The following is a 55583-nucleotide window of genomic DNA, read 5'->3' on the forward strand; positions in this document are numbered from 1 at the left end:
CCCGAGACATCCATGTCACGCAGCTGTCCATCTTTATCAACTTCTGGCCGCCAACCCCGTGAACAGCGTTCCATCTTCCAGTCTCAGCTTGTCAACTCCGCGGCTTGTACTTGTGGGTAAGAGACAGCCCTAGAGTGGTATGCGCAAGAACTGAATACAGCGCTGAAACGAGTGAGAGTCCCGGTGGAGGAATAGAGTTGTTTCACTCGGAGCCAATGGCTGTGGCGCACTTCACAGAATATTCAATAGTTCCAGTGATCACTCAAGGGCGGGGCTTTCTTTTCGCACTTCCGTAATCCCAGGATTTGAGAGTCTGATGTGGCGGTCCCACTTTTCGCGGCGCAAAAATGGGAACGAAAGGCGACGGCGTCGTCTCTCGGCGGTCTGTACATATGTAAGCGGCGGGGTTCGCGAGATGCGCCGTCAGGACTCGCGCCACTTGTGGCCGCACTCGACGCAGGTGAACAGCCGAACCTCGTAGGAGCCGCCCGGCTTCGGCATCATCTCATAGTAGGCCCGGTCGCTGTCGCAGTCGTCCGCCGGACAGGGCTCCTGCATCGTCTCGGTGGAGCCCTGGGTCGCGTCGGCCACGGCGGGTGCCCCGTCGTCCCGCTGTCCATCCTGGGTCGTCATCGCCGCTTCTGCTTGCGAGTCCCGCGGCTCTTCGTTCTCACAGGAGCGACACACCCACGTGTCGCCCTCCGTGTGCATCATCGAACCACACTCGTCACAGAATCGCATATAAAGTAACAATACACGGTTGTCGGATATATGTGTTAACTTCCGATCTGTCGGGGAGTTCAGGCAACTGCTCGTGCTGACTGTACTGAGTTATCGAAGAGGCAACAGGCAACGTTTGATCTTGCCCGACAGCTATCAAGTGGCCACGGGTGTCGTAGAGATGGCTCAGACTCTCGGGACGAACGTGGACGTCGGTGCCGGATATATCAGAATTATAACAGGAATGTTCGTCATCAGACAATTACCAGTCGCTCATCAGTATCACAAAACGACACTCTCAGCCGCTGGTATCGAAATTTTACTGGCTCTATTCGGAATGAAAACACTAGCGGAGTTACAGCGGTAGAGCAGTAGTGTACGTCGTGTTTACTCTGTACTGGCCGAATCAGACAGCTCCGGTTCTCGGTGTGCGACGTGCTGCACACGCACGTTCTATTCAGCAGAGTCGCCGAAACCTATCACCGGTTGAGGGTTTCAACAAGGCCAGAAATTTAGGTCCCCAATATCGGAACAAATACGTTCTCGGGCACTTACCGGCTGAAAGAGCCTTGTCTGAGCTGCATGGTGGCTCCGATTGCATACGCATTCAGCGGTCACTAAGCAAGAAGACAGACGACGAGGGGATCTCAGAGACGAGAATGGTTGCGACTACCCGCGTCTCCGGGTCGGATAGGACTGTCGCTGGCCATGCGTGTTCCGTGCCAGGATGCGTGCCGTCGTTCGGCGCTTATCATCGGCTCGTTCCTCCACTCCCGCGTCGTAATAGAGCACGGTCATATCAAGACAGGCCTGCAAGAGTTCGTTGGCTCCGAACCGGTACCGGTCATCACTCGGCCCGGACGGTGTCGCCTCGTCCGACCGAAGGTGGTGCTCGACAAAAAGGTACCCGCCCTCCTTGAGTGCCTCCTTGAGATCGGGAAAGCGATCGATTACCCGGTAGAAACTGACCGTGATCAGGTCGTACGCATCGGTCGGAAATCTGTAGGTGGGGATATCAGCTTGGACGAGATTCAGGCGTGATTCAACGCCGCGCGAAGCAGCGTTCTCTTGCGTTATGCGAAGCCCTTCGCGCGACTGGTCCACAGCATCTACCTCGTATCCGTCGGCTGCAAGGAATACGGCGTTACGACCGGTGCCTGTCGCCACGTCGAGTGCCCGGCCATCAGGAATCTCAGAGAGATACCGTTCGAGAACTGGAGACGGGTTCGGGTTCTGCGGATATTCCTCGTCTCGAAAGCGCTCGTCCCAACTCGTCATGTCTGTCGCTACGACACCTGTTCGCATCAATGTTCAGCCCCGCTGCATCGGAAAGTATCATAATCAGCAGGGCTGCCACCTGTGTAAACAACCTCGGGCGCGGTGGCCCGTGGCTTCGCCGTGGTCTCTGGCGTGGAGCCAGCGAAACGACCGGTGGCGAATTTAATTCCCCCCGCGCTCGTCTCTGGAGAGACTTGCGTGGAACCGGTAACACCCGAACACACCGGAAGTGCCACCGCAACAGAGGTCGTCTGTTGCTGCCGTGGCGGGTGTGTCCGTGGACGTCCGCCCCCTCACGTGGGCGCGACACAGGCCCGGCGCACCGCGTCTTACCCCGAAGTGGGTGCGCGGGTTTTGCGAGGCCGATAACGTGGGTTCCAAACTGGTGTAGGGCGTCCCAGTCCTTAAAAACAGGGACGCAGCCGAGCGTACGCGCTTCACCCCCGCCCACGGTGGGGCGGGGAACTCGCGCTGCTTTCCATTTAGAACTGACGAGTCTCAATTGGTCGTGCTGACTATAGTCTCTGTATTAATCATGGCTTCTGAAACCGGTCTCAAATTGAGGATTTCAACAAAGCCGTTCAGGCTGGGTTCTTCCACAGTGCCTCTCGATTGGTCACGGACTCCTGTCCGACAGTATGACCCGTCGAAAGCTGTTTGTTTCCACCACTCCACGGGTGTGTCATATGCGTGGGCTCGACGACACGGACCAGGAAATCCTCCGTCTCCTGCTCGACGACGCGCGGCGGCCGTACAGCGAGATCGCCGACGCCGTCGACCTCTCGCCGCCCGCCGTCTCGGACCGCATCGAACGACTCCAGGATATCGGTCTGATCCGCCGCTTTACCGTCGACATCGACCGCTCGATGCTCGAAGAAGGAGTCCCGATTCTCGTGACCGTCGACACCCGACCGGGAACTGCCCAGGATGTCCGCGACGGATTAGCTGCCTCCGACAGCGTCGAGTACGTCTTTCGGACCGTCGACGACAGAGTCGTGTTCACCGCGACCGTTCCCGGTGGAGAGGCCGGCCAGCTCATCACGGATGCAGACGAGTTGAACGACGTTCGGGACTACGAGGTCCGCCTCCTGGCCGACACCGACTGGTCCCCACGCGTTTCCGACGCAGAACTCGCTGCCGAATGCGTCGAATGTGGCAACACTGTCACTGCCGAAGGCGAGTCGGTCACGCTTGACGGTGAGGTCTATCACTTCTGCTGTGAGAACTGCCGGGATTCGTTCGTCGAGGAGTACGAGCGACTCAGTGAAGGCGTCTAATAGGGCGACCGTACTTTCGAAAGTTAAGTTAGAGAGTGTATCTGCCTTCGTTTCAAAGTGGGAACTGCATTGAATTAGGGAGACGTACTAGCGAGTACGATGCCCACACGAACCGCGCGACTGGACGTAACGGGGATGAGCTGTGCCAACTGCGCAGCGACTATCGAGGACCGCGTCGGCGAACTCGAGGGCGTGTCGACGGTCGACAGCAACTACGCGACAGACGAAGCGACTGTCGACTACGACCCCGAGGAGACGACCCTCGCCGCGATCTACGAGGGCGTGGCCAGTGCTGGCTACGAGGCGGTCAGCAAGTCGGTTTCCATCGGCATTACGGACATGTCGTGTGCGAACTGCGCCGAAACCAACGAGAAACGGCTCCGTGAGACGCCCGGTGTCATCGACGCGGAGGTCAACTACGCCACCGACGAAGCGCAGGTGCGGTACAATCCGCGAGACGCGTCGCTGTCGGACCTCTACGACGCCATCGAAGATGCGGGTTACTCGCCAGTCCGAGAGGACGAGAGCGGCGAACAGTCTGATCAGGAGCGCCGGGACCTCGCACGCTCGGCCGAACAGCGCAGACAGTTGCGCCTCGTTCTCTTCGGAGCGGCCATGTCGCTCCCGCTGCTGGGGATGATGACCGCCGAACTGTTGGCTCCCGAGTTGCTCCCCGAGACGGTGTTCGGCCTCGATATGGGTTGGGTTGCGTTCTTCTTTGCCACGCCGGTCCAGATTCTGCTCGGCAGGGAGTTCTACGAGAACTCCTACACCGCACTCGTCAAGAACAGGAGCGCGAACATGGACGTACTTATCGCGCTCGGGTCGACGACGGCGTACCTCTACTCCGTGGTCGCGCTGCTGGACCTCATCGCGAGCACCGGGCTGTACTTCGACACCGCAGCGTTCATCCTCGTGTTCATCACGCTCGGGAACTACCTCGAAGCCCGCTCGAAAGGGCAGGCCTCCGACGCCATCCGAGAACTGCTGGAACTCGAAGCTGACACGGCGACGGTCATCCAGGAGGATGGAACCGAGGAAGAGATTCCGCTGGAAGACGTAAAAGTGGGCGACCGACTGCGCGTGCGTCCCGGCGAACAGATTCCGACCGATGGCGTCGTTGTCGACGGCGAGAGTGCAGTCGACGAGTCGATGGTCACCGGCGAGTCCGTTCCCGTCGAGAAAGCCGAGGGCGACGAGGTCATCGGCTCGACGATCAACGAGAACGGCGTCCTCGAAATCGAGGCGACGAACGTCGGCGAGGAGACCGCCATCCAGCAAATCGTCGAGCGCGTTCGTGAGGCACAGAGTCGCCAGCCCGAGATTCAGAACGTCGCAGACCGGATTTCGGCGTACTTCGTGCCGGCCGTCATCGCTAACGCCCTCATCTGGGCCGGCGTCTGGTACGCGTTCCCCGGCGTACTCGCAGACATCGTCGGCGCACTCCCACTGTGGGGGTTGGCCGCTGGCGGCCCCGCGGCCGTCGGAATAGTCGAGTTCTCCGTGGTCGTCTTCGCCAGCGCCGTCCTCATCGCCTGTCCCTGCGCGCTCGGTCTGGCGACCCCCGCCGCGACGATGGTCGGCACGGCTATCGGCGCGCGAAACGGCGTCCTGTTCAAAGGCGGCGATATCCTCGAACGCGTCCGTGACGTCGACACCGTCGTCTTCGACAAGACGGGAACGCTGACCGAAGGCGAGATGGAACTGACCGACGTGGTCGTCGTCGACGCCGTTCCGGACGGCGGCGTCCACAGCGACGCGACGGACACCTCCTCGGGGCCGCGCTCGGACGGCGGCGTCACGCTGCCGGAACTCTCCGAGGAGTTCGTCCTCGAACTCGCCGCCGGCGCGGAGTACAACAGCGAACACCCGCTGGCGAAAGCCATCGTCGAGGGCGCACGCGAGCGCGGTGTCGACGTGACCGAAGCGGAGAGTTTCGAGAACGTTCCCGGCCAGGGCGTCAGAGCGACCACCGACCACGGTGAAGTGCTCGTCGGCAACCGTCGACTCATGGAAGACGAGGGTATCCATACCGAACCGGCAGAGGACGCGATGGACCGACTAGAACGCGAGGGCAAGACCGCGATGCTAGTTGCTCTCGACGACCGCGTGGTGGGCGTCGTCGCCGACGCCGACACCGTCAAGGACAGTTCCGCGACGGCCGTCACGGAACTGCAGGAACGCGGACTGGATGTCTGGATGATCACCGGCGACAACAAGCGGACCGCTCGGGCCGTCGCCGAGGAACTGGGTATCGACCCGGACAACGTGATGGCGGGCGTGCTCCCCGAGGACAAGGCGGATGCGGTCGATGACATCCAGGACGAGGGGCGGCGCGCGATGATGGTCGGCGACGGTGTCAACGATGCACCTGCACTCGTTGCTGCGTACGTGGGGACCGCACTCGGAAGCGGGACCGACGTGGCAATCGAGGCGGCAGACGTGACGTTGATGCGCGACGACCCCGCGGACGTGTTGAAGTCGATTCGCGTCTCGGCGGGGACGCTGTCGAAGATCAAGCAGAACCTGTTCTGGGCGCTGGGCTACAACACGGCGATGATTCCGCTGGCGTCGCTCGGTCTGCTCCAGCCGGTGCTCGCCGCGGGTGCGATGGCACTCTCCAGCGTCTCGGTGCTGGCGAACAGCCTCGCGTTCCGGCGCTACAAACCCGACCACGATTACCGACTGTTCGGTCGGTAGTCAGAGCACAGCCTCACAGCCGAACGGTTTCTTCGTCGCCGAGTGAGTCCGGAACCTCGAGAGTCACGGTCGTCGTCTGCCCGTCACCAGTCGTCAGGGAGAGTGTGACAGTTTCACCGGCTTCGAGTCGGCGACCGAACTCACCGACGCTATCGGCGTCGTCGCGTCCCAAATCGAAGGTCAGCACTGCCCGACCGTCGGCTTCCGCAATCGCGAACGCACCGTCTGCACCGCTGGCGCCTTCGCCCGGTGCGGTAAGGACGTAGCTGCCGCCCGCATCTACCCAGGTAGCGGTCATCGCCGCAGTGTCGAGCGTCTCCGCACCAGTTTTTGTGATGACGACCCGGACAACGCCAACACTCTCTCCGCCAAAGCCAGCGGTCTCACCGGTTGCACTGAGGATGACGATACCCTCGTCTGTGGCAGGTCCGGTCGGTGTGGGGGTCGCGCTGGTTGTATCTCCCGTGGCACGAACGTCGATCCCTCCGAGCCCGAAGACGAACGGCGTGATGGCGACGACGGCGACGAGAAAAAGAATAAACAACACCAATCTATCCAGCCCCGATTGACTGCGTGTGTCTCCGTGCATGTGTGTGGACGCTCCCGCGGACGGTAAGTAGCCCGAAGAATGTGACCGGCGTGTAAAAGTGTGCGGGCTCCAGTTGACTCGGTATATTGTCGAACGACAGAACGCAGAAGCGCCGATAGCGAAGATAAGCTCGGCTTACATCGGGGAGACTCGGTAACTCCGCCTATAACTATACGGACATTTCCCGAACTGAGGAGGTATGAAAGTAGCGCTCATCGGTTTCGGTAACGCGGGTGGGAAAGTCGCAGACGAACTACTCAATTACCAGCAACACACAGGACGAGGGTTGTTCCGGTACATGCTGGCAGTCAACGCCGCTCGAAGTGACCTGGCGAGACTGGATCGAATTTCCGACGACGACCAGATCCTCATCGGGCAGACAGACGAGCGTGTCAAAGGCCACGGTGTCGGAGCCGACCCCGAACTCGGAGCAGAGGTCACACGGCGGGACCGCCACGAGGTAGAGCGAGCACTCGACGACGTGCCAGTGTACGAAGTCGATGCGTTTCTCGTCGTCGCGGGTCTCGGCGGTGGCACCGGCAGCGGCGGCGCACCAGTTCTCGCGGAGAGCCTCCGGAAGATGTACGACGAACCGGTCTACGGTCTCGGTATCCTCCCGAGTGCCGACGAGGGCGGGCGGGCCTCGTTCAACGCCGCCCGGTCGCTCCAGTCGTTCGTCGACGCCACGGATAATCTCCTTCTGTTCGACAACGACGCCTGGCGAGGGTACCAGGATTCAGTTGGCGACGGGTACAGACGGACGAACCAGGAGCTCGCCACGCGCATCGGTGCCCTGCTCTCGGCCGGCAACCTCGACGGCACGGACGTCTCCGAGAACGTCATGGACGCCAGCGATATCAGGCGAACGCTCAACACGGGCGGCGTCAGTTCCATCGCCTACGCCGAAGAGGGTCTCGAACGCGAGACCGAGAACGCCCAGGGATTGCTAGCCAAATTCCGCGGGAACGGCAGCAACCTCGACGTCGACACCGCAAAGAAGGTGAGTGGCGTTGTCAGAAAGGCAGTCCAGTCGCGCCTCACCTGCCCTGCGGAAATAGAATCCGCCGAGCGCTCGCTCATCGTTGTCTCCGGTCCTCCGGCGGAACTCTCCCGAAAGGGACTGGAGAGTGCCCGCAGTTGGCTCGAAGCACAGACAAACAGCATCGAAGTGTTGGCCGGTGACGACCCCCGGAAATCGGCCGACAAACTCGCTGCGGTCGTACTCCTCTCGAACGTCACCGACGTGCCCCGCGTCGACAATCTGCAGGATCAGGCCGTCGATGCCGCCGACAACATCGAAAGTCAGCGCGAGACCAGAGACGAGGAAATCGAGAATCTCATCCGCGACGACGACGGGGCGCTCGACCCGATTTGAGGACACTATGTTACTGGGGCGTAGACGTGCGCTCGGATATGAGCGTGCAGAAGATTCTTATTGGAGTGTTTGGACTTCTGAGTGATGTCACCCACCGGCCCGTTCATCGACCCTGAAACGGGTGAATTAGATACTGACCAGATTTTGACAGAAGCATATCCGCTCATCGGTCTCATCGTCTTGTTCGCGGGACTGGCGCTTATTCCATTCCTGTTCGTGGTGCTGTTTGCCAGAAACTCCCTGATCGGCTCGCTCTTTACTGTAGTGGCACAAGGTATCCTGGCTGTCGGAACTGGTATCGTACTCATGTACGTAATCGCCAGAGGCATACAGCTCTCGCAGGCTGACGAGGTGAAGTAGTAGAGGCAGACGCGAAGTGCTCACGCAATCTGTCTCGTGGGTTCGCCACTGAACGAACTGAGACGCACACTGCGTTTGCGCCTCGCGTTGTACTGGCACGCCGGGAGTGAGCAATCGATTGCGATTGCGAGCTACGGAGCGGCAATGCCGCTCGCTCTTTGGAGACGCTCACTACGTTCGCGTCTCCCACTCCCTGCACGGGCATGCCGGGATTCGAACCCGGGATCGAGGGGTTAGGAACCCCTCGCCCTGTCCGCTAGGCCACATGCCCTACCGACCCTCCGGCAGCCGGCGAAAAAACGGTTTCTGTGTCGGTACAGGTAAGCACTCTTAAGGTACGTCGTCCGCTTTCACCGCCCATGGAACCACGGGACCTCTCGATGCACACGCCGTACCGGGCCGGCCGAGGGGTCGAGGAAGTCGCACGCGAACTCGGACTCGATCCCGACGACCTCGTGAAGCTCTCCTCGAACGAGAACCCCTTCGGTCCCAGTCCCGCCGCCATCGAGGCGATTCGGGACGCTGCCCCAACCGTCCATACGTACCCGAAAGCCGAACACACCGACCTCTCACAGGAACTGGCCGACCGGTGGAATGTGGCCGTCGAACAGGTCTGGCTCTCGCCAGGTGGCGACGGCGTCCTTGACTATCTCGCCCGCGCGTTCGTCGACCCCGGCGACTCGGTGTTAGTCCCCGAGCCCGGCTTCGCATACTACCCGATGAGCGCCCGCTACCGCGACGCAACCGTCGACGCCTACCGACTCAACCGAGAGGACGATTTCGCACAGACACCCGAAACCGTTCTCGACAGTTACGACGGCCACCGAATCGTCTACGTGACGACGCCGCACAACCCGACCGGGTCGGAGATGGCTCTCGACGACATCGAAACCGTCGCCGAGGAGACCGACGAGGAGACGCTCGTCCTCGTCGACGAAGCCTACGCCGAGTTCACGGACGCGCCGAACGCCCGGCCACTGCTGGACGACCGCGAAGACATCGCTGTCTTGCGGACGTTCTCGAAGGCGTACGGACTTGCCGGACTCCGGCTCGGCTACGCGCTCGTCCCCGAGGAGTGGGCCGACGCGTACGAGCGAGTTAACACGCCGTTCGCGGTGAACTCACTGGCCTGCCGCGCCGGCATGGCCGCACTGGAGGACGACGACCACGTCGAGAAGACCGTCGAGACGGCCCGCTGGGCGCGCGAGTACATGCACGACGCCCTCGACGCTCCGACGTGGGAGAGTGGCGGCAACTTCGTACTCGCATCCGTCGGTGACGGAGCGGCAGTCGCCGACGCCGCACAGCGAGAGGGCATCATCGTCCGGGACTGTTCGAGTTTCGGGCTCGAAGATTGCATCCGCATCACGTGCGGCACGCGCGATGGAACGAAACAGGCAGTCGACGTACTCAACGAGGTGCTCGACTGATGCGCGTCGCAGTCACCGGCACACCGGGTACCGGGAAGACGACGGCAATCGACGCTGTCGAGACTGACCTCGATGTCATCCACCTCAACGAGAGTATCAAACGCGAGGAGTTGACGACCAGCCACGACGAACAGCGGGATACGGAAGTCGTGGATATGGGCGCCGTCGCAGAGTGGCTCGACGGCCGCGACGACGTCCTCTTCGAGTCGCATCTCGCCCACCAGTTCGACGCCGACCGCGTCGTCGTGTTGCGGTGCCGACCGGACAAGCTGGAAGCGCGGTTGACCGACCGGGGCGAGTCAGACAGCTCGGCCGCCGAAAATGCCGAAAGCGAGGCGCTCGACCTCATCCTCTCCGAGTCGGTCAACCGTCACGGAGAAGATGCAGTCTACGAAATCGAGACAACAGACACGGACCCTGAAGACGTTGCCGACGCCATCGAATCGGTCATCGCTGGCGAGCGCGAACCGAGTGCAGGCACCGTCTCGTACGTCGAGTATCTATGACGCTCGACCGGTTTCGCCCGCTAGCCGACCGAATCATCGACCCGTTCGTGGCTGGTGCGGCTCGGGTCGGACTGACGCCCAACGGCGTCAGCACGCTCGCGTTCGTCGTCGCCGGCGTCGCCGGTGGTGCCTTCTATCTTGCCAGGTCCGACCCACGTCTGTATCTCGCAGGTGCGCTGCTCGTCTTCCTGAACGGACTGTTGGACCTGCTCGACGGTGCGTTGGCCCGCGAACTTGGCACAGCATCGAAGGGAGGCGACCTGCTCGACCACGTACTCGACCGATATGCCGACATCGTCATCATCGTCGGTCTCGCGGGCGGCGTCGGGAACTGGGCGCTCGGCATCGCCGCCGTGACTGGCGTGTTAATGACCTCCTATCTCGGGACGCAGGCACAGGCTGTTGGCATCGACAGAGTCTACGGTGGATTGCTCGGGCGAGCAGACCGACTGGTCCTCGTTGGACTGGTCGCACTGGTTGCGCCCTTCGTCACGACGACACTGGGGCCGTTCACCATCGTCGGGTGGTTGCTGGTCGTCTTCGCTGTCGTCGGCCACCTGACAGCAATCCAGCGATTCTACTACTCGATGCAGTCGCTGGCCTGAGCGGGGGCGTACGTTTTATGCGTGGGGCTGGCCAAGGCCAGGTATGGTTCAGTGTGAGATGTGCGGGACGGAAACCTCCAGTCCGAACCGCGTCAAAATAGAGGGTGCAGAACTCGATGTCTGTGACAACTGCACTGACTTCGGGACAGAGGTCAAAACCGAGGACAGTGCCAGTTCGGCCTCGACGAAATACTCGACGGGCAGTTCTAGCTCCGGGTCGTCTTCTTCGTCTGGCGGCAGTTCTAGCACGAGTTCGTCGTCTGGCGGCGGCCGCCGCCGAGACATGTTCGACGACATGGATGAAATCGCCCAGGACTACGACAACCGGATTCGCAACGCACGCGAATCCGCCGGCCTAAGTCAGGAAGAACTCGCACAGAAACTCAACGAGAAGGCGAGTCTCATCCGAAAGCTCGAACACGGTGATACGCTTCCCAGCGACGACGTACAGACGAAGCTAGAACGCGAACTCGACATCTCGCTGTCGGCGAGCGGCGGGTCCGAGGACACCGAATGGGAAGGCGGTTCCTCGACGGGCGAGTACACGCTCGGTGACGTCGTCGAGCGAAAGGACTAGATGTAGCGTTCGAGGTTCTCGGCGTCGAGTTCGTCGGCGATTGTTTCGACCGTTTCTTCGAGTTCCGCTATCTCGGCGGTGAGTCGTTCGAACTCCTCGCTCTCCTGTAGCTCTGCTCTGGTCTTTTCGACCTCCAGCACGTTCCGTTTGAGTTTCTTCGCGGTGAGTTCCTGCGCGCGCTCGTTGTACTCGCTGATCGTCAGCAGGCGGTCGACAGTGTCGATGACCTCCTGGCGCGTGACGGGTTTGACGAGGTAATCGTCGATACCGAGGTCGATGATGTCGAAGTCGGGGTTGACCGCCGTGACCATCGCGACCCGGCACTGGATGTTCTGGTCTTCGATGGCGACGACAACTTCGTTTCCGGAGACCACCGGCATCCGGCGGTCGAGCAACACCGCGTCGTACTCGTCGGAGAGCATCTCGATAGCTTCCTCGCCGCTGTAGGCCACGTCGACGTCGTAGGTCTCCCGAAGGTAGTCGGCGTAGAGGTCGGCCAGTTCCGTTTCGTCTTCGACCACAAGCACCGTCGGGACCCCTGTTTGCTCCTCTGTCACGGCTCGTTTCGACTCTATCGGAAGTCAGTGTCTTAACGGTTCGGACCTGCTGCAACTCACAACCTATTTTGCCCGGCCGGTCGCGGTTTCAGTATGTTCGTTCTCGTCAATCTCAAGGCGTATCCCTGCGACCCCGTCGCAGTCTCCGAAGCCGCAGCGAGCGTCGCCGACGAATCGACGGCAGATATCGCCATCGCACCGCAAGCAGCACACATCGACCGCGTCGCCGACACCGGCGTCGAAACGTGGGCACAGCACGTCGGTCCCGTCGGCCACGGCAGCCACACCGGCAGTACCCTCGCGGAAGCCGCACGCGACGCGGGCGCGACCGGCACACTCCTGAATCACTCCGAGAACCGCCTCAAACTGGCCGACATCGACGCCAGCCTCGATGCTGCCGACCGCGTCGGCTTCGCCACTGTCGTCTGTGCGAACAACGCCGACCAGATCGCCGCTGCCGCGGCGCTCGGTCCCGACGCCGTCGCCGTCGAGCCGCCGGAACTCATCGGAACCGGCACACCCGTCAGCAAAGCCGACCCCGACATCGTCCGGGACGCCGTCGCCGCTGCCGAGTCCGTCGACCCGAGCGTCGACGTGTACTGTGGCGCAGGCATCTCGACCGGGGAAGATGTGGTCGCCGCCCGCGACCTGGGTGCAGACGGCGTCTTGCTGGCGAGCGGGGTCGCCAAAGCCGAGGACCCCGAAGCCGCACTTGCTGACCTCGTCGACCCGCTGTAGGTCGGCTCCGTCGTTCGGACTTTCCACTCACACACCGCGGTCCCCATCGACTGTTATTGATCCGGACAGTTCCCTGCCCGACGGTGGGTCCAGTTGAATACCTTCCTCGTCGAACCGTCGCTTGATCTCTCTGTTGAAATCAGACCGCACCTGTGTGAGGTCATGCTGTGTCGGATTGTCGAGCCAGACCTCGGCCTCAATCGTGATGTTATCGGCACCGAGATCGACGACACGGACATCCGGGCTCCGAGTATCGACATCTACGTCTGCGGATTGCCGGTTACTCTGGTGAAACGCAGCAGCGACTTGTTGAAGTTCCAGCAGCGCTCGTTCGATGTCGATGTCGTGGCTGGCGTGGACGCGTTCGGTCAGTCGGTAGCTGCCTCCCCCGAATGGCCTCGTCAGAGCGTTGGTTGCCAGCTCCGTGTTCGGAACGGTGACAGTCGCGTTATCGACCGTCCGGACACGCGTCACCCGAAAGTCGACAGCTTCGACGACGCCGTTACCACCAGGCCAGGAAATCGAGTCACCGACGTTGAAGTCCGGATCGAGAATCAGGAAGAAGCCGCTGACGAGCGAGCCGAGCACCTCCTGCCCGGCGACACCGATAGAGAACGTGAGCGCGGCGACGACCAGTGCCGAGTCGGTGTTGAACACGACCCCGCCATAGCCCGCAAGAACGATACCGACGAAGGAGGCGACGACGAGCAGAAACAACTGGAAGTACGTTTCCGTTGCCGTCACCAGCGTCCGATTGTCCGGGTTTCTCGCACGTACGGCCCGATAGACGACAGGTGCGACCGTCATGCGACTGAGGGTATACACGACGACCGCCACCACGAGAAAGACGACCAGATCAGCCACGGGGTCAGTGAACGGCGCAAACGGCTCCGTCACTTCGTCTTCGATTTGCAGTACGAGGAGTCGGTCCGACTGTGAGAAGACCACCTGATTCGAGAGGGGGACGAGCATGTAGCGGTATAGACGAGCAAATGGGAAGTCGACTGTACCCGAATGAACCTCATTCGGGTTATATGGAACGTAAGTCGTACGTAGTACGCCGGTATCAGAAAACAGAGAGGGCGAGTCAGTCGGACGATCCGTCGTCGACAGTGGCACCGTCGAGCGTCTTCGTTTCGACGTTCGTTGCGAACTGCTCGACGAGGTCGTCGTCGACGTGTCCCTCGAACTCCGAGTCGAGCAGTTCTCGAAGGCGGTAGTCGTACCGTCCACGGCCCACGTGCTCGATAAGCCCGCTCGTCCGGAGCGTCCGGTTGTGGGCGTAGGCTTTCGTCCGGTCGCCGTCGCCGCCCGCCGCGAAGTGAGCGTTCAGCGGCGTCCCCGGGCCGAACTCGCGGTAGAAGTTCAACATCTTCCGGGCTTTCGTCGCCATTCCAGCAATGTCGGCTTTCAGTTCGCGGACGACGAGCGGTTCCTCGCCCTCGTCCAGATCATCCTCGCCGTCGATGATGTCGTACTCGCTGGCACCGCGGCTGGTAATCCCCTCGCGAAACTCCGAGGGAGCACTGTCGTCGCCGTCGATGATCCCATCCTCGTCGACGGAGTCGTCAGCCTCCTCGACCGGGCGGTTCGTCTCGCCGTCGACGATATCTTCCGGGACTGCAAACCGGTCCATCTCGGACTGAGGGCCCGACGAAGCGGGGGCGGTGTCGTCTGACACCGCAGCATCAGGGCCGGCGTCCACGTGCGCACCCCCGTCGGTCGTCGCCGACCCGGTGGGCGTCTCGCTGACTGCACTGAGACGCGAGAGAACTTCTTCAGCGCTGAAGCCGCTGTCGGTAGCCTCGGCTGAACTCTCCTCTTCGTCCGCCGCGGCCGCCGAAGCATCCGCTTCGGTACCAGCAGACGAGTTCGCGTCCGCTGGCGCATCGCCCGGTTCGTCCACCGCGTCCATCGCAGCAGCGAAGGCCGCGCCAGCATCGTCGTCACCGAAGGTACCAGCGCCATCATCGTCGGCAGCATCGTCACTTTCGGCAGCGTCGTCGTCAGAAGACGCTGCTGCAACAGCGCCGGTCGCCGCCTGGCGCTTCTCCCGGAGTCGCTCCTGTTCGGTCTTGCCCGGGTTCGGGCCGTCGACGTGGCGCACCAGCGCGTCGACGAACTGGTCTGCCATCCGGCTCATATCGCGGGCGTCCTGCAGTTCCGTCTCCAGTTCCGCGATGCGGGAGTTCTTTTTGTCCAACTCTTCGCGGAGTTCCGCGATGCGGTCGTCGCGGGCCTGCTGTTCCTCGCTGATTTCGGAGAGCTCCGACACCAGATCGTCGCTGACCGATTTCAGTTCGGGCCGCTCGAAGTCGTCCAGTCCCGGCGTCGCACCGGCGTCGAACGTCTGCTTGCGCTGGAACTGGACGCGCTGGACCGTCTCGGCCCAGTCCGTCATCAGGAATCCCTCGCCGTCGCCGAGATTCTCGACTGCTTCGGAGTACTCCGAGTCGAGGATACGCTTGACGACTTTGGTGTCGTTGTTCCAGGTGAGGCGGTGCCAGACCAGCCAGTCACACTGCGTGATGAAGTCCTTCTTCACGTCGGCGGGGCGCTGGCTGATACCGACGATACCCAGTCCGTGCTTGCGCCCGCGTTTCCCGATTTTGATGAGCATCTTCCCGCACTCGCCGACGCTCCCACCTTCGGGAATGTACTCGTGGACCTCCTCGACGAGCATCAGGAAGGGTTGTTTTTGTTTCTTGGCCTTCGCGAAGAGGTGTCGCGAGACGGCCGTGAGGACTTCCTCGGCCTCGCTTTCGTCCAGGAACGAAGAGATATCGAGAATGATAGGGACGTTCTGTTCGAGGGCGAGCGACGCCATCTTCTCGGCGTGGTCGGCGGTGATCTGGATGTCACACTCCTCGTCGGCACCGGCGTGGAGGATTTCGTACTCCTCTTTGAGGCCGTAGTACTCGCCGTCGATGTCGACGATGAGGAGACCGAAGCCGTTGTCCAGTAACTTCTCGGCGACGACGCTGGCGGTGTTGGATTTGCCCGACCCACTCTTGCCTGTCACGAACCCGCGGCCGGTCAGCAACTCCACGACCGGGAGGGAGACCGCCGTCCCGGGGTCGCCGCTCCCGCCGGGGCCCTCGCTGACCTCCGCGACCGTGATATGTTCTGTCTCTGCCATGCGCGCTTGCCCGAAACTCGCGGGCCACGCCACATAATTCTCCGTCAGACGGACGGCAGACCGCTACCGGCCGAACAGGCGTTCCCGAAGCGACCGCGGGCGGTGTTTCTCGGCGAGCAACACCGAACACTCCACCTCGTCGACCACATCGAGAACGAGCGACCCACTGACTAGACGGGAGAGTAGCCCTCGTTCGGTCGCGCCGATGATGACCATCGTCGAGTCTTCGGCGGCCCGTTCGATTGAGTCCTCGACATCGCCGGTCTCGATGCGTATCGTCGCATCATCGAGGTCGTGGTCGTCCGCCCACTCTTCCATGAACACCCGTCCTGTCTCTTCGTCGTCGGCGACGTGTAACAGCGTCACCTCGCTGTCGTACTGGTCCCGGAGGTAGCCAGCGACGGTCGCACTGAGGTCCGAGTCCGGCCCACCTGCCGTCGGGACCAGTACCTTCGACGGGTCGAAGCCGCGGTCTTTCAACACGAGGAAGTCACAGGGGATGGTCCCCGCCATCTCGTCGAAGGCGGACTCTGCACGCCCCGGTGAGCCGTGAGAATCCGGCCCCCAGCCCATCACGACCATGTCGGCATCATGCGTCTTGGCGGCGTCGAAAATCTCCTCGAAACCGCGGTGGGAGAGAATCGTGTGGGTCTCGACCGGCACGTCGAACTCCTCGGCGTCAGCCTTTGCCGCTTCGATAAGGTCTGCGGAGGTTTCGTCGAGTTCGTCCGCCCGTTCGGCAGCGCCTTCGAGTGCCATCTGGTCCGGGACGGTGATAATGTGCGTCGCAACGACGGTTCCGTTGCGCTGTTTTGCGATTGCACTGGCCAACTCGATGAGATCGCTCTCGCTACGCGGGTTTGCGATTGGCACCATCACCCGGTAGTCGCCGCCGTCTGGCTGGACGGTGTTAGCGGCCGAGACTGCTGCATCGGGCATCTCGTCGGTTCGTGAGAGGATGTGTTCTCCGAGGATACCCTGCTTTTCCGTGCGGGTACGGGCGTACGCGATGTACCAGATGATGGCAGCAGCAGCGATACCGAACGAGAGGAGTCGCGCAGCGGGTTCGACGTACGCGAGCAGCGCGAACGACAGGACAGTTCCGAGTATTGGAACCAGCGGGTACAGCGGGACGGTGAAATCGGGCTGGTACTCGGAGGGGTTGACGTAGCGCATCGCGATGAGTGCGATGTTGAGGAGGCCGTAGATGATGAGGTGCAGTCCCGACGCAGCCCCGGACAGCAGACCGATGTCTCCGAGCAGGATGAACAGGAGAATCAGCGCACCCGTGATAGCAATCGAGCGGTACGGCGTTCCAAAGCGCGGGTGAATCTTGTTCAGTGCCGGAGTGACGATACTGTCTCGGCCCATCGCGAAGTTGATGCGCGAGGAGGCGAGAATCGACGCGTTCGCACTGGAGGCCGTCGCCAGTAGACCGCCGAACAGGAGTGCACCACCCATCAGCGCGCCCTGCAGTCGTTCGCCGATTTCGACGACGGCGATGGGCTGTGTCTCGCCGGGTGCGACATCTGTAACGAGGTCCGCGATGAACCCGTCCGGGACTGCAGCGCTCATCACGATGAGCACGAGCGCGTAGATGACCGTCACGAGGACGACGCTGCCGATGACTGCACGCGGGAGGTTCTTGCCGGGGTCCTTGATTTCCTCCGCGACGCTCGTAATCTGGACGAAACCGAGATAGGAGACGAAGATGAAGCCGGTCGTTCCGAGCGTCTCGGTCACCGTCGCGGTCCGCGGGAGGTTCGCGGGGTCAGCCTGGAGTGAGCCCAGAAGCGTGAACACGAACAGAATCGCGACGAGAAGGATGACGATGATGTTCTGGAGACGCCCCGTCTCTTTCGCACCGATGTAGTTGATGAGAACGAAGAACGCGCCCCCGAGAAGCGCAGAGAGGGTGACGTACGTCATCGAGATGGGGCCGACGCCGATAGTGCCGCTGGCACCGAAGATTCGCGAGATGTAGCGTCCGAAGCCAACCATATAGAAGGCGCTGGCGAAGGCGAGGCCGAGCCAGTTGGCCCAGCCGGCGACCGACCCGAGGAGCGGGCCGAGCGCGTGGTTGACGTAGTAGTACGCCCCACCAGAACGGGGCATCGCCGTCCCGAGTTCGCTCGCAGAGAGTGCGGTGAACATCGCGATGACGCCACCCAGGAGGAAGGCGATGGATGCGTACGACCCAGAGCGGAGGATGGCATCACCCGGCAGGACGAAGATACCCGCACCGATCATCGTCCCGACGCCGATAGTCAGTGCGGCAAGCGGGCCGAGGTCCTTCGCGAGATCTTGCTCTTCGCTGCTCACGTCGACTCACCGCCTGAGTCTGTCACATCCTCATCCGAAACGTCCGGTAGAACGACGACCGGCCGGTCAGTCTGGGTCACGATGTCGAGTGCGACGTCGCCAGTTAGCAGGCGAACCCAGCGACTGCCACCGCGTGGCGTGATGACGATAGCGGAGGCGTTGTGGTCGTTGGCGGCGTCGAAGATAGTCTCGGCAACGTCCGTTCCGTACCGAATCTCCGTATCGACATCGCGGTCTTCGCCGAGCGACTCTTCGAGCGCGTCGAAAATCTCCTCAGCGTACTCTTCGCGCTGTTCGACGCCGGCTTTGTCCGGTGCGCCACCGGCCTTCTCGACGACGTGGACGGCAACGACGCTGCCGGTCAGATAGTCGCGGGCAGCACGGGAAGTCGCCCGCGCGTCTTCCGGACTAGCGACGGGAAGCACGACCCGGTCGAAGAGGTCAGTCATGACGGAGGGTTGTGGACCATCGAGCGTCTGTTCGACGCTGCACGTGAGAAATTCTGGAAGCAGACGGATACATAGTCGAGTTCTGTTCCGGGACCATCTTAATACACACGCCCTACAACCGCCAGCCTGTCGAATAGAAATTCACTTACCAGAGGACCAGAAAATCTCCGTCTATGAAACCACCGGAGGGTGGGCCGTGCACGTAATCGTCATCGGGGCCGGTGAAGTCGGGTCCTCGATCGCGAGGAGCCTTGCCGACTCCCACGATGTCGTCGTCGTCGACATCGACGCCGAGAAAGTCGAAGAGTTGAATTACAGTGTCGATGCGCTTGCCATCGAGGGCGACGGTGCCTCACTGTCGACTCTCAGAGAAGCCGACATCGAGAACGCCGACATGGTCATCGCCAGCACCGACGACGACGAGACGAACATCATCACCTGTGGGACGGCGAAAACGGTGGCAGATCCCTTCACCATCGCCCGAATCAAGGGGACGAACTATCTGGAGACGTGGCAGGGTGCCGAGGGCGCACTCGGCGTTGACTTCATGGTCGGGACGACCATATTGACCGCAAAGAGCGTCGTTCGCGTCATCGGGCTTCCCGCAGCACGCGACGTCGACACCTTCGCCGGCGGACGCGTCCAGATGGCCGAGTTCGAGATACCCGAAGACAGTCCCATCGCCGGCCAGAGCGTCCAGAAGGCCGACCGCTTCGAGTCGCTAACCTTCGCAGCGATACTGCGCGACGACGACGTGGTAATTCCGACCGGGTCGACGATTATCAACGCCGGCGACGAAGTTGTCGTCATCGGATCGGAGGAGAGCGTCCACGCGATGTCGGCGGAGGTATCACCACACACTGGGACTGGTGACAACATACTCATTGTCGGCGGGACGAACGTTGCTTGCCAGATTGCCCGCCTGCTCGAAGAACAGGGGCTCAATCCGCGTCTCGTCGAACACGATCACGAGCGAGCGCGTGAACTCGCCGAACGCCTCCCGAACACGACAGTCCTCGAACACGACGGGACCGACAGAGAATTTCTGGAGCGCGAACACGTCGACGAGGTCGATACGGTCGTCGCGGCACTGCATCGCAACGAGCGGAATCTGCTGGTCTCGCTGCTGACAAAGCGTCTCGGCGTCGACCGTGCAGTCGCCGTCGTCGACGAGACGGAATACTCTCAGCTGTTCGAGGCCGTCGGCGTCGACGTGGCGGTCAGCCCGCGCGAGACCACGGCAGAAGAGATTACGCGGTTCACCCGGGAGCGCCGTGCCGAAAACGTCGCACTCATCGAGAACGACCGCGCGGAAGTTATCGAAATCGAAATCGAGGCCGACAGCGTCCTCGCCGACCGACCGATTCAGGAGTCGATTCAGGACCTCCCGGATGGGTTGGTCATCGGAGCCATCACTCGCAACGGTGATTTCGTCATCCCTCGCGGAGACACCGTCATCGAGGAGGGCGACAACGTCGTCGTCTTCGTAGAAGCAGATATCCTCGACGAGGCGACGTCGAAACTCTGAGTTACGGGAACGCACTCACCGACGCCAGAATGCGCCGGTAAACAGCACCATGACCGGGATGATTTCCAGTCGGCCGATCCACATCAGGAAGATCATGAAGAGCTTCGAGGTCCAGGGGAAATCCAGATAGCTCCCGAACGGGCCGAGAAACCCGAGTCCCGGGCCGATGTTCCCGAGCGTTGCGAGCGTGGCACTGAGTGCTTCGAGCGATGTCATTGACAGCCCGACCCGCGCGCCGTCGAGTGAGATGAGGACGGTTCCGACGCCAAACAGGGCGAGATACAGGATAGTAAAGCCCAGCACGCCGCGGACGGCCCCCTCGTCGATGACCCGACTGCCGAGACGGATTGGCTGGACCTCCTCCGGATGTGAGGCGGTGACGAGTTCCCGCTTGATCGCTTTCATCGCGACGACCCACCGGACGATTTTGACACCACCACCAGTCGAGCCGGCACAGCCGCCGAGGAACATCGCGAACAGAAGCACAATCTGTGCGTGGGTATCCCACTGAGCGAAGTCACTGGTCGCGTATCCAGTCGAGTTCAGCAGCGACCCAATCTGGAACGCGGCCTGCCGGAGTGCGTTCTCCGTGACGCCGTGAGTCGTGCCGCCGAGACGGAGCGTCGGTGCGGCACCCAGATAGAGGACGACAGCGAGGATGCCAGTCGTGCCAAGAATCGCCCCGACGTAAGTCCGCAGTTCCGTGTCACCGAGGAATCGGTCGACATCTCCGTTGAGCAGGAACCAGAACAGCGCGAAGTTGGTCCCCGCGATAATCATAAACGGAATAATGAGCCACTGGACGGCCGGCGAGAACGCGCCGATACTGTCTGCCTGCGGTGAGAATCCGCCAGTCGGCAGCGTCGTGAAGGCGTGGGAGACGGCGTTGAAAACGTCCATGTCTGGAGCCAGACCGCTGACAGACAACACCATCAGCAAGACGACCAGCAGAACTGTGAAACCGAGATAGACGCCCCACAGGACGCGCGCTGTTTCAGCGATGCGTGGCGTCAACTTCTGGAGACTCGGACCGGGTGCCTCCGAGTCCATCAGCTGGGCACCGTTGACCGCGATCTGTGGCAGGATAGCGACCATCAGGACGATGATACCCATGCCACCCAGCCACTGGGTGAGCTGTCGCCAGATGAGCAGCGCGTGCGAGTGCTGGTCGGTCGAGATCTCGCCCATCACCGTCGCTCCCGTCGTCGTGAACCCGGACATCGATTCGAAGAGCGCGTTGACGGGGTGAGCAAGCGTCGACGCAGTTCCGTGCCCCGCGATGACGTACGGGACGGCTCCAACGATGGAGACGGCTAACCAGGCGAGTGCAACGAGAAACAGCGATTCGCGCGGCCCGAGGTCGACATCGTCGGACAGCTGTTCGAGTGTGAATCCGACGGTGACGGTAATCGCCATCGATGCGAGAAAGACGACAGTGCCCTCCCCGTAGAGCAGACTCGTCAGCAGTGGGATGAGCATCGCAACTGCCAGCCACTTGATAACCGTGCCGGTGAGGGCGACACTGGTCCGCCAGTCGACGTAGACACGGCTCAACTCGCGTCACCTCTGTGTGTCGGATTTACTAGACCAAAAAAGTACAGTCGAGAGGAAATGTCGAGTTCCAGCACGTCTTTATCGACGGGTATCTGGGCTGGCGTATGAATCTGTCGGAGCAACGGATTCACCCGCTGTTCGCCGTCGCGTCACCAGTCTATCTCGCTGGAAGCGACAGGTATACCCTGATTCGGTCGAATATCCGGACATGACTACCGGCGTTGTCCTGCTGAACTTCGGTGAGCCGTCCGAACCGGACCGTGAAGCAGTCGTCGACTACCTCGAACGCATCTTCATGGCCAACGCGGACCTGGAGGAGTACGACTCGAAGGAGGCCGCGCGCGAGCGCTCCCGGAAACTGGCAGAGCGACGCGCACCCGGACTCATCGAGGAGTACGAGGAAATCGGCGGTTCCCCGCTCAACGAGCAGGCCCAGGGGCAGGTCGAAGCCCTCGAAGACGCCCTCCGTGACCGGAACTTCGACGTGAACACCTACCTCGGAATGCAGTACACCGAGCCGTTCATCGGCGACGCCGCCGAGGCAGCCCACAAAGACGGTGTCGACCGCGTCATCGGGCTCCCCATCTACCCGCTGTGTGGCCCCTCCACGAACGTCATCGCGCTGGACGAACTCGAAGATGAAATCGAGGCACTCAACTGGGACGCCCCCTTCCAGGCTATCACCGGCTGGCACAAACACCCGAAGTACAACCGCGTCCGCGCGGAGAACATCGGCGACTTCGCCGACGAATCGGGCGTCGACCTCCACGACGATGACACCGCACTCGTCTTCTCCGCGCACGGCACGCCCAAGCACTACCTGGAGGAGGGCAGTCGCTACGACATCTACGTCGAGGAGTACTGCTCGGTCGTCGCCTCGCTGCTCGGCGTCTCCGACTACCATATCGGCTACCAGAACCACGAGAACCGCGACATTCCCTGGACCGAACCGGAAGTCGAAGACCTCGTCACTGGACTCGACACCGAGCGCGTCGTCGTCGAACCGGTGAGTTTCCTCCACGAACAGAGCGAGACCCTCTCCGAGTTGGACGACGAACTCAAGGAGGAAGCCGAGGAGGTCGGGCTGGACTTCTACCGGGTTCCAATCCCGCACGACGACGAGCGGATTCCCGAGGTGTTCGCCGACCTCGTCGAACCGTTCCTGGCGGATTTCGACCCCGAGTACTACCAGTACCGGCAGTGCCAGTGCCGTGACGAACCGGGGACGATGTGCCTGAACGCGCCCCAGGAAACCCCCCACGCCGAGGAGAGCGACACAGCACCGGCACAGACGGACGACTGATGACGGTCGGCGTCGTCGGTGCCGGCATCACTGGGCTGGCACTGACTCACTACCTTCGAGAGCGTGACGTAGACGTCATCACGTTCGACGCTCGGGAGGCGGCTGGCGGCGTCATCCAGTCCCAGCAGCGTGACGGACACGTCGTCGAACTCGGCCCCCAGCGGATGCGCGCCACACCAGGAATTCGCGAACTGGCGGGTGCGGCTGGCGTGGAGGACGACATCGTCACCGCGTCGGAAGGGTCGCTGTTCGTCTACTCGCGCGGCCGGCTACGCGAAGCGCCGACTGACGTAAAGCCCTTCCTGCGGACGGATCTGCTGTCCTGGCCGGAGAAACTCCGCTTTCTCGCCGAGCCACTGACGCGGGACGCACAGCCCCAGGAGTCGGTCGCGGACGTGTTCTCCCGGAAGTTCGGCCGAGCGGCCTACGAGCGGTTCGTCGGCCCGCTGTACGGCGGCCTGTACGCGTCTGACCCTTCGGAGATGCCCGCGAAGTTCGCGCTGGAAGGGCTGATGCGCAGAGAGCAGGAAGCGGGGAGCCTGCTCTCGGCGTTCCGGCAACGCGTCGGGAGCGGCGAGAAGTCACCGGCCGCGTCGTTTCCCGACGGTCTCCAGACGCTCCCCGAGGCACTCGCGGACACCTACGCCGACAGCGTCCACCTCGACGAACCAGTCACCGCCATCGGGCAGCAGCGGGCGGGTTACAGCCTCGAAACGCCAGACAGCGAGTACGACGTCGACCAGGTGGTCGTGACGACGCCCGCAGACGTCGCGGCGGACCTGCTGGACGGTGTCGCTGAGAACACCGACGCGCTTGCGGAGTTGACGTACAACCCGCTGGCGCTGGTGTATCTGGCCGCCGACGGGCTCCCGTCCGGGCTGGGCTATCAGGTCGCCTACGACGAGGACCTGCACACGCTCGGTGTTTCGTTCAACGGCGCGATGTTCGACCGAAACGGGCTCTGTACGGTCTTTCTCGGCGGGATGCACGACCCTGAGATACTGACACAGTCCGACGATCAACTCGACGAGATTGCCACCACTGAGTTCGAGCGCGCAACAGGGTACGAGGCGGAAGTCGTCGACATCGTCCGCCGGGACCGGTGGTTCCCGGCCTACGACCAGACGTGGTGGGGACTGGATGACGTGACGACGCCTGACGGCATGCATCTGGCGACGAACTACACCGCGCGGATGGGCATTCCGAGTCGCGTGCGCGAGGCGCGGGAACTCTCAGAGCGACTGGCTGAGAGCGTTAAATAGGCGTTCACGGTACGCTCAGGAGCGCCCTACCGGCAGTAAGTGACGACTAGAGTGTGGGTAACAGTTTTCAATATCGGTTACGACTCTCCCGAGTATGGCAGAGAGTTCGCTGGTCGAATGTCCCGTCTGCGAGGCGGAGTTCGACCCGAGAGCTGCGGGGGGATGGTGTACGAATTCCGAGTGCGGTGAGTGGCGCTACGACGGCCCGGACCTCACACTGGACGGCGCCGGGGCCGGAGCCGACGAAGCAGAACCCGACGAGGGTGACGACGAACCAACCGAAGCCGAAGTCGAACCGACCCCGGCAATCCGGAGAGTCGAGCCAGAGAGGCAAGCAGCAGTCGGCGATGAGGGAGTCACCGACCCAGAAGCAATCGAAGACGACGACACTGGGGCAGCCGATATCGACGCGACCGACGAGCAGGAAGACGACGCGGAGACAGACGCTGTCGAGACAGTCGAAAAAGCCGTCGAGCCCAGCACGGACGGCGTAGACGCCGCCGCGCAATCTACTCCCGAACCCGTCGAAGCATCTGGAGAGGAGACACAGAGTGTAGACGAAGACGGAGACACTGCCGAGGAGACCGCCGAAATCGAGTGTCCCGGCTGTGGCGAGACGCTTGCAGCCGACACGAATTTCTGCCCGTCCTGTGGCGAGGACGTCTCCGCTGTCGAACCGGAATCAGCGGACGATGGTGACGAGGAACTGACCGAATGTCCGTCATGCAGCGCAGACGTGAGTCCCGAGGACAGTTTCTGTGCGTCCTGCGGTGAGGACCTCGACGCACACAGAGGATCGGACGAACTGACCGCGTGTCCCAGTTGCGATGCCGACATCGATCCGGAAGATAGCTTCTGTGTCTCCTGTGGCGAAAACCTCGATACCCATCGGGGCGGGACAGCGGGAACCGACGAACCGAGGAGCACCGAAACCGCGACAAATGCGTCCCCAGACAGCGACGCTGACTCAGCGGCTGAAAGCGATCCGGCACCCGAATCGCTCGTGCTGGCGGTTCGCGGCGAGGAGATTACAGTGTCGGACGGCGACACGGTCGGTCGGGAACTCCGACGTATCGTCACCGAATCGGGTGACGACGAAGACGCCGCCGTTCGTATCCACCGGGAACACGTCCGATTCGTCCGCGAAGACGGGCAGTTCTACCTGGTCGACCTCGGCCGGAACCCGACGAGAGTCAACGACACGCGCATGGAACAGGACGACCGGGAGCCCGTCGGTCCCGGTGACGAAGTGGGCCTCTCCGGCGTCGTCACACTGGCCGTGCAGGCACCCTGACAACCACGATGGATACCGCCCGAATCCGCCGCGAACTGACCGATTCGATTCGATTGCTGTGGGCCAGAGAGCGATGGTTATGGAGCGGCGTTCTCGCGGTCCTCCTGGGATACGTCCTCTGGGTCGGTGCGACCGGCGCGGCGCTGAACTACGGGGCCGAGTTCGCGGGCGTCGACCTCTCGGTGACGGCGTGGTCCTCGACGACGACAGCCGTGTTCGCAACCGTGCTCGTCCTCTGGATACTCGTGCCCGCTGCAGTCGTGACGTCTCTCGTCGACAGCCGCGTCACGAACGTCAGTGGCAACGTTCATACCTACTACCGCGTCGAACACCCGGTCTTGCTCGTCGCACCGATGCTCGCGCTCGTTGCCGTCGGTGTCGGTGCCGCCGTCGCCGTCGGTGACGTTCCCGCCGCACTCGCGGGCGCGCTCGTCGCCGTGGGATTGCTCGCTCTCATCAGAACGGTTGCCTACAGCTACCGAGTGTTCAGCTTCTCGGCGCCGCTGCTGGTCCAACTATGTCTGTTCGTTTCACTGGCAGTGTGTTCCGTGGCGCTGTTGACCGGTGCAGGTATCGTCGCGGGCCGGCGCGGGTTCGTCGAAGCCGCTGCTGCCGGTGTCGGTGACCTGCTCGGGACCGGTGGCATCGTAGCCGTCGTCACCGGAACGACAACCGTGGGACCGGTGACTGTCTCGACGTTGCTGGGACTGACGGCCGCCCTGCCGGTCGGCTTCGCCGTGGGGTACATTCTCCTCCAGTCCGCGGTTGGACTGGTCAGTCGCGCTCGAAACCCCGACGTGCCGCGCTCGCAACTCCGAACCGGACAGCGGTATCCGGAGTTCGCCCATCCCATCTCCGAACAGTCCAGTGGGGGAGACTCCAGCCGTCCGACGCCTGATGGGGAGACACGCGAGGACATCGACCAACGGGGAAATCAACGAGATGACGCCGCTGGTTCACCCGACACCGACACAGCAGTACCCACCGCCACCGATACAACGAACGACACGACGGACGACGCAGACGACGTGAGTCACACAAAAGTGTTCACAGCGCCGGACGAGGGCGACTTCGACAGTGACGTGCCGGGCGTCGGCGACGTAGCCAGTGTCGATACAGCGGCAGACAGTACCCAGACTGCAGACGAGACAGCCGTCGTCGGCGGCGGGACAGAGAGCCGAGATGGGTCCTCCTCGGACGGCGACGGCTACCGGTGTCCGACCTGCGCGGAATCGTTCGACACCGACACGAGTTTCGCGTATTGCCCGACCTGTGGGACGGAGTTACAGCCAGAGTAAACGCGCGCTATTTCTCAACCCCGTCGAAACAGCGGTTGACTTCACCGGGCGTCGTCGATTTCGTCGATCGCGTCGGGGTTTTCGATGCTGGAGAGGTCGCCCAGCTGCTCGCCCTCGTAGACGCCCTGGATGATGCGCCGGACGATTTTCCCGGACTGGGTCTTGGGGAACTCGTCGACGAACAGCACTTCCCGCGGTCGGAACGGCTTCCCCAGTTCCTCGCCGACCTGTGCGCGCAGTTCCTCGCGCAGATCGTCGCTCTCCTCGTAGCCCTCGTTGAGGATGACGTACGTGACGACGGCGGTCCCTTTCGTCTCGTCGTCGGCACCGATGGCGACGGCGGCGTTGACTGCCTCGTGCTCGATGAGCGCCCCCTCGACTTCGGCTGGGCCGACCTTCCGCCCAGCGACGTTGAGCACGTCGTCCGAGCGACCGTGCAGGAACCAGAAGCCGTCTTCGTCTTTCTGCGCCCAGTCGCCGTGGTCCCAGAGGTCGTCGAACCGCGACCAGTACTCTTCGAGATAGCGCTCGTCACCGCTCCACAGCGATTTCGTCATCGACGGTGCCGAGGACTTGCAGACCAGATACCCTTTCTTGTGGTCGTCGGCGATCGAGTTGCCCGACGCGTCCACGATGTCGATGTCCATGCCGAGTGCGGGGCCGCCCAGTGTCCCGGGTTTGAGCGAGTGCAGCGGCGTCGGCTGGAGGAAACAGCCGAAGATTTCGGTGCCACCCGAGATGTTCATGATGGGTGCGGTGCCCTGTCCGACGTTCTCCAGGAACCACTTCCAGGAATCGGGATCCCACGGCTCGCCGGTCGACCCGAGCAGGCGCAGCGTCGAGAGGTCGTGGCCTTCGAGCCACTCGTCGCCGTGTTTCTGCAGCGCGCGAATCGCCGTCGGCGAGATTCCGAATGTCGTCAGACCGTGGTTGTCGACCATCTCCCAGAAGCGGTCGGGCTCGGGGTGGTCGGGTGCCCCTTCGTAAATAAAGATGGTCCCGCCGTGGGCGTGGTTGCCGATGAGCGTCCACGGCCCCATCATCCAGCCGATGTCGCTGACCCAGAAGAATCGGTCCGAGGGCTTGTGGTCGAACGAGAAGAAAATCTCCTTGGCCGGCTGGACGAGGCCGCCCGCGTGCGTGTGGACGATTCCCTTCGGTTTGCCGGTCGTCCCCGACGAATAGAGGAGCATCGACTCCTGGTCGGAGGGCAGCGACTTCGTCTCGTACTCGTCGTCCTGGGTGCCGACGGCATCGTCCCACCACTCGTCGCGGTCGTCGTCCCACGAAAGATCGGATTCCTCGGAGTCAAGGCGATTGTAGACGATGGTGTGTTCGACGTGGCCGGCCTCCTCGATGGCCTCGTCTGCAGCGGATTTCAGATCGACTTCACTGCCCCGGCGGTAGAATCCGTCGCCAGTGAACAGGACGTTGCACTCGGCGTCAGAGATACGCGTGGCCGTCGCGTCGACGCCGAACCCGGAGAAGATGGGTACTGCGATGGCACCGACTTTGAAACAGCCGTACAGCAGCGGGACGATTTCGGGAACCATCGGCATGTACAGTCCCACCGTATCGCCGGTGCCGATGCCGCGTTCTTCGAGGGCGTTGGCGACACGGTTCGTCTGCTGGTGGAGTTCGTGGTAAGTGATCTCACGCACCTCGCCGTCTTCGCCTTCCCAGATGGTCGCGACCTTGTTCCGGTTCGCCGCGTCCGGGGCGGCGTGGCGGTCGACGACGTTGTGTGCGATGTTGAGTTCCCCGCCGACGTACCAGTCTGTGAACTGTGGTCCGTCTGTGTCGTCGCGTACCTGGTCGTACTCCTCGTAGAAATCCAGGTCGAGATAGTCGACGACCTCGTCCCAGAACCAGTCCAGTCCCGAGGCGGGTTCACCCTCGACTTCGCTGACGGTTCGCTCGTGGAGTTCTTCGAAATCCGCGATACCGTGTTCTTGCATGAACGCGTAGACGTTGCTCCCTTCGACGAACTCGTCGCTCGGTTCGTAGAGCACCTCGTCGAGTTCTTCCAATGAGTCTGCCATAGTATCTCATTCTCGTCCAACGGCAAGCCCCACCAAAGAACTTGTGTGAGATATGGGAACCCCGAAGGCGAAGACGGCAGTATGTTTTTGTCCGCGGGTAGCCAACGGGGGCGTATGTACGTCCGGGATGCCCGTAATCGAGACGAGGCCTGGTTGCTCGACCACATCGAGGCGATGGAACTCGACGAGACGGCGTTTCGCTCCCGGGACTACGTCATTGCAGTCGACGAACGGGAAAACGAGCGAGCCGGCTTCGGCCGCGTTCGGATCCACAAAACCGATGACGGGGAGGTCTGTGAACTCACCAGTATCGGCGTTCTCGAAGAGTGGCGCGGCCAGGGTGTCGGTGCGCACGTCGTCGAACGACTGGTGACGACAGCCCGCGACGACGGCTTCGAAGTCGTCTACTCGCTGACCGGCGAACCCGACTATCTCGCTCAGTTTGGCTTCGAGCGTATCGAAGTCGAGCAACTCCCGGACAAGCTGCAGGACCGCCTGACCGAAAAGCAGGACTCGCTCGAACCCGACGCCGTTCCGATGCGTATCGAGGCCGAGCGCTTCCGGATGCCCAGTCACCTCCGCGAGGCATTCAAGGGCGCACACCCCGCCGAGGAGGATACCGAGCCCCAGGAAGGCCCCGAAGATTTCGGCATCGACCCGGACGAGGCGACCTACAAATACGACACCGGCGGCTAACCGTTCGACGGCTGTCGAAGCACTGCGGCCGGTTTCACGGGCGAGCGTCGGTCTGTGTCGAGTTCTTCACGGTTGTCACAATGAAGGGTTAAGTCGTCAGCGCCACTGAGTAGCGGGTATGTTCGAACAGGACGAGCTCGACAAGATACGCTCCGCGAAGGAGGAGTGGGAATCGGAGTCCTACGACCCCACTGTCGAGCGATTTGGCGAGCGCAAGGACACCTTTACGACAGACACCGAAGGCCAGGAAGTCGACTCGCTGTACACGCCTGCGGACCTCGACGACTTCGACTACGAGGAGGACCTCGGCTTTCCCGGTGATGAACCGTATACGCGCGGGGTCTATCCCACGATGTACCGCGGCCGCCTCTGGACCATGCGCCAGTACGCCGGGATGGGGACCGCGGCCGAGACCAACGAGCGGTTCAACTATCTCATCGACGAGGGCCAGACCGGGCTCTCGACGGCCTTCGACCTCCCCACGCAGATGGGACGGGATTCGGACGACCCGATGAGCGCCGGCGAAGTCGGGAAAACCGGCGTCGCTATCGATTCCCTCGCCGACATGGAGACGGTCTTCGACGGCATCCCGCTGGACGAAGTCTCTACCTCGATGACGATCAACGCCCCCGCGAGCGTCCTGCTCGCGATGTACATCGCCGTCGGCGACCAGCAGGGCGTCGACCGCGAGGAGTTGCGTGGCACTATCCAGAACGACGTGCTCAAGGAGTACATCGCCCGCAACACCTACATCTACCCGCCCGAGCCGTCGATGCGCATCATCACTGACATCTTCGAGTTCTGCGCCGACGAAACCCCCAATTTCAACACGATTTCCATCTCCGGCTATCACATCCGTGAGGCTGGCTCGACGGCCGCCCAGGAAATCGCATTCACGCTCGCAGACGGCATCGAGTACGTCGAGGCCGCAATCGAGGCTGGACAGGACGTCGACGAGTTCGCTCCCCAACTCTCCTTTTTCTTTGCCGCCTACAACAACATCTTCGAGGAAGTCGCGAAGTTCCGCGCCGCCCGCCGGATGTGGGCCAAGATCATGGAAGACCGCTTCGGGACTGACAATCCCAAATCCAAGCAGCTCAAATTCCACACCCAGACCGCCGGGTCGACGCTGACCGCCCAGCAAATCGAGAACAACGTCGTCCGCGTCGCCTACCAGGCGCTCGCCGCCGTCCTCGGCGGCACCCAGAGTCTCCACACCAACGGCAAGGACGAGGCGCTCTCGATTCCGACCGAACAGTCCGTCCGCACCGCCCTGCGGACCCAGCAGATTCTCGCCCACGAATCCGGCGCGGCCGACACCATCGACCCGCTCGGCGGAAGCTACTACATCGAGAACCTGACCGACGAACTGGAAGAGGAAGCCTTCGAACTACTGGATGAAATTGACGACCACGGCGGGATGCGCCAGGCAATCGAAGACCAGTGGGTCCAGCGCCAGATTCAGGACGTTGCCTTCGAACGCCAGCGCGAACAGGAAGCCGGCGAGCGCATCATCGTCGGCGTCAACGAGTTCGAAGTCGACGACGAGGAGGAGGTCGACATCGAGGAAGTCTCCGAAGAGGAAGAACGCAAACAGAAAGAGAACCTCAAACAGGTCAAAGCAGAGCGCGACGACGAGGCCGTCGAGGCGAAACTCGACGCGCTCCGCGAGGCCGCTCGCGGCGACGAGAACCTGATGCCCTATATCATCGACGCAGTGAAAGTCTACGCCACGACCGGCGAAGTCTGTGACGCGATGCGAGACGTGTACGGCGAATATCAGCCCGGGATCTGACCGTCGATTCGCGCTCGATCACTCTCCTTCGTATCTAACTTCCGTCCCGGACGCGACCGGCTGGAGCAGATACCCGTTGGTCTGTCCCCGCTTGACCGGCGTGAAGTCCCCGACGAACGTCGTCGACTCGTCTGCTCGAATCTCGAACTCCTCTTTGAACTGCAGCGGGGCGTTGCCTGGCGTCTCGACGGTTGCTTCCTCGCCCCCGTCGAGCGTTCCCGCAACGCCGGTGACATCGAGCTGGAGGAACCCGTACGTCTGGGTGGGTAGCTCCCGTTCGTCGATCAGTTTCGTGTTCCCGTCCTGGAGTTCGACGAGGTCCGCTTCCTGTGGCTCCTCGAACTGGTAGTACTGCCGGTCGTCGCTTTCGTCGACGTCTTCTTCTGTCTGCTCGGTTACGCCGTCTTCGGTATCATCACTCCCCTCTGTCTCGTCATCTACGGACGGTTTCACCCAGATACCCGCAATTGTGACGATACAGCTTTCGAAGTCAGCGATATCACCGGGCTGGTCGGTCACTTCCGTCGCGAGCGTTCCCGTCGTGTCGTTTCCAGAGCCAGCACAGCCGGAAAGACCGACCATTCCGACGGCACTGACAGCGCCGACGCTCTTCAGATACGCCCGTCGATTCGTCTGCGTCTCAGTTTCTGTGTGTCTCATGCGACTACTGCTCCGGTCCGAACGGGATTAAACGGGCCAGATAGTATCCCCTATTCCAACCGAATTTAGCCGATTTAAGCCGCTTTTTTGCCGTTTTCGAGCTCTATGGTATCGTTCACCACGAGCAGGAACTCGGTCAGGCAGTCACCAACGCTATGTGACCGACCGTTTCAAGATTGCGCCGGACGAGTGTCGACGCATGCACTTCGACCACGCGGGTATCGCGACCGACGACGCGGCGGGACTTGCCGACCTGTACACCGACCTCTTCGATACGCACGTCGCTCACGAGGAGACGTTCGACGGGATGGAAGTCGTCTTCCTCTCGCTCGGCAACGGGTACCTCGAACTGCTCGAACCAACTGCAAGCGATGGCGCTATCGCCTCGTATCTCGACAGTAACGGCGCAGGCATCCACCACGTCGCCGTCGCCACCGACGACATCGGCGCGGCGCTGGCCAACGCCCGCGAGATGGGTATCGACCTCATCGACGAAGAGCCACGCGACGGCGCATGGGGACACGACGTCGCTTTCCTGCACCCCAAGGACACCGGCGGGATTCTAGTGGAGTTCGTCGAACACTAGACCATCGAGAAACCGAACTGTCCGGAAGAACCGTCAGCTATCAGCGCGTTTATTTTCACCCGCGCCAGACCACCTGGCGTATGAGCCCGCACGCCGCCCTCACGCGGATGCCATTTGCTGAGCATCTCGGAATCGAAGTCGAACAGGCAGCGGACGGCGAGGCCACCGGGCGCATCCCGCTCGAATCACACCACTCGTCGAACAGAGCCACCGCCGTTGCACACGGCGGGGTCACGTCCGCCCTGGCAGACACGGTGGGTGCGGCAGCGGTGATGTCTGAGATACCGTATTCTTCGGCGGTACAGACCAGTCGTTCGGTGAATTTCTTGAATGCCCAGAAGTTGTGGGTCTTGGCATTGGTTTCGACCGACCAGTGCGTGTCCAACACGTCGGTCAAGCCACCGATATACACCGTGTCCACTCCGTCCTCGTACAGTCGTTCCAGCAAGTCACGACACAGTGCCTCTTGTGCGTGGTCGCGGCGACGGGTTCGCTTCCGGTACAGTCGCCGGATACGCTTGCTACTGTATCGGCCTTCGTCAAGTTTCGACTGCAAGCGGGCAATTTCTCGCGTGGTCTCACGGAACCGCTGGAATAATTCGCGGCCTTCGTAGAGGTATTGCTTGCCGGTTGTGGTGGTACAGGCGACGATATTGTTTGCACCAATATCCAGAGCGGCCTTTTCGTCGGCCAGTGGAGCTGCCCGTACATCCTCAGAAACAGTCACGGGCTGCGAAGCTCGGAAGGTGCTCTCTGTCTCGTCGTACCACAACTCTAGTCGGCTTTGATCCTCGTAATCAGACCAGCTTGGTTCACCAGCAATTTCCAGCCGGAGACGACTTTTCGGGCTATTATGTTCGTCTCGCAGTTCTTCACCGACGACAATTTCAAGCCGGGAATGCGCGCCCCATTCGACGGAGTATGCGTCCTTTCGGATGACGCCTTTGAGAACACGTCCGTCGTCTTCGTTCCCACGGAAGCCCGGTGGTTTCGGGTGTTCCGTGACCGACGTGTTCGACTCGTCGTGATACGCCTTCTTGTTCCCGAAGAACGACCGCCATGCTTCGCTGTTCTTCGCAATCACTTGTTGGGCAGTAGACGCCCCGAGAACACCTTTGTATCGGCCTTCGAGTTGGCCTGTATCGGCCTCGAACACGCCTTCATCCTCAAAGCCATCCTCGTCGTTGTACCGCATGAGGCGTTCGTAACGCAGCTTACGCGATTCACGCCCGTCCCCAGAAATCGAAGATTTCTGGTGTGCGAACAAATCGCTCTGCGATCTGTCAACTCCCTGTTCAGTACTCGGTTCCGACAGACCGTCGGAACGCTCGTCCCTCACGGGAAGTGCGGGACTCTCTCGCTGTCAAAGGTAGCGACGCTTGCTCGCCAGATCCGTCTATCGAGCGAGGCGCTGTGGCGGCGTGCCTCAGACCCACCTGATATCTGTTGAACATTTTTCCTACGTTTTGAGAACAGTCACCGTGGCTTTTCACGAGAGGCGGCGTCTCCGTAGCTATGCCGCAAAGTCATGATTTTGCTGGTGACACAGTCGTCGTAACAGGTGCAGGCTCGGGTATTGGTCGGGCGACCGCTATCGCGTTCGGCGAGGCCGGAGCGAACGTCGTTGTCGCAGACGTTGACCGGGACGGTGGGACCCAGACCGCCACGGAAATAACAGACGAGACGGAAGGGGACGGGACGTTCGTCGACGTTGATGTCACCGATGATGGGGATGTCGAGGAGATGGTCGAAACCGCCACCACGGAGTACGGTGGCCTCGACGTAGCGTTTAACAACGCAGGAATCGGCGGGACGTTCGATGCCACCGACGAGATCTCCGAGGAGGACTGGCAGGCGATAATCGACGTGAATCTGTCGGGAATCTGGCGGAGCATGCGCAAAGAGATTCCGGTGATGCTCGAAGACGGCGGCGGTGCAATCGTCAACACGGCTTCCGTCCTCGGGAAAGTAGGTGAAGCGGAGACGCCGGCGTACACGGCCGCGAAACACGGCGTCGTGGGCCTCACGAAAGTCGCGGCACTGGAACGTGCAACTGACGATATCAGGGTCAACGCCGTCTGTCCCGGGTACATCGAAACCCAGATGCTCGATGATGCTGGGGTGACAACGGACGAGGAACTGCTCGCTGAAACCAAGGCGCTCCACCCGATGGAGCGACTCGGGACAGCAGAGGAAATCGCCGAAGCTGTCCTGTGGCTCGCGTCTGACGACGCGTCGTTTGCCACCGGTGAAACACTGGCTATCGACGGCGGATACCTCAGTCGGTGACCCAGTACGCAGGATACGTAACCTGCCTCGCCGACCGGTGAACAGCCGGTCTCACTCGAGTCGGCCGCTGTCGATGTCGACGCCGGGGGGCGTCACGACGAGAAAGCCCCGGAAGTGCATCAGTTCACCGCCGGCCTGTTTGATGTCGCGGGCGAAGTCAGCCGCGAGTTCGTTCAGGTCTCCGTCGACGTTCAGGACCAGCGTCGCCCCCGAATCGATGGTCGAAATCCACTCGTCTGGGTCGGTCGTCCCGTCGAGGACGCCCAGAACGACGCGGCTGGACCCGCTCGCCCCGCTGTCAGTGTCGTCTAACTCGTCCTCGACTGATTGCAGGTCGAGGCCGTCGAAATCGCTCATACGCGTTGCTCGGCGGGAGTGGGCAAAAATCTCCCGGCCCTGGTGGTGCCACGGCAGTCGGTGTTTGTATGCCAATCACCCGCACGCACGCCGTCTCAGGGACAGTTTTATATCCAGTGAGCGTCCTGATACAGATGCCTATGACAAACACGGAGGATTCGTCGGACACCCCGGCGGATCGAGTTCTTCCAGGGCACTCTGGATAGTACGTCCGAAATTCAGGACGCACGAATTTTCGACACCACGCTCCGAGACGGAGAGCAGACGCCGCGGACCTCGTTCTCGTACGAAGACAAACGAGAGATAGCCGCGCTGCTCGACGAGATGGGGACCCACGTCATCGAAGCCGGGTTCCCGGTCAACTCCGACGCCGAGTTCGAGGCTGTCCGCGATATCGCGGCGGCCTCGACGACGGACGTCTGTGGGTTGGCTCGCGTGGTCGAACAGGATATCGAAGCCGCGCTCGACTCTGGCGTCGACATGGTCCACACGTTCGTTTCGACCAGCGACGTCCAGCTCGAAGACTCGATGCACGCGACCCGCGAACAGGCCAAACAGCGGGCCATCGAGTCAGTCGAGCGCGTGAAAGAAGCCGGTGTGGAGTGCATGTTCTCCCCGATGGACGCCACCCGGACCGACGAGACGTTCCTGCTGGATGTCGTGGAAGCGACCAGCCAGGCAGGAGCCGACTGGATAAACATTCCAGACACGACCGGCGTCGCGACCCCGACACGATTCGGCAAGATGGTCGCGAACGTCGTCGACGCGACGGTCGACGGGACTCGGGTCGACGTCCACACCCACGACGACTTCGGGCTGGCCGGCGCGAACGCCCTGGCCGGCTACGAGGCCGGTGCGAGCCAGGCGCAGGTGTCGGTCAACGGCATCGGCGAGCGCGCCGGCAACGCGGCCTACGAAGAGGTCGTGATGAGCCTGGAATCGCTGTACGACGTCGACACCGGCATCGACACGACGAAGATTACGGAGCTCTCGCGGATGGTCGAGGAGAAATCTGATGTCCCGGTCCCGGGCAACAAGCCCATCGTCGGCGACAACGCCTTCTCTCACGAGAGCGGCATCCACGCCGCCGGCGTCATCGAGAACTCCGACACCTTCGAGCCGGGTGTCATGACCCCCGAGATGGTCGGGGCTAAGCGCGAACTGGTGCTCGGGAAACACACCGGCAACCACTCGGTCCGTCAGCGCCTCGAAGAGGTGGGGTACGACCCGACCGACGACGAGGTACGGGAAGTGACCCGCCGCGTCAAAGACTTTGGCGCGGAGAAACAGCGGGTGACGATGGACGAACTGGAGAAGTTCGCCCGCGAGGTCGGCGTCGAACAGGTCGAGGAGGTCCGGGCGTAGCCACATGGCTGCTGCCTTTCCGGCCGTACCCGCGCGTCAGCGGCTGGTGAACCACTCACCAGTCGGGTGGGTTGCACACGCGCCAGCGAGGCAGGGACGCTCGCCGTCCCGCGAGTGTCGCGTGTGTGTGCCCGTCTGCATGCGGGGGAGGACACGCGCGTCACAGAAGCCTTATTACTCGGGCCGGACAGATACTCGTACTGATGCGACCGTCCGCGTGCGACAGACCGCAGGTCCGTCTCGACGGCAGCGACGGCTCTTTCCTTATTGTAGGGGCGGTATAGCCCCTCACACACAGTTTCACGTCGGTCGAGTATCGCTTTCACAGCCAGACAGTATGGAGACACACATGACACAATCACAGGAGGGACGATGAGCGAACGAGCATCTGTCCCGAAAGAAGACGAACCGGACGCCGAGGCCGCCGAGGCCGAGGCAGAACCAGACGACGCAGAGATACAGACGGGGGCAGACGCCGTCGCGGCATCACTGGAGAACGCTGGCGTCGAGTATCTCTTCGGTGTGCAGGGCGGGGCAATCATGCCCGTCTACGACGCGCTGTACGAACACGAGGAGATGACCCACGTCACGATGGCCCACGAGCAGGGCGCGGCTCACGCCGCCGACGCATACGGCATCGTGACCGGCGACCCGGGCGTCTGTATGGCCACCTCAGGGCCGGGCGCGACGAACCTCGTGACCGGTATCGCCGACGCCAACATGGACTCGGACCCGCTGATCGCGCTGACCGGGCAGGTCCCGACGAACTTCGTCGGCAACGACGCCTTCCAGGAGACCGACACTATCGGCGTCACCCAGCCGATCACGAAACAGAACATCTTCGCAGAGAGTCCCCACGAGGTCGGGGCCGACGTCGGCGAGGCGTGGGCGCTGGCCAACGAAGGGCGGCAGGGGCCGACGCTGGTCGACCTGCCGAAAGACGTGACCCAGACCGAAACGGACAGCCAGCCAAGCGAGCCGAAGACGCCGGATACGTACAACCCACCGGAGGAGGCCGACGAGGTCATCGTCGAGGAAGCGGCGAAGACGCTCGCCGACGCCGACAGGCCGCTCATCCTCGCCGGCGGTGGCGTTATCAAGGGCAACGCGAGCGACGAACTCCGCCAGTTCGCCCGCGAGTACGAAATTCCAGTCGTCCAGACGATGCCCGGCACGGGCGCGTTCCCCGACGACGACCCGCTGAGTCTGGAAATCGCCGGCATGCACGGCACGGGTTACGGCAATCTCGCCATCTCGAACTGTGACGTGTTGCTCGGCATCGGGACGCGCTTCGACGACCGCCTGACCGGCGGTATCGACACGTTCGCGCCCGACGCTGACGTCATCCACGTCGACATCGACCCCGCGGAGATCTCGAAGAACGTTCACGCGGACTACCCGCTCGTGGGCGACGCAAAGCAGGTCATCCGCCAGCTCGACGACGAACTCGAGGACGCGCCGGACTGTCAGGCGTGGCGCGACCAGTGTGACCAGTGGAAAGACGAGTACCCACTGGACTACGATATGCCGGAGGACGAACCGCTGAAGCCTCAGTACGTCGTCGAGAAGTACGACGAGGTGACGCCCGACGACACCATCGTCGCCGCCGGCGTCGGCCAGCACCAGATGTGGGCCTGGCAGTACTGGACCTGGAAGCACCCGCGGACGTGGGTGACCAGTCACGGTCTCGGGACGATGGGCTACGCCGTGCCCGCGGCAATCGGCGCGAAAATCGCAGCCCCTGACAAGGAAGTCGTCGCCTTCGACGGTGACGGCTCGTTCCTGATGACTGCACAGGAACTCTCGGTTGCAGTCCGGGAGAACCTGAACATCACCATCGTCGTCCTGAACAACGAGGCGGTCGGGATGGTCCGCCAGTGGCAGGACGGCTTCTACGAGGGTCGCCGGATGGCTTCGGAGTACCCCTGGATTCCGCAGTTCGACAAGCTCGCGGAAGCCTTCGGCGCGCAGGGACTGCGCCTCGAAGAGACCGACAACGTCGAAGACGTGATTCAGGAGGCCCGCGAGTACGACGGCCCGTCGGTCATCGACGCCATCATCGACCCGAGCGAGAACGTCTACCCGATGGTTCCGAGCGGCGGCGACAACGCCCGCTTCGCACTGAACGAGCAGCACCTGGAGGACCTCTAAGATGACACAAGGCGAACTCCCCGGACCGCATCCCGACGAGCGGATACTCCCCCGCGGACGACGCAACGAGCAGGGAATCCGTATCGACCCCGAGGCAGAGGCAGAGCACCCGCCCGAGCGAACGGTGCTGTCGGCGCTCGTGAAAAACGAGCCCGGCGTGCTTGCTGAGGCAGCCGGTCTGTTCAGCCGTCGGCAGTTCAACATCGACTCGCTGACCGTCGGGCGCACGATCGACGACGAACTCTCCCGGATGACCATCGTCATCGAGGAGCCGCGCCCGGGCATCGACCAGGCAAAAAAGCAACTGGAGAAGCTCATCCCCGTCGTCTCGGTGCGCGAACTGGACACCGACGCCGTCCAGCGCGAACTGGTCATCCTGAAAGTCAACGGGACCGAACCGGACAAGGTCAACGCGATCACCGAGATGTACGACGGCGATACGCTCGACGCTGGTCCCCGGACCATCACGGTCGAAATCACCGGGAACGAACAGAAGATAGACGACGCAGTCGACGCCTTCGAGCAGTTCGGCATCCGCGAACTCGTCCGGACCGGCTACGCGGCGCTGGCCCGCGGCGAGGCACCGACGGCGGAGGTCAAACAGCCGAACAAGGCACCGACAGACGCGCAAGTTGCGACACAGGAGGTTTCAGATGACTGACGACGATTTCAACACAGACGTGTACTACGACGAGGACGCAGACGCATCGAACATCGAAGACAAGACGGTCGCCATCCTGGGCTACGGGAGTCAGGGTCACGCCCACGCGCTCAACCTCGCGGACAGCGGGGTCGACGTGGTCGTCGGTCTCCGGCCGGGCTCTTCGTCGCGAGAGGCCGCCGAAGCCGAGGGCCTGCGCGTGGAGGAGCCCGCTCAGGCCGCTTCTGAAGCAGACATCGTGAACATGCTCATTCCCGACACCGTCCAGCCACACGTCTGGGAGAACATCAGACACGAACTGGACGCCGGCGACACGCTCCAGTTCGCGCACGGGTTCAACATCCACTACGGGCAGATTGAACCACCCGAGGACGTGGACGTGGCGATGGTCGCACCCAAGTCACCCGGCCACCTCGTGCGCCGGACCTACGAGCGCGGCGAGGGGACGCCGGGTCTGCTGGCGATCTACCAGGACGCAACCGGTGAGGCACACGCCGAAGGACTGGCATACGCGCAGGCAATCGGCTGTACGCGTGCTGGTGTCATCGAGACCTCGTTCCAGGAGGAGACCGAGACCGACCTCTTCGGCGAACAGGCCGTCCTCTGTGGCGGCGTCACGGAGATGGTCAAGGCAGGCTTCGAGACGCTCGTGGATGCGGGCTACTCGCCGGAGATGGCCTACTTCGAGTGTCTGAACGAACTGAAGCTGATTGTCGACCTGATGTACGAAGGTGGCCACATGGAGATGTGGAACTCGGTTTCGGACACCGCCGAATACGGCGGTCTCACCCGCGGCGAGGAAGTTATCAACCGCGAGGGAATGGAAGAGATTCTCGAAGGTGTCCAGAACGGCGAGTTCGCACGTGAATGGATAAATGAGAACCAGGCCAACCGCCCGGCCTACAAACAGTACCGCCAGGCGGAGCAGGACCACCAGATCGAGGAGGTCGGCGAGCGCCTGCGCGACCTGTTCGAATGGGGCGAACAGGAGTGACACGATGACGATGAAAGACGTGGACCACACGCATCCACACACGAACGAAGCCTTCGGCGAACTGCACAACCGCGGTGCGGTCGTTGCGGCGGACGGTGGGCACCCCGGTGACGACGAGACAGGGACCGAACGAATGGAAGACGTAAGCCACGAACCGCCCTCAGAGGGCGCAAACCGCGCCTTCGAGCGGGGCACAGAAGGACGAGACGAGACTGTATGAGTCAGAATACGCTGTACGACAAGGTATGGGATAGACATAAAGTAACGACGCTGCCAAACGGGCAAGACCAGTTGTTCGTCGGGCTACACCTCATCCACGAGGTGACCAGCCCGCAGGCCTTCGGGATGCTCCGCGAGCGAGACATCGATGTTGCACGCCCGGACCTGACGCTGGCGACGGTCGACCACATCGTCCCGACGGCAGACCAGTCCCGCCCCTACAGCGACGACGCTGCCGAGGAGATGATGGCCGAACTCGAAGAGAACGTCCGCGACGCGGACATCGAGTTCCTTGACCCCACCAGCGGGGACCAGGGTATCGTCCACGTCGTCGGCCCGGAGCAGGGGCTGACCCAGCCCGGCAAGACCATCGTCTGTGGTGACAGCCACACTTCGACGCACGGCGCGTTCGGTGCGCTGGCGTTCGGTATCGGCACCTCCCAGATTCGGGACGTGCTGGCCACTCAGACCATCGCGATGGACAAGCAGAAGGTCCGGAAGATTCAGATCGACGGCGAACTCCAGGAGGGCGTCGAGGCCAAGGACATCATCCTCGAAATCATCCGTCGGCTGGGCACCGAGGGCGGCGTCGGCTACGTCTACGAGTACGCCGGCGAAGCCATCGAGGACCTGGGGATGGAAGGCCGGATGAGCATCTGTAACATGTCCATCGAGGGCGGCGCTCGTGCAGGCTACGTCAACCCCGACGAAACCACCTACGAGTGGCTCGAAGAGACCGACCACTTCCAGGAGAATCCCGGCGAGTTCGAACGCCTCAAACCCTACTGGGAGTCCATCCGGAGCGACGACGACGCCGAGTACGACGACGTGGTCACCATCGACGGGAGTTCGCTGGAACCGGTCGTCACCTGGGGGACCACCCCGGGGCAGGGCGTCGGCATCACCGACCCGATTCCGGAACCCGAATCGCTGCCCGAAGACAAGGTAGACACCGCCCGGCGCGCACAGGAACACATGCGCGTTGAACCCGGCGACACGATGGAAGGCTACCAGATTGACGTAGCCTTCCTCGGCTCGTGTACGAACGCACGCCTGCCGGACCTGCGCCGCGGCGCACAGATTGTCGAGGGACGCGAAGTCCACGACGATGTGCGCGCGATGGTCGTCCCCGGCAGCCAGCGCGTCCAGAAGGCCGCCGAGGAGGAAGGGCTGAAGGACATCTTCGAGGAAGCCGGCTTCGACTGGCGCAACGCCGGCTGTTCGATGTGTCTGGGCATGAACGAGGACCAGCTGGAGGGCGACGAAGCCTGTGCCTCCTCGTCGAACCGGAACTTCGTCGGTCGACAGGGGAGCAAGGACGGTCGCACCGTGCTGATGAACCCCCAGATGGTCGCCGCTGCGGCCGTCGAAGGGGAAGTGACAGACGTGCGCGAACTTGAGGAGGTGGTTAGCGTATGACTGGTACTGAAGATATTCCCGAGGTCACCGAAGTCACCGGTACTGGTATTCCCATCCGCGGGAACGACATCGACACCGACCAGATAATTCCGGCGCGCTTTATGAAGGTGGTCACTTTCGACGGACTGGGCGAGTTCGCCTTCTTCGACCTGCGCTTTGACGACGACGATAACCAGAAAGACCACCCGATGAACGAAGAGCGCTTTCAGGACGCGAACATCATGGTGGTCAACTCGAACTTCGGCTGTGGCTCCTCACGCGAGCACGCCCCGCAGGCGCTCATGCGCTGGGGCATCGACGCCATCATCGGCGAGAGCTTCGCAGAGATTTTCGCGGGCAACTGCCTGGCGCTGGGCATCCCGACGGTCACCGCCGACCACGAGACCATCAACGACCTCCAGCAGTGGGTCGACGACAACCCCGACGGCGAAATCGACATCGACATCGCCAGCGAGACGATTGCCTACGGCGGCCAGGAAGTCGGCGTCGAAGTCAACGAGGGCCAACGCAAGGCGCTCGTCGACGGTATCTGGGACACGACGGCGCTGATGAAGTCGAACGCAAACGAGATAGCGAAGACGGCCGCAGAGCTGCCCTACGTCGAAGAAGCCTGAGGAACGATTCTGCGTCGCTCGTCTTCGACGTTACTCCTCCAGTTCGAACGCGATTTCGGCCTCGACCTGGTACTCCCGGGCGTTGAGGCCCCCGACCTGGACGCTCTGCTCGACGACTTCCACCCACAGGACATTGTCGATGGTCATCTCTGCCCGCTGGATGGCGTCGTCGACGGCTTCCTCGAAGTTCTCGCCGCTCGTTCCCATGAGCGTGACTTTTTTGAAGACCATCTCGTCCCCCTGTAAGTACCCGGTCGCCGTAAAGCTACGTGTGACCAACGAGGGAGCGTTGCGTGCCCGACCGAAGTTCAGTACGCTATTGTAGGTCGGTGCGGATGTCTGCACGAATGGCTTCACTGCCAGTCCTGGCGCTGCTCGCAGTCGTCTCGACGGCCGTCATCTGGAAGGGAAGCGAACTGCTGGAGAATGCAGCGGCCCGACTGAGTCGTCACTACGGCCTCCCGGTCGCGGTTCACGGGGCCGTCGTCATCGCTATCGGGTCGAGTTTCCCGGAACTGAGTTCCGTCGTCATCAGCACGCTCGTCCACGGCGAGTTCTCGCTGGGCGTGGGGGCTATCGTCGGCAGTGCTATCTTCAACCTGCTCGTCATCCCCGCCGTCTCCGCACTCTCGAGCGAGTCGCTCGAAGCGACGCGTGACGTCGTCCACAAGGATGCACAGTTCTACATCATCAGCGTCCTCGTGCTGTTTATCGTGTTTGCGCTCGGCGCGACGTACGTCCCGGGCGGCACGAACGAGGCGGCAGTGCTGACGCCGGCGCTCGCGCTCTTGCCGCTCGCGACCTACGGCGTCTACGTCTTCCTGCAGTATCAGGATACCCGGGACTACACCGCCCCGCTGTCGACGGGCGTCGTACCTCGGCGTGAGTGGGCGCTCGTCCTCGTCTCACTCGTCCTCATCGCTGTCGGTGTCGAAGGAATCGTTCGGGCAGCGCTCGGGTTCGGAGCCGCCTTTGACACTCCGAGCGTGCTGTGGGGACTGACGGTTATCGCAGCGGGGACGAGCCTGCCGGATGCGTTCGTCAGTGTGAGCGCCGCAAAGAAGAACGATGACATCACCAGCCTCACGAACGTCCTCGGGAGCAACACGTTCAACCTCCTCGTCGCGCTCCCGGTCGGCGTCATCATCGCCGGCTCGGCCGAAATTAACTTCCTGACCGCCGTCCCGCTCATGGGGTTTCTCGCCCTGGCGACGCTGGTGTTCATCGTCTTTACTCGCACCCATCTCGAATTAAGCAACCCCGAAGCGGTGACACTCCTCGTTCTCTACGGTCTGTTTCTGGCCTGGATGACACTGGAGAGTATCGGTGTTATCGAAACGGTGCGGGGAATCTGAGTCTACGCCGGAGAGGGCTGTACGACGTCCGAAATATACGCCGTGAGGTCCGTCGTCGAGAGCATTCCGATGACCCCTTCCTCGTCGTCGACGACCGGCAGGTGGTGGATGTTGTAGGTAATCATCTTGTCCGCAGCGTCGCGGATGGAGTCCTGCGCTTCGACCGTGACGACCTGGTCGGTCATGTACCGCTCGACGGTGGTCTGCGCTTTGGGTTTACTGTCGCGGACAATACGGACGAAGTCCGTACTCGTGAGTATTCCCTTCAGCTGATTGTTACCGTCGACAACGACGAGCGACCCGATCTGCTCGTCGAGGAGCGTGTCTGCCGCTTCCTCGACGAGCGTGTCCGGTGTAACGCTGATAACGCCCGATGACATCAGCCGAGCGACGAAGATATCGTCCATATCCGTATCCTCGCGGGTAGGCCGCTAATGTTTGTCGGTACAGACTGACGGACGACTGTCGAATTCTGACTTGCTTCCGGAGGCGATATCGACTATATCTTCACTCTCTGACTCGAAAAGTTCCGGATTGGCAGTTCACTGCCCAATACCCAGGTACAGTCCGTCCAGACCGAAACCCCCATTTCCCGCGCCCGCACACCTGCGAGCATGACTCACGAGATTGCGGTCATCCCCGGTGACGGTATCGGGCAGGAAGTGACGCCGGCGGCTATCGACGTTCTCGAACAGGTTCCGGTCGATTTCGACTTCGTCTACGGCGAGGCCGGCGACGCCGTCCTCGAAGAGCGTGGCGAGGCACTCCCCGACGAGACGCGCGAGATTGCGGCCGACGCCGACGCCACGCTCTTTGGCGCGGCCGGCGAGACTGCTGCCGACGTCATTCTCCCGCTGCGGTCAGTCGTCGGTTCCTTCGCCAACGTCCGCCCGGCCCGGGCGTACCCCAGCCTCGACGCCGTCCAGCCCCAGACCGACCTCGTCTTCATCCGCGAGAACACCGAGGGCGTCTACGCCGGCATCGAGTCCGAAATCACAGACGGCGTCACGACGTGTACGCGCGTCATCACCGAGGAGGCCTCCCGCGATATCGCCGAGTACGGGTTCACATACGCGAAACAGAACGGCTACGACGACGTGACGATTGCCCACAAGGCGAACGTCATGCGGACGACGGATGGGCTCTTCCTCGACGTGGCCGAGTCCGTCGGCGACGAACGCGGTGCCGACTACGACACCGCGTTGATGGACGCACTGGCGATGCACCTCATCCAGCGTCCGGAAGAGTACGGCGTCGTCATCTGTCCGAACCTCGCAGGCGACATGCTCTCGGACCTCGCGGCCGGTCTCGTCGGCGGCCTGGGTCTGCTTCCGAGTGCGAACATCGGCCCGGACAACGCGCTGTTCGAACCGGTCCACGGCTCCGCACCGGACATCGCGGGTCAGGGCGTCGCCAACCCGTCGGCGATGATTCTCTCGGCGGCGATGATGCTCGACCACCTTGGCTACGGCGAAGAGGGCGACCGCGTGCGCGCGGCCGTCGAGGACGTTCTCGAATCGGGTCCACTCACCCCCGATCTCGGCGGTGACGCCGGTACCGACGCTGTCACCGACGCTGTCGTCGAGCGTCTGTAACGATCGATCCGATGATCGGCCCACATCGCTTAAGTTCGTGCCTGGCGTCGGACTTTGTATGCCATCAATCGACGTCGACGAGGAGACGCTCGAGCGACTCGACAGCCTCCGTGTCGACGACGAGAGTTACGAAGAACTCATCAACGAACTCATCAACATCTACCAGGCCGAGGAGTTGACCCTGTTCCACGCCGGCGACGAGTACTAGTTCTCTTCGGGAGTCGACTGACCCTGTTCGGCGGCAGCAAGTTCACAGAGTTCCTCCCACCGGTCGCGTTCTTCCAGATAATTCTGCAGTTCGAGCGTGTAGCCGTTTACCAGTTCTTCGGCGTCGTTGAGGCGTTTCGTCGACGACTCGCCGGAACTGCCCGATTGCAGGTCGTGGATGTACCGCTTGATTCGCCCGAGGAAGCCGTCGGTATCCGGGCCCTCATCGACCGGGCGCTGTGCGCCGCCCATCTGCTGCTGAATGTTCTCCAGTTCCGGGATAATCTCCGAGAGCTTGCTGGTGTCTGCCACCAGCTCGGCGTCATCGGGCTGTTCGGGGTTCTCGATGTCCCAGTCGATGGCGGTCATCACGAGTCCCCACTCCTGGCTGGTAAACGAGGAGGCCTCCAGCGTCTCCTGGAATCGCTGGTCGACCTGCATCCGTGCCCCCGCGAGCTGGTCGGTCCACTCGTTGGTCATGTCACTCACTTACTGACCGGCTGATAAGAGCGTTTCCCGACGACCCTAGAAGGCGTCGTCGATAACGGTGATGTCGGCGTGCAGTTCCTCGCGGAGCGCGGCGTGAACGTGACAGATGTCCTCACCACGTGCGACCACGTCGTCGACGGAGTCGCCGAGAGACTCCTCGACGTGAATGTCGAACGAAATCGCGGAGAGGTCGTCCTCGTCGTTCATATCCGCCTCGACGGCGACTTCGACGCGGCCGATGTCGTCGAATCCTTCCTTGTTCGCGCCGACGCGGAACGCGGGAATGAAACAGGAGGCGTAGTCGGCCGCCAGTACCTGATTCGGCGTCGGGCCGTCCTCGCCGGTGGCGTCGACGACCAGTTCCCACTCGCCGGTGACGCTCGTCGTTGTGTATCCTTCTTCGGACGTGCTGGTGACTTCGATATCTGCCATCGACAGTCCGTACGGTCGCATGACTCAAAATAGTACGTATGTTCGGAGGATGTTGCCTCAGAAATAAAAATTCGCTCGGCCTACAGCTCGAAGCTTTCGTCGCCGTCGAGGATGACTGCTTCGGCACCAGTGGCAGTCGCACGAATCTCCCGCTCGAAGTCGTCAGTGTCGATTTCGATTGGCGGGAAGGTGTCGTAGTGCATCGGGAATGCGTAGTCGACATTGAGCCAGTCGGCGGCGATAGCAGCCTGCATCGGTCCCATGGTGAAGTGGTCACCTGCGGGGAGTGCGGCCGCATCAGGTTCCAGATACGGACCGATGACATCTTTCATCTCGGTCATCAGACCGGTATCACCGGCGTGGTAGAACGTGGTCGACTCTTCGTCGCTGACTTGCGTCGGCTTCGTATCCGAGATGACGTACCCTGCAGGCATCCCTGCACTGGGTGTCGTGAACCCGTCACCGAGTCCGTTCGTGTGGTCCGCACGGTGCATCGTGACGTAAGCGTCACCGAGTTCGACGGTCCCACCGAGGTTCATTCCCACGACGTTGTCGTCCTCGAAGCCGTGTTCTTCGGCGAGGTGTCCCGTCACTTCGGGATTGCCGACGAGCGTCGCGTCAGTGAAGTCACCGACGTTGCCAACGTGGTCGTCGTGGCCGTGTGTGACGAGGACGAAGTCAGGTTCGAAATCAGCCGGGTCCGCATCCGTCTTCGGATTGCCGAAGAACGGATCGATGAGAAGGCTGCTCTCTCCGACTTCGACGTGCCACGTCGCGTGGCCGTGCCAGGTGAGTTCCATAGCGTCCGACAGTTCGCCCGGGACCCTCTTAATGCTAATCGAACAGGAACGTTCTGACCGACACGACCGGCCTCACTCGCCCGACCGCGCGCCGGTTCGGCGCGCCCGCGCAATCCAGGCTTCCATCTGCTGGTTCAGCGACCAGAACAGCACGGTGACCATCGCGACGACGGCGAGGACGATAATCAGTCCGAGAAAGAAGGCGTTGGTCGTCGGCAACCCGACAAAGAGAATGAGGGAAGCGACGAGCAACATCTCCAGTGCACACCGGACGGCCGGACCGAGAAAGTCCGGCGGTGGAACCTCTGTCGTATCTGTCGTGTCTGCCATGGATGGCGGTCCCTACAGCGGCCCGGGAGTAGTAACTTGCCCTGTGATTTATCTGGCTTCCGTCCCAGTGTTTGACCATGGGTTCTGACCAGTGGTCTCGCCGCAAATTGCTCGGAGCGGTTGGGACTGGTCTCGCTGCTGGGCTTGCTGGCTGTTCGGTCGATGCCCCCGCTGAAACCGGAACGGAGACGCCCTCCGATGACGGCCCCACACGCTACGAAACCTACACTGCGCCCGAGCGGGGCAGTGATGGTGACACGCCGGCCGCACAATCGGCCTATGGAAGCGTCTATCAGGAGATCTCGGACTCGGTCGCAGCGGTTCGTGTCGAGACAGCCAGCGGCACCGGCAGCGGCACGGCGTGGCTCTACGACCAGGACTTTCTCGTGACGAACGAACACGTCGTCGGTGACTCGCGATCCGTCGCCGTCTGGTTTGACGGCGTCGGCTGGCAGGACGCCAATACGCTCGCGACGGACGTGTACAGCGACCTCGCGGTCGTCGAAGCGCCAGACAGGCCCGACGACATCGACCGGATACCGCTTGTGGCCAGCGAACCGCCAGTCGGGACCGAAGTGGTCGCTATCGGTAATCCCTTCGGGCTCTCGGGCTCGCTCTCGGCCGGGATCGTCAGCGGACAGGACCGCACGCTCCCGGCGGCGAATGGCTTTTCGATCCCCGATGCCGTCCAGACCGATGCCGCGGTCAACCCCGGTAACAGCGGCGGGCCGCTCGTCAACCTCGACGGCGAACTCGTCGGCGTCGTCAACGCCGGCGGCGGCGACAACATCGGTTTCGCCATCTCGGCGGCGATGGTCGACCGCGTCGTCCCCGCACTCGTCCGCGATGGCTCCTACGACCACTCGTATCTCGGCGTCAACATCGCCCCCGTGACGCCGCCGGTCATCGAGGCGAACGACCTCTCTGTCAACTGGGGCGTGTACATCGACAACGTCGTCGACGGCGGCCCCGCCGAGGGCGTGTTACAGGGCTCGACCGGCTCGGAAACGATCGACGTCGAAAACCGCCGCGTCGGGACGGGCGGCGATGTCGTCTACCGGATGGGCGGCGTCGACATCCCGACCCAGCAGGCGCTCTCGACGTATCTCGCTCTCGAAGTCCGACCCGGCGACACCATCGACGTGGAAGTACTCCGCGATGGCCGCCGCGAGACCGTCGAATTGACCCTTGGCTCGCGGCCATCGCCGCGGTAAAACTGTTCAGAGCCGCTCGGCCGCGTCACGTTCGACCAGCGGCGTCGCGTTCGCTTCCGGGAGCGTCACCACGTCGTCTTCTGCGAGGTCGTACTCGCGCTCGTCGACGCCGAAGATGTCGCCGACGTCTGCCGTGATGCGGACCGTCTCTCGTTCGACACCTGTCTGGGATTCTGTCATCGTTCCGCCGTCCTCTCTGAGTTCCGACTCCGCTTCCGACGCACCGGTATCAGGACCCGGCGTCGGAGCCGGTGGGTCGCGGTCGGTCGTCCCACTGCCGTCACTCCCCGTCGCCGTCTCTGTGGACGACCCGCCCATCGCGTCTGCCGCGCTCACGTTGTCGGCTCCGGATTGGTCGCCACCGCTGTCGGCCACACCGGTCGGCGGGCCGTCTGCGAGCGCTGACTCGGCGGGCGACGGCGGTTCCGGCGAGTCGACAGGGCCTGTATCTGTCTCTGCGGGCGGAGAGCGTTCTTCTGTGGGTGCTGTCGGTTCTGACTCGCCAGTGGTGTCGTCGGCTTCTCGGGCAGCGTCGTCAGTGTTCTCGCCGGCGAGGACGTCGAGGACGTGCTGACGATTCGTCTTGATGTCGTCGACGAGCGTCTCGAACAGCTTCGTCTCCTCCTCGGTCATCCCGTCGGACTCTGCGGGGAGGTCCGCGGCGGCAAAGGAGGCTGCCTTGACGATTTTGCCGACGCGCTTCTCGTAGATTGCCTCGACGGTCTGTTCGGCCGTGTCGATTTCGTCGGAGAGCCGACTCACTTCGGGGGCGTCGAAGGGGTCGTCGGCTCGCTCGGCCGCACGCGAACGCTGCTCGCGCAACTGCTGGATGAACGTGCCGGCGTCCGCGTAGAAGGTCGGGCGCAACTGCTGGAGCTTGTCGGTCTGGCGCTCGCGGTCGCGCACGGATTGCAGTTCGTCTAGATCCATTATTCCTGCCCCTTCTCGGCGCGGCCCCGACACATCAGGAACACGCCGAGAGACTCTGGAACAGTAACCTCTCGCTCCTCCAGTGTAAAGCTATCGCCATCCAGTTCGACCCGCCCGCCCTCTGTCACTTCGACCGTTATCTCGTGGCTGCGGAACGTCTCCGGGACGGCGTCGACCAGCGGGTCGAAGTCCGCGATTGCGTCGCGGTCGAGCCGCTGGACTGCCAGCCCGCTGCCACCGTGGAGGCTCCCTGGAAGTCGGATGAGGCGGTTGGTGTCGGTCGTCACCGGTTCGTCGATTGGCGCGTTCTGTGTCTCGACGACGTCGGCGACCAGCGAGTCGACAAGGGTTCGAATGCCGACACCGCCGGCCTCCATGTTCCCGTTCTCGATCGCCTCACGGTTCTGCTCGACGGCACCGTATATCGTCTTTGCCCGGCCCTCGCCGATACCGTCCAGTTCCTGCAGACGATCGAGGGCAGCGTCCTCCTCGAGGGTTTCGAGTTCGTCGACGAACTCCAGCAGTCGACGGTGGACGCGCCGGCCCCATCCGCCGTCGGTCGGGAGGACGCGGGCGGTGACGTTGCGGCGCATCTCCGTGCGGATGAGGCTGTCGGGGTCCAGTCCGATGCCGCGGACGTAGTCGACGATTTCCCGGCGGGCGTCGCGTTCGAGCCCCTGGATTCCCTCGTCGCGGACGTGGACGTGGTAGCCCCGGCCGCCCGAGAAGACGACGGTCAACTCCTCGAAGCCGAAGTCGTCTTCGAGAAAATCGAGCAGTCGAAACAGGGCGTCCTTGCACTTTGCCAGCATCTCGGCGTAGGTATCGTCGGGTTCGGCGGCCGGGAGGTGGTCGGCGTCCAGATCGAAGATGAGGTCCGACGAGCGCCAATTCTTGCCCGACATCGTCGAGGCGCTGGGATTCTCGTAGCGGCCGGCCGAGAAGTAGACGTGCCGGGGTCGCTCGCGGCTCAAAAAGTCCGATATCTCGCCCAGGTCGAGCAGCGACTTGTGGCGAACGTACGTCTCGCCCGGTCCGTCGGTCCAGGGGACGTAGCCCCACTCGCGTTCGTTGGCGTCAGGTGGCGGCGTTATCTCGCTCCGGCGGTAGTGGTCGCCAAAGCGCCCCCGGAGGTACCGCAGCGTCTGCTCTTCCATCGGTGCTCCGTTTGCCCGAGCGTGGCAAAAGGGTTTGTGTCCGCGGCGACGGATCCGTGTGGGCTATCGGCCGAGCAAACTGGCCAGCTTCTCGCGGATGCCCTCCTCGTCGCCGAGCTTGAGGTAGTAGGCGTCGCCGCCGTCCTCGTAGTAGCTGTCGATGCGGCGCGTGATTTCGAAGCCGAGATGATCGTAGAAGTCGAGTGCGTCCTGATTCGTCGTGCGGGCGTGGCAAGTAACAGTTCCGTAGTCGTCTGCGACGCGGGCGACGAGTCGCTTGCCAAAGCCCATGCCGCGGTAGTCTCTGTCGACGGCCAGAAACAGGATGTAGCCGTCACGGCGGACCGCGGCGAACCCGACGAGGCGATCGTTCGATCGGTCGAGGTAGAGATAGACCGTCGAGCGTTCGTACGCGTTCTCGAAAAAACGCTTGCGCTGGCGTAACATTCCGTCTTTTCGACGGATTCGCTCCTTGAGCTTCCAGGCACGACTGACGTGTTCGTCGTTCCCCGGACTGACGACACGTTGCTGGACGTTGACGCTCACTACCGCGGAAGCAGGGCAGCGACGATTATAATTCCACCGCTCACGGCCACTCACTCGTGTGTCGGTTCTGTCCGAAACATCCACTCATATGACGGGCACCGCTCTATTGGATTTCATGCTACTGCTTGCTTCGCTGCCGACCGGACACACGGACCGCGCTGGTGGGTATCTCAAACGCGTGTTGCTGACCGGCGCAGCAATCGTCGTACCGGTCGTACTGACGATTTACATCACAATGATCATCGTCGATTTCCTCTCGCAGTTTCTCGCTCCCGGTGTTATCCTCGTTCAGGACTCGCTGGGCTTCGAGACGGCCCCGGTCGCTGCGATCCAACTGGTGACCGCTCTCGTTTTTCTGGGACTCATCGTTCTCATCGGCGCGGCCGCCGAGAGCCGCCACGCTGACGGGACTGTCGAGCGACGCTTCGAATCGACAGTCTCCCGTATCCCCGGTGTCGGCTCTATCTACTCAAACCTCAACGAGATAAGCGAACTCCTCCTCGAACAGGACACGGACAGCTTCCAGGAGGTCAAACTCGTCGAGTTCCCACAGGAGGAGTCGTACATGCTCGGATTCGTGACCGCGGAGCATCCGTCCATGATGGAGGAGGCGACCGGCCACGACGAGATGACGACGCTGTTCGCGCCGATGGGGCCGAACCCCTTCATGGGTGGGTTCGTCCTCCACCTCCCGGAGAAGCGCGTCCACGAAATCGACATGAGCGTCGAGGCGGGCATCCAGACCATCGTCTCCAGCGGAGTGGTTATCAACGACCCGGACGAACTCGACCATACTCCTGGTGACTCCGCGTGAGCTACGAACTCAAAGACCACACTGCCGATATCGCCGTCGAAGCGACTGCAGCGTCGCTCGGTGGCGTCTTCGCCGCTGTCGCCGACGGCATGGCCGAAGCAATGTGTGAAGACGTGCCAACGGGAGGACAGCGGCGCTCTCTCGCTGTGACTGCCGAGAGCCGCGAAGCGCTCCTTTTTGATTATCTCGACGAACTCATCTACGAACGGGACGTACAGGGTGTGCTTCCGGTGGACAACGAGACGACGGTGCAAAACGAGGGCAGCGAGTGGCACCTCGACGGCTCCTATCGCGGTGTTCCACTGGCCGACGTGACCGCCCGTGACCTGAAGGCGGTCACATACTCCGAGATGGACATCTCCGAGACTGAGAAGGGGTGGCACGCCTACGTTGTGTTCGACGTGTAGCGCCTGCGTGCTACCGACTGGAAACGATATTCGACCATACCTTACAGTCTAGAGGTCTCAAACACCACTTGTTTCCATATATTGCCAACAGGCACTTATTGGTGTAGACCCTCTGTTACAGTGATGACCCACGTGTACTCCACTCCCCGCGCTGGGTCGGTTCCCGAGAATCCGTCCCGCCGCGTTCATCAGAAGTCGACACTGTTCTGTCCGCGCTGCGGGCACGAAGACTCGACCGACGGCGACTGGGTGCTAACGCTTCGGCCGGAGACGGTCGAGATCCACTGTCCGGACTGTCGGACACTCCTGACGGCACGGCCACACGGGCTGGCAGCGAAGGAGCGAAGTGACGCAAGCCGGTAGGGTGAGGTGTGAGAGAGTTCGAGCGCAAACAACTGCTGGAGCGCATCGAGCGTGAGGGCGCGACCATCGGTGCCGACATCCCGGACCGCATCACGGTCCAGGGTGAGGAGATAGACCTCCAGGAGTTCGTCTTCGAAATCCGCCGCCGAGAGACGGTTCCCTCCGGCGAGCGCGAGCGCGTCGAGCGCGCGAAGAAGAACCTCCGCCGGGAGCGCCTCCAGCGCAAGCAGCGAATCGAAGACGAGGAGGCGGACATCAGCTTCGAGGAAGGCGAAGCACTCGCCCAGTCGATTATCGGTATCGACCGGGCGCTGAACGCGCTCGAACAGCTCGGCGGCGTCGACATCGAGGGCGAAGCACAGGCTAAGGAAGCTGCCGACCGCAAACGCTGGATGAAGTTTCTGCAGAAAGCACTGGGCCACACTGACGACGACTCCGGCGTCGGCGTCGGCCGCGGGCGCAGTCGATGATGCACGGAGCCACCCATGAGTGACAACGACGAGATTGCGACACGACTGGAAGAGTTCGCAGACCTGCTCGAGGCGAACGGCGTCGAGTACAAACCGCGAGCCTACCGCCGGGCCGCAGAGAACGTCCGGGACTACCCGGAGTCCGTTCTCGCACTCGCCGCCGACGGCGAAGCAGCGATTCGGAACATCGACCGCGTCGGTGACGCCATCGCGTCGAAAATCGTCGAGTACGCCGAGACGGGCAGTATCGCGGAACTCGACGAACTCCGCGCGGAGTTGCCCGTCGACATGGCCGCGCTCACGAGCGTCGAGGGGGTCGGTCCGAAAACTGTCGGCACGCTCTACGAGGAACTCGGCGTCGAGACGCTCGACGACCTCGAAGCAGCGGCCGAGGCCGGCGAGATACAGGAAATCAAAGGGTTCGGTCCGAAGACCGAACAGAACATCCTCGACGGCATCGACTTCGCCCGGGAGGCCCACGAGCGGTCGCTGCTCGGCGAGGCCATCCCGCGCGGCGAGGCGGTCCGGGACTTCCTCCGGGACCTCGATGCGGTCTCGGCGTGTGAACTCGCGGGGTCCATTCGCCGCTGGAAGGAGACAGTCGGTGACGTGGATGTCCTCGCGGCCAGCGACGACCCCGAAGCTGTCGTGGGGACGTTTGCCGACTGGGACGGGACCGATTCGGTCATCGAGGCCGGGACCGGGAAAGCCAGCGTCCGCGCCGGTGGCGTCCGCGTCGACCTCCGAGTGGTTGCTCCCTCGGAATTCGGGAGCGCACTCCAGTATTTCACCGGGAGTTGGGACCACAACGTCAGGCTCCGTAACCGGGCCATCGAGCGGGACCTGAAAATGAACGAGTACGGCGTGTTCGACATCTCCGAGCAACGCTCGGACGATTCGTCGGTCGACACCGACGGCGTCTCCGTCGTCGAGGACCCCGACGCCGACCAGCGGGCAGGCGAGCGCGTCGCCGGCGACACCGAGGAGAGCATGTACGAGGTCCTCGACCTGCCGTGGATACCACCCGAACTCCGCGAGGACCGCGGCGAGATTGCGGCCGCCGCCGAGGGAGACCTGCCGGACCTCCTCACCGAAGACGACGTTCGCGGAGACCTCCACGTCCACACCGACTGGTCGGACGGCGCCGAGTCGATTGCCGAGATGGTCGCGGGCGCGGCTGACTTCGGCCACGACTACGTCGCGATCACCGACCACGCGACCGGCCCGGGGATGGTCGGCGGCGTCGGGCTCGACGACGAAGAACTCCGCGAGCAACTCCCGGAAATTCGGGCCGTCGCCGAGGACGCCGACATCGCTGTCTTCGCCGGCGTCGAGGCCAACATCGCTACCGACGGCTCAGTTTCGGTGGCCGACGACGTACTGGCAGCGCTGGATTTCGTCGTCGCCTCCCCTCACGCCGGACTCGACGGCGACGGCACCGAGCGACTGGTTACGGCCGCAAAACACCCCGGTGTAGACGCTATCGGCCACCCGACCGGCCGCATGCTCAACCAGCGCTCTGGACTGACGGTGGATATCGAGCGACTCGCGACGGTCGCCGCCGATCACGACACTGCGCTGGAGATCAACGCCGACCCGCGACGCCTGGACCTCGACGGGCGCGCGGTCAAGACGGCGGTCGAACAGGGCGTACAGATCGTCATCGACACCGACGCTCACCGCACGTCGAGTTACGGCCACGTCCGCTACGGCGTCCACACTGCGCGTCGAGGCTGGGCCGAAGCGGCGGACGTACTGAACGCGC

General features: G+C 62.5%; 55 protein-coding genes, 1 tRNA gene and 2 pseudogenes (1 of these 58 running past the window's edge). 35 read left to right on the forward strand and 23 right to left on the reverse strand.

The window, feature by feature from the left end; translation table 11 throughout:
* Positions 1 to 423: 423 nt before the first annotated feature.
* Positions 424 to 741 (reverse strand): RPA12/RPB9/RPC11 RNA polymerase family protein, encoded by a 318-nt coding sequence (locus tag WDJ60_RS13580; RefSeq protein WP_340101099.1) that lies wholly within the window; start codon positions 739 to 741, stop codon positions 424 to 426.
* A gap of 648 nt (positions 742 to 1389) precedes the next feature.
* Positions 1390 to 1998, reverse strand: a complete 609-nt coding sequence (locus WDJ60_RS13585; RefSeq protein WP_340101100.1) for a class I SAM-dependent methyltransferase — start codon at positions 1996 to 1998, stop codon at positions 1390 to 1392.
* 686 nt (positions 1999 to 2684) lie between these two features.
* Between WDJ60_RS13585 and WDJ60_RS13590 the strand changes: the two genes are divergently transcribed.
* Both WDJ60_RS13590 and WDJ60_RS13595 read left to right on the forward strand, forming a co-directional pair.
* Positions 2685 to 3275 (forward strand): winged helix-turn-helix transcriptional regulator, encoded by a 591-nt coding sequence (locus WDJ60_RS13590; protein ID WP_340101101.1) that lies wholly within the window; start codon positions 2685 to 2687, stop codon positions 3273 to 3275.
* Between the two features lie 99 nt (positions 3276 to 3374).
* Complete coding sequence (locus WDJ60_RS13595) at positions 3375 to 5975, forward strand: heavy metal translocating P-type ATPase (protein ID WP_340101102.1); 2601 nt, start codon at positions 3375 to 3377, stop codon at positions 5973 to 5975.
* 13 nt (positions 5976 to 5988) lie between these two features.
* On the opposite strand, the gene WDJ60_RS13600 is transcribed toward WDJ60_RS13595, so the two are convergent.
* Positions 5989 to 6564, reverse strand: a complete 576-nt coding sequence (locus WDJ60_RS13600; protein WP_340101103.1) for a hypothetical protein — start codon at positions 6562 to 6564, stop codon at positions 5989 to 5991.
* Between the two features lie 199 nt (positions 6565 to 6763).
* On the opposite strand from WDJ60_RS13600, the gene WDJ60_RS13605 reads away from it, so the two are divergent.
* The gene (locus tag WDJ60_RS13605) at positions 6764 to 7939 is read left to right on the forward strand and encodes a tubulin/FtsZ family protein (protein WP_340101104.1); all 1176 of its coding nucleotides are present in this window, start codon (positions 6764 to 6766) and stop codon (positions 7937 to 7939) included.
* Positions 7940 to 8023: 84 nt separating this feature from the next.
* On the forward strand, positions 8024 to 8299 hold the full coding sequence (locus WDJ60_RS13610; protein WP_340101105.1) for a hypothetical protein: 276 nt from the start codon (positions 8024 to 8026) through the stop codon (positions 8297 to 8299).
* A gap of 198 nt (positions 8300 to 8497) precedes the next feature.
* Here WDJ60_RS13610 and WDJ60_RS13615 read toward each other — a convergent pair.
* A tRNA-Arg gene (locus tag WDJ60_RS13615) sits at positions 8498 to 8570 on the reverse strand.
* Between the two features lie 88 nt (positions 8571 to 8658).
* Here WDJ60_RS13615 and hisC point away from each other — a divergent pair.
* Genes hisC through WDJ60_RS13635 form a run of 4 tightly spaced genes read left to right on the forward strand, consistent with a single transcriptional unit; the run spans position 8659 to position 11417 of the window.
* On the forward strand, positions 8659 to 9729 hold the full coding sequence (gene hisC, locus WDJ60_RS13620; RefSeq protein WP_340101107.1) for a histidinol-phosphate transaminase: 1071 nt from the start codon (positions 8659 to 8661) through the stop codon (positions 9727 to 9729).
* On the forward strand, positions 9729 to 10235 hold the full coding sequence (locus tag WDJ60_RS13625) for an adenylate kinase family protein (RefSeq protein ID WP_340101108.1): 507 nt from the start codon (positions 9729 to 9731) through the stop codon (positions 10233 to 10235). Before hisC ends, WDJ60_RS13625 begins: the two co-directional genes overlap by 1 nt.
* The gene (locus WDJ60_RS13630) at positions 10232 to 10840 is read left to right on the forward strand and encodes a CDP-alcohol phosphatidyltransferase family protein (RefSeq protein WP_340101109.1); all 609 of its coding nucleotides are present in this window, start codon (positions 10232 to 10234) and stop codon (positions 10838 to 10840) included. The genes WDJ60_RS13625 and WDJ60_RS13630 overlap by 4 nt, the downstream gene beginning before the upstream one ends.
* Positions 10841 to 10883: 43 nt before the next feature.
* Positions 10884 to 11417 carry a multiprotein bridging factor aMBF1 gene (locus tag WDJ60_RS13635; protein WP_340101110.1) on the forward strand — a complete coding sequence of 178 codons (534 nt, stop codon included), beginning with the start codon at positions 10884 to 10886 and terminating at the stop codon, positions 11415 to 11417.
* Here the strand turns inward: WDJ60_RS13635 and WDJ60_RS13640 are convergent.
* Positions 11414 to 11974, reverse strand: a complete 561-nt coding sequence (locus WDJ60_RS13640; RefSeq protein WP_340101111.1) for a response regulator — start codon at positions 11972 to 11974, stop codon at positions 11414 to 11416. The two genes, WDJ60_RS13635 and WDJ60_RS13640, sit on opposite strands and share 4 nt — an antisense overlap.
* A gap of 93 nt (positions 11975 to 12067) precedes the next feature.
* On the opposite strand from WDJ60_RS13640, the gene tpiA reads away from it, so the two are divergent.
* Entirely contained in the window at positions 12068 to 12712 is a 645-nt protein-coding gene (gene tpiA, locus WDJ60_RS13645) for a triose-phosphate isomerase (RefSeq protein ID WP_340101112.1), read from the forward strand.
* Positions 12713 to 12739: 27 nt separating this feature from the next.
* Here tpiA and WDJ60_RS13650 read toward each other — a convergent pair whose 3' ends face one another.
* From WDJ60_RS13650 to WDJ60_RS13665, 4 genes are all read right to left on the reverse strand, one after another.
* Positions 12740 to 13684, reverse strand: a complete 945-nt coding sequence (locus WDJ60_RS13650) for a mechanosensitive ion channel family protein (protein ID WP_340101113.1) — start codon at positions 13682 to 13684, stop codon at positions 12740 to 12742.
* 115 nt (positions 13685 to 13799) lie between these two features.
* Positions 13800 to 15851: an ATP-binding protein gene (locus WDJ60_RS13655; RefSeq protein WP_340101114.1), complete on the reverse strand. Its 2052-nt coding sequence runs from the start codon at positions 15849 to 15851 to the stop codon at positions 13800 to 13802.
* A 63-nt stretch (positions 15852 to 15914) separates the two neighbouring features.
* The gene (locus WDJ60_RS13660) at positions 15915 to 18173 is read right to left on the reverse strand and encodes an amino acid permease (protein ID WP_340101116.1); all 2259 of its coding nucleotides are present in this window, start codon (positions 18171 to 18173) and stop codon (positions 15915 to 15917) included.
* Positions 18170 to 18622: a universal stress protein gene (locus tag WDJ60_RS13665; RefSeq protein ID WP_340101117.1), complete on the reverse strand. Its 453-nt coding sequence runs from the start codon at positions 18620 to 18622 to the stop codon at positions 18170 to 18172. Before WDJ60_RS13665 ends, WDJ60_RS13660 begins: the two co-directional genes overlap by 4 nt.
* A gap of 196 nt (positions 18623 to 18818) precedes the next feature.
* Here WDJ60_RS13665 and trkA point away from each other — a divergent pair, with 196 nt between their 5' ends.
* On the forward strand, positions 18819 to 20150 hold the full coding sequence (trkA, locus tag WDJ60_RS13670) for a Trk system potassium transporter TrkA (RefSeq protein WP_340101118.1): 1332 nt from the start codon (positions 18819 to 18821) through the stop codon (positions 20148 to 20150).
* Positions 20151 to 20165: 15 nt separating this feature from the next.
* Here trkA and WDJ60_RS13675 read toward each other — a convergent pair whose 3' ends face one another.
* Positions 20166 to 21704: a TrkH family potassium uptake protein gene (locus WDJ60_RS13675; protein WP_340101119.1), complete on the reverse strand. Its 1539-nt coding sequence runs from the start codon at positions 21702 to 21704 to the stop codon at positions 20166 to 20168.
* A 208-nt stretch (positions 21705 to 21912) separates the two neighbouring features.
* Here WDJ60_RS13675 and hemH point away from each other — a divergent pair, with 208 nt between their 5' ends.
* The 4 genes from hemH (at position 21913) to WDJ60_RS13695 (ending at position 26861) form a co-directional block, all read left to right on the forward strand.
* Positions 21913 to 23007 carry a ferrochelatase gene (gene hemH, locus WDJ60_RS13680; RefSeq protein ID WP_340101120.1) on the forward strand — a complete coding sequence of 365 codons (1095 nt, stop codon included), beginning with the start codon at positions 21913 to 21915 and terminating at the stop codon, positions 23005 to 23007.
* The gene (hemG, locus tag WDJ60_RS13685; protein WP_340101121.1) at positions 23007 to 24269 is read left to right on the forward strand and encodes a protoporphyrinogen oxidase; all 1263 of its coding nucleotides are present in this window, start codon (positions 23007 to 23009) and stop codon (positions 24267 to 24269) included. The genes hemH and hemG overlap by 1 nt, the downstream gene beginning before the upstream one ends.
* A 94-nt stretch (positions 24270 to 24363) precedes the next feature.
* A complete protein-coding gene (locus WDJ60_RS13690) occupies positions 24364 to 25563 on the forward strand; it encodes a double zinc ribbon domain-containing protein (RefSeq protein WP_340101122.1) in 1200 nt (399 codons plus the stop codon).
* 8 nt (positions 25564 to 25571) lie between these two features.
* A complete protein-coding gene (locus WDJ60_RS13695; RefSeq protein WP_340101123.1) occupies positions 25572 to 26861 on the forward strand; it encodes a hypothetical protein in 1290 nt (429 codons plus the stop codon).
* A 41-nt stretch (positions 26862 to 26902) separates the two neighbouring features.
* On the opposite strand, the gene WDJ60_RS13700 is transcribed toward WDJ60_RS13695, so the two are convergent.
* Positions 26903 to 28903, reverse strand: a complete 2001-nt coding sequence (locus WDJ60_RS13700; protein WP_340101125.1) for an AMP-binding protein — start codon at positions 28901 to 28903, stop codon at positions 26903 to 26905.
* 114 nt (positions 28904 to 29017) lie between these two features.
* Between WDJ60_RS13700 and WDJ60_RS13705 the strand changes: the two genes are divergently transcribed.
* Positions 29018 to 29599 (forward strand): GNAT family N-acetyltransferase, encoded by a 582-nt coding sequence (locus tag WDJ60_RS13705; protein WP_340101126.1) that lies wholly within the window; start codon positions 29018 to 29020, stop codon positions 29597 to 29599.
* Positions 29600 to 29717: 118 nt separating this feature from the next.
* Complete coding sequence (locus WDJ60_RS13710) at positions 29718 to 31394, forward strand: acyl-CoA mutase large subunit family protein (RefSeq protein WP_340101127.1); 1677 nt, start codon at positions 29718 to 29720, stop codon at positions 31392 to 31394.
* 18 nt (positions 31395 to 31412) lie between these two features.
* On the opposite strand, the gene WDJ60_RS13715 is transcribed toward WDJ60_RS13710, so the two are convergent.
* Positions 31413 to 32054 carry a DUF4382 domain-containing protein gene (locus tag WDJ60_RS13715; protein ID WP_340101128.1) on the reverse strand — a complete coding sequence of 214 codons (642 nt, stop codon included), beginning with the start codon at positions 32052 to 32054 and terminating at the stop codon, positions 31413 to 31415.
* A 199-nt stretch (positions 32055 to 32253) separates the two neighbouring features.
* On the opposite strand from WDJ60_RS13715, the gene mce reads away from it, so the two are divergent.
* Both mce and WDJ60_RS13725 read left to right on the forward strand, forming a co-directional pair.
* Positions 32254 to 32640 carry a methylmalonyl-CoA epimerase gene (gene mce, locus WDJ60_RS13720; protein WP_340101129.1) on the forward strand — a complete coding sequence of 129 codons (387 nt, stop codon included), beginning with the start codon at positions 32254 to 32256 and terminating at the stop codon, positions 32638 to 32640.
* A 107-nt stretch (positions 32641 to 32747) separates the two neighbouring features.
* Positions 32748 to 32912: pseudogene (locus WDJ60_RS13725) on the forward strand (PaaI family thioesterase); the annotation flags it as partial.
* A 5-nt stretch (positions 32913 to 32917) separates the two neighbouring features.
* Here the strand turns inward: WDJ60_RS13725 and WDJ60_RS13730 are convergent.
* Positions 32918 to 33856, reverse strand: a pseudogene (locus tag WDJ60_RS13730) (transposase); the annotation flags it as partial.
* A gap of 299 nt (positions 33857 to 34155) precedes the next feature.
* Between WDJ60_RS13730 and WDJ60_RS13735 the strand changes: the two are divergent.
* Positions 34156 to 34929, forward strand: a complete 774-nt coding sequence (locus tag WDJ60_RS13735) for a glucose 1-dehydrogenase (protein WP_340101130.1) — start codon at positions 34156 to 34158, stop codon at positions 34927 to 34929.
* 51 nt (positions 34930 to 34980) lie between these two features.
* Here the strand turns inward: WDJ60_RS13735 and WDJ60_RS13740 are convergent, their stop codons facing one another.
* Positions 34981 to 35286, reverse strand: a complete 306-nt coding sequence (locus tag WDJ60_RS13740; protein ID WP_340101132.1) for a DUF5779 family protein — start codon at positions 35284 to 35286, stop codon at positions 34981 to 34983.
* A 156-nt stretch (positions 35287 to 35442) separates the two neighbouring features.
* On the opposite strand from WDJ60_RS13740, the gene WDJ60_RS13745 reads away from it, so the two are divergent.
* From WDJ60_RS13745 to leuD, 7 genes are all read left to right on the forward strand, one after another.
* Positions 35443 to 36651 carry a LeuA family protein gene (locus tag WDJ60_RS13745; protein WP_340101192.1) on the forward strand — a complete coding sequence of 403 codons (1209 nt, stop codon included), beginning with the start codon at positions 35443 to 35445 and terminating at the stop codon, positions 36649 to 36651.
* A 372-nt stretch (positions 36652 to 37023) separates the two neighbouring features.
* Positions 37024 to 38802 carry a biosynthetic-type acetolactate synthase large subunit gene (gene ilvB / locus WDJ60_RS13750; RefSeq protein ID WP_340101134.1) on the forward strand — a complete coding sequence of 593 codons (1779 nt, stop codon included), beginning with the start codon at positions 37024 to 37026 and terminating at the stop codon, positions 38800 to 38802.
* Position 38803: 1 nt separating this feature from the next.
* Positions 38804 to 39463 carry an acetolactate synthase small subunit gene (ilvN, locus tag WDJ60_RS13755; RefSeq protein WP_340101135.1) on the forward strand — a complete coding sequence of 220 codons (660 nt, stop codon included), beginning with the start codon at positions 38804 to 38806 and terminating at the stop codon, positions 39461 to 39463.
* Entirely contained in the window at positions 39456 to 40457 is a 1002-nt protein-coding gene (gene ilvC / locus WDJ60_RS13760; protein ID WP_340101137.1) for a ketol-acid reductoisomerase, read from the forward strand. The genes ilvN and ilvC overlap by 8 nt, the downstream gene beginning before the upstream one ends.
* Positions 40458 to 40461: 4 nt before the next feature.
* On the forward strand, positions 40462 to 40677 hold the full coding sequence (locus tag WDJ60_RS13765; RefSeq protein ID WP_340101138.1) for a DUF7989 family protein: 216 nt from the start codon (positions 40462 to 40464) through the stop codon (positions 40675 to 40677).
* Positions 40674 to 42095 (forward strand): 3-isopropylmalate dehydratase large subunit, encoded by a 1422-nt coding sequence (gene leuC, locus WDJ60_RS13770; RefSeq protein WP_340101139.1) that lies wholly within the window; start codon positions 40674 to 40676, stop codon positions 42093 to 42095. The genes WDJ60_RS13765 and leuC overlap by 4 nt, the downstream gene beginning before the upstream one ends.
* On the forward strand, positions 42092 to 42709 hold the full coding sequence (leuD, locus tag WDJ60_RS13775; RefSeq protein WP_340101141.1) for a 3-isopropylmalate dehydratase small subunit: 618 nt from the start codon (positions 42092 to 42094) through the stop codon (positions 42707 to 42709). The genes leuC and leuD overlap by 4 nt, the downstream gene beginning before the upstream one ends.
* 30 nt (positions 42710 to 42739) lie before the next feature.
* On the opposite strand, the gene WDJ60_RS13780 is transcribed toward leuD, so the two are convergent.
* Entirely contained in the window at positions 42740 to 42940 is a 201-nt protein-coding gene (locus WDJ60_RS13780) for a dodecin (RefSeq protein WP_340101142.1), read from the reverse strand.
* Positions 42941 to 43056: 116 nt separating this feature from the next.
* Here WDJ60_RS13780 and WDJ60_RS13785 point away from each other — a divergent pair, with 116 nt between their 5' ends.
* A complete protein-coding gene (locus WDJ60_RS13785; protein WP_340101143.1) occupies positions 43057 to 44064 on the forward strand; it encodes a sodium:calcium antiporter in 1008 nt (335 codons plus the stop codon).
* A 2-nt stretch (positions 44065 to 44066) separates the two neighbouring features.
* Here WDJ60_RS13785 and WDJ60_RS13790 read toward each other — a convergent pair whose 3' ends face one another.
* The gene (locus tag WDJ60_RS13790) at positions 44067 to 44471 is read right to left on the reverse strand and encodes a CBS domain-containing protein (protein ID WP_340101144.1); all 405 of its coding nucleotides are present in this window, start codon (positions 44469 to 44471) and stop codon (positions 44067 to 44069) included.
* A gap of 207 nt (positions 44472 to 44678) precedes the next feature.
* Between WDJ60_RS13790 and WDJ60_RS13795 the strand changes: the two genes are divergently transcribed.
* Positions 44679 to 45659, forward strand: a complete 981-nt coding sequence (locus WDJ60_RS13795; RefSeq protein ID WP_340101145.1) for an isocitrate/isopropylmalate dehydrogenase family protein — start codon at positions 44679 to 44681, stop codon at positions 45657 to 45659.
* A gap of 58 nt (positions 45660 to 45717) precedes the next feature.
* Positions 45718 to 45867, forward strand: coding sequence for a DUF7557 family protein (locus tag WDJ60_RS13800; RefSeq protein WP_340101147.1), 150 nt, complete (start codon positions 45718 to 45720; stop codon positions 45865 to 45867).
* On the opposite strand, the gene WDJ60_RS13805 is transcribed toward WDJ60_RS13800, so the two are convergent.
* The 4 genes from WDJ60_RS13805 to WDJ60_RS13820 all read right to left on the reverse strand — a co-directional run bounded on the left by WDJ60_RS13805 (position 45864) and on the right by WDJ60_RS13820 (position 47917).
* The gene (locus WDJ60_RS13805; RefSeq protein WP_340101148.1) at positions 45864 to 46346 is read right to left on the reverse strand and encodes a DUF5799 family protein; all 483 of its coding nucleotides are present in this window, start codon (positions 46344 to 46346) and stop codon (positions 45864 to 45866) included. The genes WDJ60_RS13800 and WDJ60_RS13805 overlap by 4 nt on opposite strands.
* 45 nt (positions 46347 to 46391) lie before the next feature.
* Positions 46392 to 46787 (reverse strand): OsmC family protein, encoded by a 396-nt coding sequence (locus WDJ60_RS13810; protein WP_340101149.1) that lies wholly within the window; start codon positions 46785 to 46787, stop codon positions 46392 to 46394.
* Positions 46788 to 46867: 80 nt separating this feature from the next.
* Complete coding sequence (locus WDJ60_RS13815) at positions 46868 to 47587, reverse strand: metal-dependent hydrolase (RefSeq protein ID WP_340101150.1); 720 nt, start codon at positions 47585 to 47587, stop codon at positions 46868 to 46870.
* Positions 47588 to 47659: 72 nt separating this feature from the next.
* Entirely contained in the window at positions 47660 to 47917 is a 258-nt protein-coding gene (locus tag WDJ60_RS13820; protein WP_340101151.1) for a hypothetical protein, read from the reverse strand.
* Between the two features lie 77 nt (positions 47918 to 47994).
* Between WDJ60_RS13820 and WDJ60_RS13825 the strand changes: the two genes are divergently transcribed.
* Positions 47995 to 49131, forward strand: a complete 1137-nt coding sequence (locus tag WDJ60_RS13825; protein ID WP_340101152.1) for a S1C family serine protease — start codon at positions 47995 to 47997, stop codon at positions 49129 to 49131.
* Positions 49132 to 49137: 6 nt separating this feature from the next.
* Here WDJ60_RS13825 and WDJ60_RS13830 read toward each other — a convergent pair whose 3' ends face one another.
* From WDJ60_RS13830 to WDJ60_RS13840, 3 genes are all read right to left on the reverse strand, one after another.
* Positions 49138 to 50061 (reverse strand): hypothetical protein, encoded by a 924-nt coding sequence (locus tag WDJ60_RS13830; RefSeq protein ID WP_340101153.1) that lies wholly within the window; start codon positions 50059 to 50061, stop codon positions 49138 to 49140.
* Positions 50061 to 51218, reverse strand: a complete 1158-nt coding sequence (gene priS / locus WDJ60_RS13835; RefSeq protein ID WP_340101154.1) for a DNA primase small subunit PriS — start codon at positions 51216 to 51218, stop codon at positions 50061 to 50063. Before priS ends, WDJ60_RS13830 begins: the two co-directional genes overlap by 1 nt.
* Before the next feature lie 63 nt (positions 51219 to 51281).
* On the reverse strand, positions 51282 to 51764 hold the full coding sequence (locus tag WDJ60_RS13840) for a GNAT family N-acetyltransferase (protein WP_340101155.1): 483 nt from the start codon (positions 51762 to 51764) through the stop codon (positions 51282 to 51284).
* A 115-nt stretch (positions 51765 to 51879) separates the two neighbouring features.
* On the opposite strand from WDJ60_RS13840, the gene WDJ60_RS13845 reads away from it, so the two are divergent.
* The 5 genes from WDJ60_RS13845 to WDJ60_RS13865 form a co-directional block, all read left to right on the forward strand.
* Positions 51880 to 52578, forward strand: coding sequence for a DUF502 domain-containing protein (locus WDJ60_RS13845; protein ID WP_340101156.1), 699 nt, complete (start codon positions 51880 to 51882; stop codon positions 52576 to 52578).
* The gene (locus tag WDJ60_RS13850; RefSeq protein ID WP_340101157.1) at positions 52575 to 52985 is read left to right on the forward strand and encodes an archease; all 411 of its coding nucleotides are present in this window, start codon (positions 52575 to 52577) and stop codon (positions 52983 to 52985) included. The genes WDJ60_RS13845 and WDJ60_RS13850 overlap by 4 nt, the downstream gene beginning before the upstream one ends.
* A gap of 123 nt (positions 52986 to 53108) precedes the next feature.
* Positions 53109 to 53348, forward strand: coding sequence for a DUF8106 domain-containing protein (locus WDJ60_RS13855; RefSeq protein WP_340101158.1), 240 nt, complete (start codon positions 53109 to 53111; stop codon positions 53346 to 53348).
* 8 nt (positions 53349 to 53356) lie between these two features.
* Positions 53357 to 53818 carry a DUF5788 family protein gene (locus WDJ60_RS13860; RefSeq protein ID WP_340101159.1) on the forward strand — a complete coding sequence of 154 codons (462 nt, stop codon included), beginning with the start codon at positions 53357 to 53359 and terminating at the stop codon, positions 53816 to 53818.
* A gap of 15 nt (positions 53819 to 53833) precedes the next feature.
* Positions 53834 to 55583: the 5' portion of a helix-hairpin-helix domain-containing protein gene (locus WDJ60_RS13865; RefSeq protein WP_340101160.1), read on the forward strand. Its footprint extends 35 nt past the window's final position; the window shows 1750 of its 1785 coding nt (coding positions 1-1750); its start codon is at positions 53834 to 53836; the stop codon falls past the right edge of the window.

The organism is Salinibaculum salinum (assembly GCF_037645885.1).
Lineage (GTDB): Archaea > Halobacteriota > Halobacteria > Halobacteriales > Haloarculaceae > Salinibaculum > Salinibaculum salinum.

Bases quoted from the DNA above. Each gene is read 5' to 3' on its own strand.
- WDJ60_RS13580 (WP_340101099.1), bottom strand. From the start codon at position 741: ATGCGATTCTGTGACGAGTGTGGTTCGATGATGCACACGGAGGGCGAC.
- WDJ60_RS13585 (WP_340101100.1), bottom strand. From the start codon at position 1,998: ATGACGAGTTGGGACGAGCGCTTTCGAGACGAGGAATATCCGCAGAAC.
- WDJ60_RS13590 (WP_340101101.1), top strand. From the start codon at position 2,685: ATGCGTGGGCTCGACGACACGGACCAGGAAATCCTCCGTCTCCTGCTC.
- WDJ60_RS13595 (WP_340101102.1), top strand. From the start codon at position 3,375: ATGCCCACACGAACCGCGCGACTGGACGTAACGGGGATGAGCTGTGCC.
- WDJ60_RS13600 (WP_340101103.1), bottom strand. From the start codon at position 6,564: ATGCACGGAGACACACGCAGTCAATCGGGGCTGGATAGATTGGTGTTG.
- WDJ60_RS13605 (WP_340101104.1), top strand. From the start codon at position 6,764: ATGAAAGTAGCGCTCATCGGTTTCGGTAACGCGGGTGGGAAAGTCGCA.
- WDJ60_RS13610 (WP_340101105.1), top strand. From the start codon at position 8,024: ATGTCACCCACCGGCCCGTTCATCGACCCTGAAACGGGTGAATTAGAT.
- hisC (WP_340101107.1), top strand. From the start codon at position 8,659: ATGGAACCACGGGACCTCTCGATGCACACGCCGTACCGGGCCGGCCGA.
- WDJ60_RS13625 (WP_340101108.1), top strand. From the start codon at position 9,729: ATGCGCGTCGCAGTCACCGGCACACCGGGTACCGGGAAGACGACGGCA.
- WDJ60_RS13630 (WP_340101109.1), top strand. From the start codon at position 10,232: ATGACGCTCGACCGGTTTCGCCCGCTAGCCGACCGAATCATCGACCCG.
- WDJ60_RS13635 (WP_340101110.1), top strand. From the start codon at position 10,884: ATGGTTCAGTGTGAGATGTGCGGGACGGAAACCTCCAGTCCGAACCGC.
- tpiA (WP_340101112.1), top strand. From the start codon at position 12,068: ATGTTCGTTCTCGTCAATCTCAAGGCGTATCCCTGCGACCCCGTCGCA.
- WDJ60_RS13650 (WP_340101113.1), bottom strand. From the start codon at position 13,684: ATGCTCGTCCCCCTCTCGAATCAGGTGGTCTTCTCACAGTCGGACCGA.
- WDJ60_RS13655 (WP_340101114.1), bottom strand. From the start codon at position 15,851: ATGGCAGAGACAGAACATATCACGGTCGCGGAGGTCAGCGAGGGCCCC.
- WDJ60_RS13665 (WP_340101117.1), bottom strand. From the start codon at position 18,622: ATGACTGACCTCTTCGACCGGGTCGTGCTTCCCGTCGCTAGTCCGGAA.
- hemH (WP_340101120.1), top strand. From the start codon at position 21,913: ATGACTACCGGCGTTGTCCTGCTGAACTTCGGTGAGCCGTCCGAACCG.
- hemG (WP_340101121.1), top strand. From the start codon at position 23,007: ATGACGGTCGGCGTCGTCGGTGCCGGCATCACTGGGCTGGCACTGACT.
- WDJ60_RS13690 (WP_340101122.1), top strand. From the start codon at position 24,364: ATGGCAGAGAGTTCGCTGGTCGAATGTCCCGTCTGCGAGGCGGAGTTC.
- WDJ60_RS13695 (WP_340101123.1), top strand. From the start codon at position 25,572: ATGGATACCGCCCGAATCCGCCGCGAACTGACCGATTCGATTCGATTG.
- WDJ60_RS13700 (WP_340101125.1), bottom strand. From the start codon at position 28,903: ATGGCAGACTCATTGGAAGAACTCGACGAGGTGCTCTACGAACCGAGC.
- WDJ60_RS13705 (WP_340101126.1), top strand. From the start codon at position 29,018: ATGTACGTCCGGGATGCCCGTAATCGAGACGAGGCCTGGTTGCTCGAC.
- WDJ60_RS13710 (WP_340101127.1), top strand. From the start codon at position 29,718: ATGTTCGAACAGGACGAGCTCGACAAGATACGCTCCGCGAAGGAGGAG.
- WDJ60_RS13715 (WP_340101128.1), bottom strand. From the start codon at position 32,054: ATGAGACACACAGAAACTGAGACGCAGACGAATCGACGGGCGTATCTG.
- mce (WP_340101129.1), top strand. From the start codon at position 32,254: ATGCACTTCGACCACGCGGGTATCGCGACCGACGACGCGGCGGGACTT.
- WDJ60_RS13735 (WP_340101130.1), top strand. From the start codon at position 34,156: ATGCCGCAAAGTCATGATTTTGCTGGTGACACAGTCGTCGTAACAGGT.
- WDJ60_RS13740 (WP_340101132.1), bottom strand. From the start codon at position 35,286: ATGAGCGATTTCGACGGCCTCGACCTGCAATCAGTCGAGGACGAGTTA.
- ilvB (WP_340101134.1), top strand. From the start codon at position 37,024: ATGAGCGAACGAGCATCTGTCCCGAAAGAAGACGAACCGGACGCCGAG.
- ilvN (WP_340101135.1), top strand. From the start codon at position 38,804: ATGACACAAGGCGAACTCCCCGGACCGCATCCCGACGAGCGGATACTC.
- ilvC (WP_340101137.1), top strand. From the start codon at position 39,456: ATGACTGACGACGATTTCAACACAGACGTGTACTACGACGAGGACGCA.
- WDJ60_RS13765 (WP_340101138.1), top strand. From the start codon at position 40,462: ATGACGATGAAAGACGTGGACCACACGCATCCACACACGAACGAAGCC.
- leuC (WP_340101139.1), top strand. From the start codon at position 40,674: ATGAGTCAGAATACGCTGTACGACAAGGTATGGGATAGACATAAAGTA.
- leuD (WP_340101141.1), top strand. From the start codon at position 42,092: ATGACTGGTACTGAAGATATTCCCGAGGTCACCGAAGTCACCGGTACT.
- WDJ60_RS13780 (WP_340101142.1), bottom strand. From the start codon at position 42,940: ATGGTCTTCAAAAAAGTCACGCTCATGGGAACGAGCGGCGAGAACTTC.
- WDJ60_RS13785 (WP_340101143.1), top strand. From the start codon at position 43,057: ATGGCTTCACTGCCAGTCCTGGCGCTGCTCGCAGTCGTCTCGACGGCC.
- WDJ60_RS13790 (WP_340101144.1), bottom strand. From the start codon at position 44,471: ATGGACGATATCTTCGTCGCTCGGCTGATGTCATCGGGCGTTATCAGC.
- WDJ60_RS13795 (WP_340101145.1), top strand. From the start codon at position 44,679: ATGACTCACGAGATTGCGGTCATCCCCGGTGACGGTATCGGGCAGGAA.
- WDJ60_RS13800 (WP_340101147.1), top strand. From the start codon at position 45,718: ATGCCATCAATCGACGTCGACGAGGAGACGCTCGAGCGACTCGACAGC.
- WDJ60_RS13805 (WP_340101148.1), bottom strand. From the start codon at position 46,346: ATGACCAACGAGTGGACCGACCAGCTCGCGGGGGCACGGATGCAGGTC.
- WDJ60_RS13810 (WP_340101149.1), bottom strand. From the start codon at position 46,787: ATGGCAGATATCGAAGTCACCAGCACGTCCGAAGAAGGATACACAACG.
- WDJ60_RS13815 (WP_340101150.1), bottom strand. From the start codon at position 47,587: ATGGAACTCACCTGGCACGGCCACGCGACGTGGCACGTCGAAGTCGGA.
- WDJ60_RS13820 (WP_340101151.1), bottom strand. From the start codon at position 47,917: ATGGCAGACACGACAGATACGACAGAGGTTCCACCGCCGGACTTTCTC.
- WDJ60_RS13825 (WP_340101152.1), top strand. From the start codon at position 47,995: ATGGGTTCTGACCAGTGGTCTCGCCGCAAATTGCTCGGAGCGGTTGGG.
- WDJ60_RS13830 (WP_340101153.1), bottom strand. From the start codon at position 50,061: ATGGATCTAGACGAACTGCAATCCGTGCGCGACCGCGAGCGCCAGACC.
- priS (WP_340101154.1), bottom strand. From the start codon at position 51,218: ATGGAAGAGCAGACGCTGCGGTACCTCCGGGGGCGCTTTGGCGACCAC.
- WDJ60_RS13845 (WP_340101156.1), top strand. From the start codon at position 51,880: ATGCTACTGCTTGCTTCGCTGCCGACCGGACACACGGACCGCGCTGGT.
- WDJ60_RS13855 (WP_340101158.1), top strand. From the start codon at position 53,109: ATGACCCACGTGTACTCCACTCCCCGCGCTGGGTCGGTTCCCGAGAAT.